The 57,671-nt window shown below is 70.9% G+C and carries 44 protein-coding genes and 1 tRNA gene (2 of these 45 cut by a window edge); 26 read left to right on the plus strand and 19 right to left on the minus strand.

What is annotated here, in order from left to right:
- Window positions 1–1,533: the 3' portion of a transglycosylase domain-containing protein gene (locus WMF29_RS13930; RefSeq protein WP_437329283.1), read on the plus strand. The gene continues 837 nt to the left of window position 1, outside the view; 1,533 of the gene's 2,370 nt are visible here — the last part of the coding sequence; its start codon lies beyond the left edge, outside the window; the stop codon is at window positions 1,531–1,533.
- Between the two features lie 24 nt (window positions 1,534–1,557).
- Here WMF29_RS13930 and tadA read toward each other — a convergent pair whose 3' ends face one another.
- The 3 genes from tadA to WMF29_RS13945 form a co-directional block, all read right to left on the minus strand.
- Window positions 1,558–2,082, minus strand: a complete 525-nt coding sequence (gene tadA / locus WMF29_RS13935) for a tRNA adenosine(34) deaminase TadA (RefSeq protein WP_437329284.1) — start codon at window positions 2,080–2,082, stop codon at window positions 1,558–1,560.
- 43 nt (window positions 2,083–2,125) lie between these two features.
- Window positions 2,126–2,199, minus strand: a tRNA-Arg gene (locus tag WMF29_RS13940).
- 861 nt (window positions 2,200–3,060) lie between these two features.
- Window positions 3,061–3,690: a hypothetical protein gene (locus tag WMF29_RS13945; RefSeq protein ID WP_437329285.1), complete on the minus strand. Its 630-nt coding sequence runs from the start codon at window positions 3,688–3,690 to the stop codon at window positions 3,061–3,063.
- Between the two features lie 24 nt (window positions 3,691–3,714).
- Here WMF29_RS13945 and WMF29_RS13950 point away from each other — a divergent pair, with 24 nt between their 5' ends.
- The 5 genes from WMF29_RS13950 (at window position 3,715) to WMF29_RS13970 (ending at window position 11,468) form a co-directional block, all read left to right on the plus strand.
- A complete protein-coding gene (locus WMF29_RS13950; protein ID WP_437329286.1) occupies window positions 3,715–4,563 on the plus strand; it encodes a redoxin domain-containing protein in 849 nt (282 codons plus the stop codon).
- A 39-nt stretch (window positions 4,564–4,602) separates the two neighbouring features.
- Complete coding sequence (locus WMF29_RS13955; protein WP_437329287.1) at window positions 4,603–6,006, plus strand: VWA domain-containing protein; 1,404 nt, start codon at window positions 4,603–4,605, stop codon at window positions 6,004–6,006.
- 16 nt (window positions 6,007–6,022) lie between these two features.
- Window positions 6,023–7,555, plus strand: coding sequence for an acyl-CoA carboxylase subunit beta (locus tag WMF29_RS13960; RefSeq protein WP_272103516.1), 1,533 nt, complete (start codon window positions 6,023–6,025; stop codon window positions 7,553–7,555).
- 89 nt (window positions 7,556–7,644) lie between these two features.
- Complete coding sequence (locus WMF29_RS13965; RefSeq protein ID WP_437329288.1) at window positions 7,645–10,083, plus strand: S8 family serine peptidase; 2,439 nt, start codon at window positions 7,645–7,647, stop codon at window positions 10,081–10,083.
- 128 nt (window positions 10,084–10,211) lie between these two features.
- Complete coding sequence (locus WMF29_RS13970) at window positions 10,212–11,468, plus strand: pyridoxal phosphate-dependent aminotransferase (protein ID WP_437329289.1); 1,257 nt, start codon at window positions 10,212–10,214, stop codon at window positions 11,466–11,468.
- Here WMF29_RS13970 and WMF29_RS13975 read toward each other — a convergent pair.
- The 6 genes from WMF29_RS13975 to WMF29_RS14000 all read right to left on the minus strand — a co-directional run bounded on the left by WMF29_RS13975 (window position 11,455) and on the right by WMF29_RS14000 (window position 19,434).
- Entirely contained in the window at window positions 11,455–13,170 is a 1,716-nt protein-coding gene (locus WMF29_RS13975) for a L,D-transpeptidase family protein (protein WP_437329290.1), read from the minus strand. The genes WMF29_RS13970 and WMF29_RS13975 overlap by 14 nt on opposite strands.
- 96 nt (window positions 13,171–13,266) lie before the next feature.
- A complete protein-coding gene (locus WMF29_RS13980; protein ID WP_272103522.1) occupies window positions 13,267–13,425 on the minus strand; it encodes a hypothetical protein in 159 nt (52 codons plus the stop codon).
- A 204-nt stretch (window positions 13,426–13,629) separates the two neighbouring features.
- Window positions 13,630–14,364, minus strand: a complete 735-nt coding sequence (locus tag WMF29_RS13985; protein ID WP_437329291.1) for an AgmX/PglI C-terminal domain-containing protein — start codon at window positions 14,362–14,364, stop codon at window positions 13,630–13,632.
- An 86-nt stretch (window positions 14,365–14,450) separates the two neighbouring features.
- Window positions 14,451–15,284 carry a metallophosphoesterase family protein gene (locus WMF29_RS13990; RefSeq protein WP_437329292.1) on the minus strand — a complete coding sequence of 278 codons (834 nt, stop codon included), beginning with the start codon at window positions 15,282–15,284 and terminating at the stop codon, window positions 14,451–14,453.
- A 203-nt stretch (window positions 15,285–15,487) separates the two neighbouring features.
- Complete coding sequence (locus tag WMF29_RS13995; RefSeq protein WP_437329293.1) at window positions 15,488–17,656, minus strand: DUF1565 domain-containing protein; 2,169 nt, start codon at window positions 17,654–17,656, stop codon at window positions 15,488–15,490.
- Window positions 17,657–17,739: 83 nt separating this feature from the next.
- The gene (locus WMF29_RS14000; protein WP_437329294.1) at window positions 17,740–19,434 is read right to left on the minus strand and encodes a tetratricopeptide repeat protein; all 1,695 of its coding nucleotides are present in this window, start codon (window positions 19,432–19,434) and stop codon (window positions 17,740–17,742) included.
- Between the two features lie 251 nt (window positions 19,435–19,685).
- Here WMF29_RS14000 and WMF29_RS14005 point away from each other — a divergent pair, with 251 nt between their 5' ends.
- The gene (locus WMF29_RS14005; RefSeq protein WP_437329295.1) at window positions 19,686–20,057 is read left to right on the plus strand and encodes a hypothetical protein; all 372 of its coding nucleotides are present in this window, start codon (window positions 19,686–19,688) and stop codon (window positions 20,055–20,057) included.
- A gap of 205 nt (window positions 20,058–20,262) precedes the next feature.
- Here WMF29_RS14005 and WMF29_RS14010 read toward each other — a convergent pair whose 3' ends face one another.
- A complete protein-coding gene (locus tag WMF29_RS14010; protein ID WP_272103534.1) occupies window positions 20,263–20,706 on the minus strand; it encodes a hypothetical protein in 444 nt (147 codons plus the stop codon).
- Between the two features lie 229 nt (window positions 20,707–20,935).
- The gene (locus WMF29_RS14015) at window positions 20,936–21,673 is read right to left on the minus strand and encodes a hypothetical protein (RefSeq protein WP_437329296.1); all 738 of its coding nucleotides are present in this window, start codon (window positions 21,671–21,673) and stop codon (window positions 20,936–20,938) included.
- Between the two features lie 112 nt (window positions 21,674–21,785).
- Here WMF29_RS14015 and WMF29_RS14020 point away from each other — a divergent pair, with 112 nt between their 5' ends.
- From WMF29_RS14020 to WMF29_RS14035, 4 genes are all read left to right on the plus strand, one after another.
- Complete coding sequence (locus WMF29_RS14020; protein ID WP_437329297.1) at window positions 21,786–22,787, plus strand: 3-oxoacyl-ACP synthase III family protein; 1,002 nt, start codon at window positions 21,786–21,788, stop codon at window positions 22,785–22,787.
- A 170-nt stretch (window positions 22,788–22,957) separates the two neighbouring features.
- Window positions 22,958–25,144, plus strand: coding sequence for a glycoside hydrolase family 3 N-terminal domain-containing protein (locus WMF29_RS14025; protein WP_437329298.1), 2,187 nt, complete (start codon window positions 22,958–22,960; stop codon window positions 25,142–25,144).
- Window positions 25,145–25,298: 154 nt separating this feature from the next.
- Window positions 25,299–26,150 (plus strand): SDR family NAD(P)-dependent oxidoreductase, encoded by an 852-nt coding sequence (locus tag WMF29_RS14030; RefSeq protein ID WP_437329299.1) that lies wholly within the window; start codon window positions 25,299–25,301, stop codon window positions 26,148–26,150.
- 158 nt (window positions 26,151–26,308) lie between these two features.
- Window positions 26,309–27,094, plus strand: a complete 786-nt coding sequence (locus tag WMF29_RS14035; RefSeq protein WP_437329300.1) for a hypothetical protein — start codon at window positions 26,309–26,311, stop codon at window positions 27,092–27,094.
- A gap of 144 nt (window positions 27,095–27,238) precedes the next feature.
- On the opposite strand, the gene WMF29_RS14040 is transcribed toward WMF29_RS14035, so the two are convergent.
- A complete protein-coding gene (locus tag WMF29_RS14040; protein ID WP_437329301.1) occupies window positions 27,239–29,644 on the minus strand; it encodes a hypothetical protein in 2,406 nt (801 codons plus the stop codon).
- Between the two features lie 350 nt (window positions 29,645–29,994).
- On the opposite strand from WMF29_RS14040, the gene WMF29_RS14045 reads away from it, so the two are divergent.
- From WMF29_RS14045 to WMF29_RS14060, 4 genes are all read left to right on the plus strand, one after another.
- Window positions 29,995–31,236 carry a hypothetical protein gene (locus WMF29_RS14045; protein ID WP_437329302.1) on the plus strand — a complete coding sequence of 414 codons (1,242 nt, stop codon included), beginning with the start codon at window positions 29,995–29,997 and terminating at the stop codon, window positions 31,234–31,236.
- Window positions 31,233–31,508 (plus strand): hypothetical protein, encoded by a 276-nt coding sequence (locus WMF29_RS14050; protein ID WP_437329303.1) that lies wholly within the window; start codon window positions 31,233–31,235, stop codon window positions 31,506–31,508. The genes WMF29_RS14045 and WMF29_RS14050 overlap by 4 nt, the downstream gene beginning before the upstream one ends.
- Before the next feature lie 333 nt (window positions 31,509–31,841).
- Entirely contained in the window at window positions 31,842–32,600 is a 759-nt protein-coding gene (locus tag WMF29_RS14055) for an SDR family NAD(P)-dependent oxidoreductase (RefSeq protein ID WP_437329304.1), read from the plus strand.
- A 97-nt stretch (window positions 32,601–32,697) separates the two neighbouring features.
- Window positions 32,698–33,693 carry an aldo/keto reductase gene (locus WMF29_RS14060; RefSeq protein WP_437329305.1) on the plus strand — a complete coding sequence of 332 codons (996 nt, stop codon included), beginning with the start codon at window positions 32,698–32,700 and terminating at the stop codon, window positions 33,691–33,693.
- Window positions 33,694–33,738: 45 nt separating this feature from the next.
- On the opposite strand, the gene WMF29_RS14065 is transcribed toward WMF29_RS14060, so the two are convergent.
- On the minus strand, window positions 33,739–35,130 hold the full coding sequence (locus WMF29_RS14065) for a sigma-70 family RNA polymerase sigma factor (protein WP_437329306.1): 1,392 nt from the start codon (window positions 35,128–35,130) through the stop codon (window positions 33,739–33,741).
- A 297-nt stretch (window positions 35,131–35,427) separates the two neighbouring features.
- Window positions 35,428–37,071, minus strand: coding sequence for a ribonuclease J (locus WMF29_RS14070; protein WP_437329307.1), 1,644 nt, complete (start codon window positions 37,069–37,071; stop codon window positions 35,428–35,430).
- A 178-nt stretch (window positions 37,072–37,249) separates the two neighbouring features.
- Here WMF29_RS14070 and WMF29_RS14075 point away from each other — a divergent pair, with 178 nt between their 5' ends.
- The 8 genes from WMF29_RS14075 to recA all read left to right on the plus strand — a co-directional run bounded on the left by WMF29_RS14075 (window position 37,250) and on the right by recA (window position 47,196).
- Window positions 37,250–37,792, plus strand: a complete 543-nt coding sequence (locus tag WMF29_RS14075; RefSeq protein WP_437329308.1) for an SPW repeat domain-containing protein — start codon at window positions 37,250–37,252, stop codon at window positions 37,790–37,792.
- A 368-nt stretch (window positions 37,793–38,160) separates the two neighbouring features.
- Window positions 38,161–40,233 (plus strand): hypothetical protein, encoded by a 2,073-nt coding sequence (locus WMF29_RS14080; RefSeq protein WP_437329309.1) that lies wholly within the window; start codon window positions 38,161–38,163, stop codon window positions 40,231–40,233.
- The gene (locus WMF29_RS14085; protein ID WP_437329310.1) at window positions 40,230–40,814 is read left to right on the plus strand and encodes a hypothetical protein; all 585 of its coding nucleotides are present in this window, start codon (window positions 40,230–40,232) and stop codon (window positions 40,812–40,814) included. Before WMF29_RS14080 ends, WMF29_RS14085 begins: the two co-directional genes overlap by 4 nt.
- 409 nt (window positions 40,815–41,223) lie before the next feature.
- Window positions 41,224–41,601, plus strand: coding sequence for a hypothetical protein (locus WMF29_RS14090; protein WP_437329311.1), 378 nt, complete (start codon window positions 41,224–41,226; stop codon window positions 41,599–41,601).
- A gap of 16 nt (window positions 41,602–41,617) precedes the next feature.
- Window positions 41,618–44,077, plus strand: a complete 2,460-nt coding sequence (locus tag WMF29_RS14095) for a SpoIIE family protein phosphatase (protein ID WP_437329312.1) — start codon at window positions 41,618–41,620, stop codon at window positions 44,075–44,077.
- 61 nt (window positions 44,078–44,138) lie between these two features.
- Window positions 44,139–44,507: a hypothetical protein gene (locus WMF29_RS14100; protein WP_437329313.1), complete on the plus strand. Its 369-nt coding sequence runs from the start codon at window positions 44,139–44,141 to the stop codon at window positions 44,505–44,507.
- Between the two features lie 48 nt (window positions 44,508–44,555).
- A complete protein-coding gene (locus tag WMF29_RS14105) occupies window positions 44,556–46,148 on the plus strand; it encodes a YifB family Mg chelatase-like AAA ATPase (protein ID WP_437329314.1) in 1,593 nt (530 codons plus the stop codon).
- 169 nt (window positions 46,149–46,317) lie between these two features.
- Window positions 46,318–47,196, plus strand: coding sequence for a recombinase RecA (gene recA / locus WMF29_RS14110; RefSeq protein WP_437329315.1), 879 nt, complete (start codon window positions 46,318–46,320; stop codon window positions 47,194–47,196).
- Here the strand turns inward: recA and WMF29_RS14115 are convergent.
- The 3 genes from WMF29_RS14115 to WMF29_RS14125 form a co-directional block, all read right to left on the minus strand.
- Window positions 47,091–48,539 carry a recombinase family protein gene (locus WMF29_RS14115; RefSeq protein ID WP_437329316.1) on the minus strand — a complete coding sequence of 483 codons (1,449 nt, stop codon included), beginning with the start codon at window positions 48,537–48,539 and terminating at the stop codon, window positions 47,091–47,093. The two genes, recA and WMF29_RS14115, sit on opposite strands and share 106 nt — an antisense overlap.
- A gap of 52 nt (window positions 48,540–48,591) precedes the next feature.
- Entirely contained in the window at window positions 48,592–50,781 is a 2,190-nt protein-coding gene (locus WMF29_RS14120) for a bifunctional DNA primase/polymerase (RefSeq protein ID WP_437329317.1), read from the minus strand.
- A 385-nt stretch (window positions 50,782–51,166) separates the two neighbouring features.
- Entirely contained in the window at window positions 51,167–51,835 is a 669-nt protein-coding gene (locus WMF29_RS14125) for a hypothetical protein (RefSeq protein WP_437329318.1), read from the minus strand.
- Between the two features lie 2,433 nt (window positions 51,836–54,268).
- Between WMF29_RS14125 and WMF29_RS14130 the strand changes: the two genes are divergently transcribed.
- The 3 genes from WMF29_RS14130 to WMF29_RS14140 all read left to right on the plus strand — a co-directional run bounded on the left by WMF29_RS14130 (window position 54,269) and on the right by WMF29_RS14140 (window position 56,269).
- Entirely contained in the window at window positions 54,269–54,493 is a 225-nt protein-coding gene (locus tag WMF29_RS14130; protein ID WP_437329319.1) for a hypothetical protein, read from the plus strand.
- 136 nt (window positions 54,494–54,629) lie between these two features.
- Complete coding sequence (locus tag WMF29_RS14135) at window positions 54,630–55,796, plus strand: ImmA/IrrE family metallo-endopeptidase (RefSeq protein ID WP_437329320.1); 1,167 nt, start codon at window positions 54,630–54,632, stop codon at window positions 55,794–55,796.
- Window positions 55,793–56,269: a DUF4411 family protein gene (locus tag WMF29_RS14140; RefSeq protein ID WP_437329321.1), complete on the plus strand. Its 477-nt coding sequence runs from the start codon at window positions 55,793–55,795 to the stop codon at window positions 56,267–56,269. Before WMF29_RS14135 ends, WMF29_RS14140 begins: the two co-directional genes overlap by 4 nt.
- Before the next feature lie 737 nt (window positions 56,270–57,006).
- Here the strand turns inward: WMF29_RS14140 and WMF29_RS14145 are convergent.
- Window positions 57,007–57,255, minus strand: coding sequence for a hypothetical protein (locus tag WMF29_RS14145; RefSeq protein ID WP_437329322.1), 249 nt, complete (start codon window positions 57,253–57,255; stop codon window positions 57,007–57,009).
- On the minus strand, window positions 57,252–57,671 hold the 3' portion of the coding sequence (locus WMF29_RS14150; protein WP_437329323.1) for a sigma-70 family RNA polymerase sigma factor. It continues 141 nt past the right edge of the window; the window shows 420 of its 561 coding nt (coding positions 142–561); the start codon falls outside the window, past its right edge; its stop codon occupies window positions 57,252–57,254. The genes WMF29_RS14145 and WMF29_RS14150 overlap by 4 nt, the downstream gene beginning before the upstream one ends.

The raw sequence follows: 57,671 nt of genomic DNA on the forward strand, positions 1-57,671 counted from the left end.
GGCGTCACCGCGCGCCTCCAGCGCGACGCCGATCATCTCAACCTGGGACCGGGCCACCTCGCCGTGCGGCGTGAGGCAGGCTCGCTCGTGGTGGAGCTCTCACCCGGAGAGGCCGCGATCGCGACCGCCGGCGCCGACGCCCAGCAGGCGCTCACCTTTCGCCTTCGCGTGCCGATCAGCGACGCCAAGGAAACCCCGCAGGAGATCGTCGCCGACGTGCAGGGCGGACCCATCTGGCTCTCCACCCTCGGCGTCCATGAAGGGGACATGGGCCTGTTCGATGTGGCGCGGACGTCGATCGTCAGCCGAGCGCGGGTCGTCCTCTCTGCCGACGGCCAGACGCTCGGCATCGACGGCGAAGGAAGGCTGAAAAACCTCTCGCTGCGGAGCGCGGCCCTGGCAGACGAGCCCATCGCTGGCCTCGACCTGGCATGGCGAGCGAAGGCGAACGCAAAGCTCGACGGGTCCAAGCTCGTCGCCGAGGACGCGGAGGTCGACCTCGGTGCACTGAGGCTGATCGCGCGCGGCGAATACGAGCACGCCGGAAACTCACACCGGGTCCGCGGCAACTTCGAGGTGCCTCTCACGGCTTGCCAGTCGATGCTGGATTCGGTGCCCAAAGGCATCGTGGCGAAGCTCCACGGCATGAGGCTCGCCGGCTCGTTCGGGATCGAAGGGAAGCTCCGGTTCGATACAGCGAACCTCGACCGGAATTTTTTGCTTGACTGGGGTATCTCCAACACCTGCCGCGTGACCGAGATGCCACCGGAGCTCAGCGTCGATCGCTTCAAGCGCGCGTTCCGGCGCCTGGTCTACGGGCCCGGCGGCAAGCGCGTCGAAATCGAGTCCGGGCCAGGGGCCCCCGAGTGGGTCTCCTACGAAGACATCTCCCGCTTCATGGAGGTCGCCGTGCTGACCACGGAGGACGGCGGCTTCCACCGGCACCACGGGTTCGACGAGGAAGCCATCAAGAACTCGATCCGCGAGAACCTCCGGAAGAGGCGGTTCGTGCGAGGGGCGAGCACCGTCAGCATGCAGCTCGCCAAGAACCTCTACCTCGAGCGGACCAAGAGCGTGGCGCGCAAGCTCCAGGAAACCTTGCTCACCATGTACCTCGAGCAGGAGCTCACCAAGGAGCAGATCATGGAGCTCTACCTGAACGCGGTGGAGTTCGGGCCGCTGGTCTACGGCATCGGCGCTGCCGCGCGGCACTACTTCAATGCGTCGGCGGCGCAGCTCTCGCTCGGACAGGCGCTGTACATCGCGTCGATCCTGCCAAACCCAAGCGTGCAGCACTTCGACGCGAACGGCGAGGTGACGCCTGCGTGGAGCGGGTACCTGCGCAAGCTCATGCAGATCGCGCACAGGCGCCAGCGGATCTCCGACGAGGAGCTGGAGAAGGGGCTTCAGGAGGTCGTGGTGCGAGGCTCTCCTGCGCCTCATCTGGCGTCCCGTCAGAGCGGTGAGGACGGCGGTGAAGCCGGCGAGGAGAGATCCGGAGAGGACGAGGGCGGCGCCTGGGCGGCGCCTTGACGCCCGCACGCGCGGGCCGGGTTGTCAGCGCTTCGACGCGGCGGTCCGGAGCTTCGCGAAGAACGCGCGGAGCACGCCGGCGCACTCGTCTGCGAGCACGCCCGAGGTGACCGCGAAGCGATGGTTGAGCCGGTTGTCGCGCCCGATCGCGAACAGCGTGTCGACAGCTCCCGCCTTCGGGTCCGGGCAGCCGTAGACGAGCCGCGCAATCCTGGCATTGACGAGCGCGCCCGCGCACATGGGACACGGCTCCAGCGTCGCGTAGACCGTCGCCCCTTCGAGCCGCCAATGACCAAGCCGCCTGGCCGCCGCCCGCAGCGCGTCCACCTCGGCGTGGCCGGTCGGATCCTGATCGACCTCGCGACGGTTTCGACCGCGCGCCAGCACCGTCCCCGCTGCATCGACGATGAGCGCCCCCACGGGGACGTCACCGGCACCTGCCGCAGCCTCGGCCTCAGCGAGCGCCTCGCGCATCCACAGCGCGTCGACGCTCGCTGGTTCCTCCGGCTGTGCCACAGGGGAGAGGAGCAATTCCGCTCCGTCATCCATGACGTCCACGAGGGGCTCAGGACCTTTTACACGACCGATCAGGCGCGCCCAGGAAGATTCGAACTTCCGACCCCCGGCTTCGTAGGCCGATGCTCTATCCAGCTGAGCTATGGGCGCTCTGGTGAAGGCAAGTGCAAGACGTGGCTACGCCACCGCACTCCCGCGTCGCGCTCGGTTGCGCGAAGTGAGTGCCGGCGTTTATACGCCCCTGAGCGAGCTGTCAAAGGAAAAGTGATCGAGGCCTGAGGGCGTCTGCTCGGATGCGCGGCGTTTGCGGCCGAGGTCGCTGCAAACATCGCTGCTTCCTGTGCCCTCGCGCCTCGCCCTCCCGCGACTCCCTCCGAATGGCCGAGCCTTCTCGTCCGCAAAGGCTGATCCCCTCCGCAAGGTTGAGCCGCCGCAGGGCGAAGCGGGCGAGCGGAGCGGGCCATGCCTCCGACGCGCACGATGCCGGCGGCGGGCAACGAGCTCAGGACAAAAACAGGGCGCGCGGCGACTCCGTTACGGAATGGCCGCGCGCTTTCACACGCTCTCGAAGGGCAAGCGAAGCTCAGAAACTCACAACCAGACGAGCAGGCCAAGCTGACGAAACGGGAAGAAGCCGTAAGCCAAGCAGCAGCGACGCCATGGACGAGGCGGATGGCGCCAGCTGAACGACCAAGCACAAGCTAGTGAGGCCCGTTACGAGGGGAGGAGGACCGAGACACGCTGCAGCCCACAGCGCAGAACACGGTCAATTCCGCCTGGAGCAGCCTCTGTGCCATCTCGCGGCCTCCTCCTCGGCGCGTCCTCGCGCGCGCACACGTCCAACGGAATACTCACGTTTCGTCGCGGTTTCTTCGGTGGTCGCGGATCGGTGTCCGACGAGGTGCTCGGGCACCGCTGTCGCGTGCCATGCCGTGCTTCGCAATCTTTGCGGACCGAGATCGCTGGTCAACGCGCGCTGTGACGCGCCGCGCTGTCAGGGCCCGCGAGCGCCTATCGGGGGCCGCCGAAGAGGTGGTCGTGCGGAGCGTCGGCATGGCAGCGCTTGCAGAGCGGTAGAGCGCCGCGGTGGGTGGAGGTGCCCTGGGGCGTGAGGACCAGGTACTCCCAGTTGCCGCCGTCGGGGTCGTAGCCAGCCGGTCGCTTCACCATGGCCAGGAGCGTGGCCGGCTCCGGCGAGCCCGCCCGGTAGTGGAACTCGACCACGGCCGCGCCAGAGGGGAGGACGCGATCCGGACCGAGCTGCGGGTAGGGCGCAGCCGCCGCGTTGATCCTCACCTCCGCCTCCATCTCGCCGGTGAAGTGCTGGGACCGAGCTCGATCCGTGACGGGCTGGAAGGTCGCGAGCTGGCCGGCGAGCTCCCAGGCCGAGGGCGCCGCCGCCGGAGGTGCAGCGGGCGCCTCGGCCGGCGCGCGCGCCTCGGGGGTGGAGCTGGAGCCGGGTCCGATCCACTCCGTGGTCCCCGCGACGTCCGCGCGGGACAGGGACGACGGGGGCGGCGCACAGCCGAGCGGCAGGGGGGCCCACCCGGCGCAGAACCGCGCCTCCGTCGAGAGCGTCATCGAGGCGAGCGACGCCGCAGCGAGCGCGCACCACGCAGAGAGGCGGGTTCGGGACCGCACCGGTCGAGATGCTACACTGCCCGGATGTACCTGGCCTCTTCCAGGCGAGGCCGCGCATGGCGCGCCCTCCTGGCCGCCACGCTGGTGTCGCTGTCGGGCGCTGCGCTGCTGGGAGGCGCCCCACGCGCAGCCGCCGAGGAGGCGTCCCGCCGCGCCTGGCTGGGCGTGGAGCTGGAGCCAGGGCCGGCCGGGGGGGTGGTCGCGAAGCACGTCATCAACAGCTCGCCGGCGGCGAAGGCGGGCATCTTGGACGGGGACCAGGTCCTCGCGGCGGACGGCGTGCAGATCGACGAGCCAAAGCAGCTCGTCGCGCGCGTCGCGCTCGCGGGGCCTGGAAACGTGGTGAACCTCCGGATCCGGCGCGGCGGTCGAGAGCGAGACGTCGCGCCGACGCTGGTGCCGTTCCCGGGGCACGATCAGATCCTCCGCCTCGACAAGATCGGCACGTTCGCGCCAGCCTGGAAGCCGCTCACCACCGTCGGAGGGTCCGTCCCGGCGAACATCGGGGCCCTGCGCGGAAACGTGGTGCTGCTCGATTTCTGGGCGACCTGGTGCGCGCCATGCCGCTTGATGGCCCCGCAGCTCTCGGCGTGGCACGCGGCGTACGCCGCGCAGGGGCTGCGGGTCCTGGGCGTGACGACCGACGAGGTCGGCGTCGCGACGAAGACAGCGCAGGCCCTCTCGATGCGCTACGCGGTCGCGGCAGACGCGTCGGAGTCGACCTCCGCGGCGTACGGCGTCAAGGCGCTCCCCACCATGTTCGTGATCGACAAGAAGGGGGTCATCCGGGACGTGGTGGTCGGGTACGACCCGACCCGGCACGCCGAGGTCGAGAAGCTCCTCAAGGCGCTGCTCGCGGAGCCCGCGCCGTAGCCGCCGCGGGGCCGCGCGGGCTGGACCGGTACGCTCTCCATGCTCCTCGCCATCGACGAGTTCCTCTGGGCGCTGCGCCGCGACGGCTTCGCCGTCTCGACGGCGCAGGCCATCGACGTCACGCGCGCGTGCGCCCTCGTCGGGTTCGGCGACCGTGGGACGCTGCGCGACGCCATCGGCGCGGTGGTCGTCGAGCGCGCCGCCGATCTTCGCCGGTACCGCGCCTGCTTCGACCGCTTCTTCTCCCCCGAGGGCGCGCACGTCGGCGATCTTTGGGGGCGCCTGCGGGAGCGAGGGTTCTCGGATGGGGAGCTCTCCGCCCTGCGCGATCTGCTCAGCGCGGCGGCGGAGCGGAGCGGCGCCTCGGGCGACGCGATCGCGTTCCAGGCGCTCGCAGGGACCGCAGGGGAGCTCGACCGAGCGCTCCAGGCGGCCGGGATCGCGCGCGTGCTCGCGCCGATGACGAGCTCGCTCCAGGTCGGTTTCTTCGCGCAGCGGGTGATGGATCAGCTCGGGGTGCCGGCCGTCGCCAGCGCGCTGCGGCGGATCCGGAGCGCGCTCGAGGAGGCGCTCGGCGAGGAGCGTGGCAGGGCCCTCGCGGAGGCGCTCGCCGCCGAGTTGGAGCGGATGCGGCACCGCGTGCGCGAGCACGTGACGCTGTCGCTCCGGCGCTTCGAGGGCGGAGAGCCAGCTGCCGAGGGCCGCATGGATGTGCCGTTCGCCTCGCTCGGCGAGGGCGAGATGGAGGAGGTGCGCCGCGCCGTGAAAGAGCTGTCCCAGCGACTCCGCGGCGCGGAGCGGCTCCGCAGGCGCCGCGCGCGGCGCGGGAGGATCGATCCCCACCGGACGCTGCGGCGCAGCCTCCAGACCGGCGGCGTACCGTTCCAGCCGGCGCGGCGGGCGCGGCGGCGCGACAAGCCGCGCCTGATGATCCTGTGCGACGTGTCGGACTCGGTCCGCGTCGCCGCTCGGTTCATGCTCGAGTTCGTCTGCGCGGCGCAGGAGCTCTTCGACCGGACGCGATCGTTCGTCTTCGTGAGCGAACTCGCCGAGACGACCGAGCTCTTCGAGGCGTTGCCGGCGGGCTCGGCGCTCGATCGGATCCAGCGCGGCGAGGTGGTGAGCCGGGCGCACAACTCGAATTACGGGCGCGCCCTGACGGCCTTCGAGGAGCGACACGGGCGTGACGTGGACCGGCGGGTGACCCTCGTGATCCTGGGCGACGGGCGCACGAACTACTTCGCGGACGAGGCGGAGGTCGTGAGGAGGCTGCGCGACAGGGCGCGGGCGCTCCTGTGGCTCTGCCCCGAGGGGCCGGGCGCCTGGGGGACGGGAGACAGCGCGATGCCGCGCTACGCCGCCGCGTCGACGAAGGTGCTGGTCGCCCGGACCGCGCGGGAGCTCGAATCGGCGGCGCGGGAGGTGGTCGCCCGGCGCGCTTAGGGCTATGGGTCGCGCCATGTCGCTCGATCAGAAGCTGCGGGATCTCACGGCGCGCATCGAGAAGGGAGGCGCGCAGAAGTACCACGACAAGAACGCGGAACAGGGCAAGCTGTTCGCGCGGCAACGCGTCGCGCTGCTCGTCGATGAAGGCAGCTTCATCGAGGACGCGGCGCTCGCCAACGCGCTGGATCCCGAGCTGCCGGCCGACGGCGTCATCACGGGCACCGGGACGGTGGGCGGGCGCCCCGTGTGCGTGATGGCGAACGACTCGACGGTGAAGGCCGGCTCGTGGGGGCGCCGCACCGTCGAGAAGATCCTGCGCGTGCAGGAGACAGCGCGGCGCCTCCGGTGCCCGCTGCTCTACCTCGTCGACTCCGCGGGGGCGCGCATCACCGATCAGATCGAGATGTTCCCCGGGCGGCGCGGCGCGGGCCGGATCTTCTACAACCAGGTCGAGCTGAGCGGCCTCGTCCCCCAGATCTGCCTGCTGTTCGGCCCGTCGGCGGCGGGGGGCGCCTACATCCCGGCGTTCTGCGACGTCGTGTGCATGGTCGAGAGCAACGCGAGCATGTACCTGGGCTCTCCGCGGATGGCGGAGATGGTGATCGGCGAGAAGGTCACGCTCGAAGAGCTCGGCGGGGCGCGCATGCACTGCTCGGTCTCGGGGTGCGGCGACGTCCTCGTGAAGACCGAGGAGGAGGCGATCGCCTTCGCGAAGCGCTACCTCGCGCTGATGCCGCAGAGCTCCGCCGAGGCCGCGCCCCGCGTCGAGCCGAGGCCGGAGAAGCCAGGGCAGCGGCCGCTCGAGGACGTGATCCCCGCCGACGAGAACAAGCCGTTCGACATCATGGCCGTGATCGACGCGATCATCGACGAGGGCAGCTTCGTCGAGATCAAGAAGCTCTACGCGCGAGAGATCGTCACGGGGCTCGCGCGCGTCGAGGGACGAGCGGTCGGCATCGTCGCGAACCAGCCGAAATACAAGGGCGGCGTGCTGTTCGTGGACTCGGCCGACAAGGCGGCGCGGTTCATCTGGCTGTGCGACGCGTTCAACATCCCGCTCCTGTACCTCGCCGACGTGCCTGGCTTCATGATCGGGACCGTCGTCGAGAGGCAGGGGATCATCCGGGCCGGGGCGAAGATGATCGCCGCCGTGAGCGAGGCGAGCGTGCCGAAGCTGTCCGTCGTCGTGCGCAAGGCGTACGGCGCCGGGCTCTACGCGATGTGCGGGCCGGCGTTCGCGCCCGACGAGTGCGTCGCACTCCCCTCGGCCTCGATCGCGGTGATGGGGCCGAGCGCCGCGGTGAACGCCGTCTACTTCAACAAGATCCAGGCGATCCCGGCGGGGCCCGAGCGCGAGGCGCTCGTCCAGAAGCTGCGCGACGAGTACCGGGCCGACGTCGACCTGGAGAAGCTCGCGAGCGAGCTCGTGATCGACGCGATCATCCCGACGGCGAACCTCCGCCGCGAGGTGGCGCGCCGCTTCGAGCGGTACGCCGGCAAGGTCGAGGAGAGGCCGCGCAAGAAGCACCTCGTGCCGCCGGTGTGAGCGGGCCGCGGCGCGCTTCGGAGAACGCGCGGCGAGGGCGGCGCCCTTCGAGACCTCGGCCGCGCGCGGACGTGGTGTAGACTCGCGGCGTGCTCGCCCGCAGGTCTCCGCTCTCCATCGCGCTGCTCGGCCTCGCCCTCGCGGCCGGTGAAGCGCGCGCCGACGTCCCGGCACCGGCGGTGGCGCGCCTGCTCAGCTCGCGCCTGGGTCGGCACCCGTTCGCCGATCCGCGCGGGCGCATCCCGGTGATGGTGCCGCTGCCCGCCGGCGCCGACGCGCGGGCGCTCGGGCTGCTCCCGGTCGCGCCGGGCCTCGGGACCATCCGGCTCGCGCCCGGCGACGTCGGCGCCTTCTCCGCCGCGCACCCGGAGCTCAGGCTGCTCACAGGACCGCCGCGGCAGCCCCTGCTGGATCGGTCCAAGGGGTGGATCCGCGTCGAGCCGTACAGGAAGGTCACCGGCGCGGACGGCAAGGGGGTGGTCGTCGGCGTCGTCGATACCGGCCTCGACGTGACCCACCCGGATTTTCGAGACAAGGACGGCAAGACACGGATCCGATGGATGCTGCAGGCCGGAAGCCCGAAGGGGCTGCACGCGGCGCTCGAGCACACGTACGGGTGCGATGATCCGGACCAGTCGGCGTGCGCGATCTTCTCCGACGCCGACATCGACGCGATGCTCGCGAAGAGCATGCCCGGCATCCTCCGCGATATCGCGGGGCACGGCACGCACGTGGCATCCATCGCTGCAGGCAACGGCGGGCCGATGGTCTCGGAGCGGCCGCGGTATGTCGGCGTGGCGCCCGCCGCGACGCTGATCATCGCCGCGCCTGCGCGGCCGGGCGAGGGCTTCGACGATCCGGACATCCTCAAGGCGGTGCAGTTCATCTTCGACCGCGCCGAGGAGCTGAACATGCCGGCGGTCGTCAACCTGAGCGTCGGGAGCGATTTCGGGCCCCACGACGGGACGAGCCCGCTCGAGGCGGGGCTCGCCGCGATGGTCGGCAGCGCTCATCCGGGGCGGGCGATCGTCGTCGCCGCCGGCAACAGCGGCGCGCTGTACGAGATCGACGGCGAAGGATCGCTCGGGATCCACACCGAGGCCCACGTGTCGGCGCACGCCGAGACGCGCGTGCCCATCCGCACGCCGAGCGCGGAGCGCGGTGAAGGATACGTCTGGATCACCTTCCGGCCCGGGGACGAGGTGTCGGTCGGCCTCGAGGGGCCAGGCGGCGAGGCGTGGATCGGCCTGGTCGAGCCCGGAGACGACGCCGGTTACACCGGCGACGACGGCGAGACGACCGGCGCCGTCATCAACCGGCTCGCGAACGGGAAGTCGCCCATCACCGCAGCGACGAACAGCGCCGTCGTGGCCTTCAGCGGGGCGTGGAAGGCGGGCGAGTTCGCGATCCGCCTGCGAGGCCAAGGGGACGCGCAGCTCTGGGTGACGGGGCTCGGCGACGTCTCGCCGTCGCACGATCTCGGGCTCCTGTTCCCGCGCGCCATCAAGCAAGGGACGATCAACGTGCCCGCGAGCCACCCTGGGCTGCTCGCCGTGGGATGCACCATCAACCGCGTCCGCTGGCAGCCGCAGGGGAGCTCCACGAGCGTGCGCCTCACGAGCCTCGACGGCGTGGACATCGAAGAGGACAGCGCCTGCTACTTCAGCGCGGCTGGTCCCACGCCGTTCGGCGTCGCCAAGCCGGAGATCAGCGCGCCCGGCGGCCTGGTCGCCGCCGCCATGGCCAGCGGCGTCGACCCGCGCACCCATCCCGGAGGGCTGTTCGATACGCCCGGGTGCCCCGGCGACGAGCCTTGCTTCGTCGTCGACGATTACCACGCGATCGCGTCAGGGTCGTCCATGGCGGCGCCGCAGGTCGCAGGGGCGATCGCGCTCCTCTTCCAGGTCAACCCGAACCTGACCCAGGCGGAGGTCACGGAGGCGCTCCAGGCAGGCGCGCGGTACCCGAGAGGCGCCGTGCCGCTCGACGCGCAGCTCGGCCCCGGCGTGCTCGATCTCGAAGGCGCGCGGCTCGCGCTCGAGGCCGCCGAGACCGGCGGCAACGAACCGGCGCTCGCCAAGAGCTGGTACGTCCTGTCGAGCACCTACGCGAGGCCCGACCCGTCGTGGCCGGTCTGGGGGACGATCGAGCTGCGACGCCCTGACGGAGCCCCGGTGAGGGGCGTCGATGGGAAGCTCACGGTCGCCGTCCGCGGCGGGGCGATGCACACGCCGCTCCGGGAGGTGCGCCGCGGGCTGTGGCAGTTCGCGGTCGCCGCGCCGCGCGGCTCCGGCGGGACGACGCTGGCCATCGACGTCCTTTACGGCGGTGCCTCGCTCGGCGCGCGCGAGCTCCCGGTAGGGAGCGACGTCTGGATGGCGAACGGAGAGCTCGAGGCGACCAGCGGCGCATGCACCTGGGCCGCGGCTGGCCCGGACCGCACGCCGCCGTCGAGCCGCGCCGCCTGGGGCCTCGCGAGCGTCCTCGTGGCGGGGGTGTCGGCAGCGCGGCGGCGGCGCCGCGGCTGAGCACCCCCCGCGGCCCGTGCGCCCTCGCGTCGCGCTGCTGCCGTCCGGCGCCGTCCGTGTCACGGTGGCCGAGCGGCGGGGCGGGGTAGAGCACGACGGCGATGGTGCACGGACCCATGGAGAAACGGGTGAGCCTGGATCGACCTCCCGCGGTAGAGGCGGACGCGGGACACGCGCGCGCCCCCCGGCCGATGCGGTTCGCGGCGCGCACCGGCTGGGATCTCTCGGGCAACAGCCTCGCGTCCCTGCTCGCAGAGGCGCGCGGGGCGGGGCGCGCGCTCGTCGATTTCACCGAGTCGAACCCGACGCGCTGCGGGATCATCGAGGCGGCTCACCTCATCGCGCCGCTCGGCGAGCCGCGCGGCGCGCGGTATTCGCCGCTGCCGCTCGGCGATCCGGCGGCGCGCGCCGCGGTGTCGCGCTACTACCGGGAGCGCGGGCTCGACGTGGATCCGTCGAGCGTCGTGCTGACGGCCAGCACCAGCGAAGCGTACGGCTGGCTGCTCAAGCTGCTCGCCGAGCGCGGCGACGACGTGCTCGTCCCCGTGCCGTCGTACCCGCTGCTCGAGTACCTGGCCTGCCTCGAGGACGTCGCGCTCACGCCCTACCCGCTCCTCAGGGAGGAAGGATGGCGAATCGACCTCGGCGCGCTCGAGCGCGCGGCCGGCGAGCGGACGCGGGCGGTGGTGCTCGTCCATCCGAACAACCCGACCGGCTCCTTCGTGCGCCGCGACGACGCTGCCGCGCTCGAGGCGTGGGCCGGGGAGCGCGGGCTCGCGCTGATCGTCGACGAGGTCTTCGGGGACTACGCTCACGGAGACCTCGCCCCGGACCGCCTTCCGAGCTTCGCCGGCTCGCGGCAGGCGCTGACCTTCGTGCTGAGCGGGCTCTCCAAGGTGATGGCGCTGCCGCAGCTCAAGCTCGGCTGGATCGCGGTCTCGGGGCCGCCGGAGCTCGCCGCCGCGGCGCTGGAGCGGCTGGAGGTCATCGCTGACACCTACCTCTCGGTCGGCACCCCGGTGCAGCTCGCGCTGCCGGAGATCCTCGCCTCGCGGGCGCCCGTCCAGCGCGCGATCCTGTCGCGCGTGCAGGCCAACCTGGCCGCGCTCGACGCGGCGATCGAGGCGCGCGCCGGGGGCGCGGTCCGGCGGCTCCCGATCGACGGCGGCTGGTACGCGACGCTGGAGGTCCCGCGCGTGCACGACGAGGACGGCTGGGTCGAGCTCCTGGTGCGCGACGAGGGGATCATCGTCCACCCCGGCTACTTCTTCGACATGCCGCGCGACGGCTTCCTCGTGGTCGGCCTGCTGCTCGATCCGGACGTGTTCGCGGAAGCCGCGCTGCGGCTCGCGGGCCGGATCGCGCGCGCGATCAGCGGTGAATGAGGACCACCGTGGAGCGGCCGGCGTCGCGGGAGGCCCGCAGGCCGTGCCACCCCTCCGGCACCGGCGGGTCGGTCCAGGCGAACATCTGCTTCGCGTCGATGGGGGAGAGGTTGACGCAGCCGCCGCTCTTCGGCTCGCCCCAGGCGTCGTGCCAGTACGCGCCGTGCAGCGCGTGCGGTCCGCTGAAGTTCTGCACGAACTGCACCTCGGAGTGGACGATCTTGTCGTTCGTGCTCGACACCATCGTCGCCGTCACGAACTTCCCGTCGATGCGGAAGCGCCCGGTCGGCGTCGCCGCGGTCTCGATGGCGGGGATGCCCTGCCTCGGGACGCCGCCGCGCCCCGGTGAGATGAGCGTCGCGAAGACCGGGGTGAGCTCTTCGTAGGCGACGAACCAGCCGCCGAGCACGCTCACCTCGATCCACTTGCGCGGCGGCGATGACGGATCGGCCTCGCCCTCGAGCGGCGAGCTCTTCGCCGCCTCGATCACGACGGCGTCGTCCGCGCGCACGTAGACCCCTGGCTCTTGCGTCTCGAGGAACCGCTCGCCGTCCTCGGCCTCGGCGCGACCGGTGAGCCCGACCGAGGCGAGCCGCGCGAACGACGCGCCGGTCGGCTCGAAGCGGCCGCCGGCGCCCCGCTGGTACTTCGGTCGATCGGTCTTGCGGAAGAACGCGAGCGGGAGCGAACGCCCGTCCTTCAGCCAGACGCCCTGGAAGCTCGATCGCGGGTAGGGCTTCAGGCGATCCTTCGGCATGTACGCCTGGTCCGAGGTCACCACCCAGGTCCGGTCCTGCGCGTCGAACGCGCGGGTGAACGCCACCGTCGAGCCGTTCACGATCCGGTCGCGCCCCTCGCGCACGAGGCCGCCGAAAGGAAACAGCGCCGGGGCGGCGACCCCCGCGGGCTTCAGGTCGACCCCCACGAGGGCCTCGTCGATCTCGCGGATAGCTTCCTCGCCAGCGCCTTCGGCGGCGCGCACCTTCGCGATGTTCGCGAGGTGCTCCTCGAGGTCCCACTCGGCGCGCCGCTGCTCCTTCGCGCTCGGGAGCTGCGGGTAGCGCGGCGCGCCGGTCGACTCCGCGTAGTCATAGGGCCACGGGGAGTCGACCCTGGGCGCGTGCGGCCGCAGCGCGACCACGACCGGGTCGTTCGGGTCGACCGCGGCGCTGGCGCCAGCGCAGACGTAACCCCGCGGCTCGATGGCGTACCACGCGTCGCACCCCTCGCCGGGCGTCCGCGCGGCCTCGACGCTTCCGCCGCGCAGCGCGACGGAGCCGCCGAGCCCGAGGTAACCGCTCCAGCCCCGCGTCGGGTAAGGGCCAGGGCTGATCCACGCAAACCGCGCCTTGGAGTAGATGCGCGCGCCCTCCGCCGCCGCGCTGGCCGGCGGTGTCGCTCCCGCCGCGCTGGCCGGCGGCGTCGTTCCCGCTGCGCTCGACGAGGGCGGCGCTTCGGCCTCCGCCTGGGCCGGGGCCGGGGCCTTCGCGACGTGCGCCGCCTCGACGACCGCGGCGCCCGGCGCGGCCGCTCCCGCGGACACGCGCGGCGCGTCCGCCTCGGGGGGCGTCCGCAGGGCGTCCGCCTCGAGCGAGGCAGGCGCCGCCTCGGCGGGGCTCTCTTCGGAGCAAGCCGCGGCGCCGCCCGACGCGATCGCGCACGTCAGGGCCGCGAGGAGCAAGGAAGGCGGTGAGCTAGCCATGCAAGCGGGAGAGACTAGTTGCCGGAAGCGGCTGCGGACAAGCGAACGACACCTGCGCCGCCCGCGGCCGCCAGCGCAGGCGAGCCACGCTCGCCGCTAGAGCCTGCCGAGCACGGCCACCACGAGCAGGATGACCCCGACGAGCGCCGCCGTGATCATCGCGAACTTCATGAGGCGCGGCTTCAGCCACTTCCACAGGACGAGGCGAGCCACCTTCCACAAGAGCACCAGGATCTGCCGGAGGACCTTGCCCACGACGAGAGCGTAGCGCAGTCCCGCGGCGCGCGCTGCCAGCAAGGGCGGTAGATTTCGCGCCCAATGAACGAACCCTGCGACCGCCTCCGCGTCGGACAGGGCCGGTCGCAGCGCGAAGCGGGCCGCCGCCGGGTACCTCCGCCAACGGCCAGCCCGGCGTGCGGGCGGTCGCTGCGTTAGGTCCGCGGCGTCACGTCAGTCACGTCAATTGATGTCGACGCTCACCTTCGATGCATAGCTGCCAGGGGAGGGGAAGGTGATCTCGCGCAGCGCGCCGGCGACACACTCGGCCGCCTCCTCGCCCCGTTCGTCGTTGCTGGACACGCCCACGCTGAGCGGCTTGCCGTCGGTGTCGATGTAAAGCGTGGCCTTGAGCTGGCTGGCGCCTGCCTGGCTCCGGCACGTCGCGAGCGCCGGCTTCGCCTTCTTGTACGGCGTCCCGAGCTGGTCGGGCGTCCAGGGCACCGGCAGGCGCTCGTCGCTGCTCGGCTCGAAGGTGAAGCTGTTCTCCGCCAGACCCTCTCCGCCGACCGGCTTCGGCCACCTCGTCGCTTTCAGGACGCTCAGCATGCACGCCTCGGTCTCGCGATCGCCCAGGTTCGAGTCCTTCACGAACGCCCAGCGCGCCGTGCCCTCCTCGGTCACCCGGACCTTGAAGCGGATCTCGCCCCCGAGATAGGGGATCCGCTGGACGCCCTTCTGATAGCAGCGCGAGAGCCGAGGCGACACGCGCTCGAACGCCGCTTGCACCTTCTCCTCGTTCATGCCGCCGATCTCGGAACGCGAGCTCATCTTGGGGCTCGACGTCTCGACAGGTTCGGCGTCGACCATCACGGGCGCCACGGACGTGGGCGCGGCGCCGCCGCAGCCCAGCTGGGCCGCGAACGTCGAGAGAGCAACGACGGTGATCGTACACCTGAGCAAGCGCGTGAATTTCATGATCGGACGAGGACTCTATACGAGCCGCGTCTTGGGCGAAAAGAGCGCGATGAGGGGAACGCGCGCTGCAGTGCGTGTGAGAGATTCTACGCCAGCGCGAACGCCGACGCGCCGCTCCGAACGCGCGCGCGCTCGGACAGGAGGCGCCCGCAACGCACACGGTAGAGGCGTAGCGGTGAAGGTCCGTCCACGAGCGCCTGAGCGCAGAAGATGCGAGGCGGCGCGCCTGAGCGCACCGGCGCGTCGTGCTCTCGGTGCGTATGGCCGTGGATCACGTGAAGGTGATCGTGCTCGTGGAGCAATGCCATGAGCTCAGCGCTGTTGATGAGGCCATCCAGCCACTGCATCGCTCCGATCGGATGGCGGAGCGGCGGGTGGTGCTGCGCGAGCACGAGCGCGTCGCCCGAGCGGCGCGTCTCGGCGGCGAGCGAGGCGATCCACGAGAGCTCGCGGGCCGCGATCGCGCCCGCCGAGCGGGTCACCGGTTGCATCATGGCGGTCGAGACCGCGGCCAGGACAGCCCCGGGCAGAGCGACGGCCGTCCCTTGCCCGCTCGTCGCCGCGAAGGGGCGGAGGCAGCCCTCCAGCGCGCGCTCCCACGCACCTTCGGTATACGCGTCGTGGTTGCCAGGCACCAACGTGACGCGGGCCGGGTCCCAACCGCTCGCGGCCAGCACGGCCGCGAGCACCTCGAACTGGGCAGGAGTCCCGTCTTCCGTCAGGTCGCCGGTGAGCACCAGGTGGTCCGCCCCGGTCCGCCACGCCTCGACGAGCGCGGCCAGCGTGCGGCGCCGGCGTTGCGCTGCGTCGATGGGGCGGCCGAAGCTGAGGTAACGAAGCCGCCACCGCTCGGCGCCGCGGCGCCGGTCGTGATCCGCCTCGAGGAGATGGAAGTCCGTGAGGTGCGCGATCGTCGTCATCGACGCGATCGTGAGCCCTGACCGACGTCGTTCTCGCGACATCGACGCAAGCTCTCGGCGACGCAAACCGTCGCTGCGCGAGGCGCCTCGACGCGCGCCTCGCGAGCTCAACACGACATCCGCGCCCGCGTCGCCGCGACGGGCGCGACGTCTGTCCGGGCCGGGCGGCGCCGCTCCCGCGCCGCTCGACGAGCGATCGTCATTCACGGGGCGGGCGTGGCGCTGCTCGGGACGGGGAGCGTGCCTCCGGCGAGCTGATCGCTCTCCTGGTTGCCCTCGAAGCTGTTGTCCTCCGACACCGACGGCGCCTGCGCGCCCTGCACGACGAGGCCAAACCGGTTGCCGGTCGACTCTGAGCTCGCGAGCGCGCCGCGGCTGTCGCTGAAGAGCAAACCGGCGCGCGCGCAGCGATGCACCTCCACGTAGCTCACCTGCGCCGTCGAGCCCAGGACCACGAGTCCATCGCCCAGGTCCTGCACCGATTCCGTCTGCCCACCGGCGCTCAGGGCCGAGAACGTGCCGCCCTCGACCCCGAGGATGACCGTGTCCTCCACCGTGCTCGGCGAGGCCAGCAGCAGGCCCGCCACGCGGCTCTCCAGCACGGCCGACCTCTGGACGAGGACCTGCGCCGCCCCGGCGCTCAGCAGGCCGACGCCGCCCGTGCCGGCGCGCTCCTCCGGCAGCGAGCGCTCGATGAGGCTGTCCGCGATCTCGAGGGTCGCGCCCTGGGACGCGGACACGCCCGCGACGTGGGGCTCCAGGACATACGTGGACGCAAGCGCGGCGCGGCCACCCTGCACGAGCACGCCGGCGGCGCGATCCCGGTGCAGCGGGCTCGCGCGCGTGCCCTCGATGACGACGCCGCTCGCCGAGAGCGTCCCGCCCGAGACGAACAGCCCAGCGTCGCCGGCCTGGCGCACGAGGCTCGACGACAGCGAGAGCGCTCCGCCGCGCTGCTCGACGGCGACTCCGAGGCGATCGCTCTCCGAGGCGGCCACGCCATCGAAGAGATTGCCCGATGCCTCGACCGCCGTATCGGCGTCCGCGACGACGAGCAGCGCATCGCACGCCCCTGACAGTACGCTGGAGGCGAGCGAGGCGCGCGCGCCATGCTCCACGGCCAGGCCGCCGGCTTCGGGCGCCGCGTCTGCCGGAGCGGCGATGAGGTTGCGCGCCGCCGCGAGCTCCGCGCCGGCGCCCGTCACCAGCGCGCCCAGGCGATGGTGGACGAGCGCGTTCGCGTCGAGCCGGAGCGTGCCCTCCTCGAGGTGCACGCCGACGCCGTCGCTCGTCACCGACCGCAGCGCCGCTGCCTCCAGCAGGTTGCCCTCCGCGACCACCTCCGCTGCCTCCGAGTTGATTCGCAGGTTGACCGTGCCCCCGACCAGCGCGTTCTCGGTGAGCCGCGCCTCGGCCCCGGAGACGACGAGCACGCTCGTCCAGACCTCGCCCGCTCCATCGTCCGCCCACGACGACTGGATGAGGCTGCGCGACAGATCGAGGCGCGCGCCAGGGAGCGCGACCACGAGTCCATTGCCGCTCTCGCCCGTCACCCGGATGTCGCGCACCGAGACCGCCGCTGCCTGGATCAGCATCCCGATCGAGGCGCTGAGCACGCTCACGCCGCTCACGCCGGCCCGCTCGACGTCGTGGATCCAGACCGCGCTGACGTTGCCGCTGGGATCGCTCTGCTCGCCCCGGAGCACCACCCGCGAGGCGCACCGCCCGACGATCTCGATGGGCTTCGTGATCTCGATCGGCTCGTCGTACTCGCCCTCGGCCAGGACGACGCGCCCGTCCGCCCGAACGCTCGCCAGCGCCTCCGCCAGCGTCGTGAACGGCCTCTCCCGCGACCCGTCGCCGTCTCCTCCCTCGTAGCCAGGATCGACATGGAGATCGCCGGGGGCCTCGACGATCTCGCCCCACGGCGTCGAGCCGCAGCCGTCCGGGCCGTCGATCGAAACACAGCCCTTCTGCGGGACCGCGAATGTTCCCTCCGGGCATTTGGCCATGGTGGGATGACAGGCGCCGCCCTCCACGAACTCCGCCGCACAGCCGGGGATCCCGACTTCAATGCAGCCCTCGTCGTGCTTCGGGATCGTCCCGGGCGAGCACTTCGCGAGCGTGGGACGACAGAAGCCGTCCTCGTCGACGAACGCGTCGACGCAGCCCGGAATGCCCACCTGCGCACATCCGCTGGCGCCGCTGATCTGCCCTGGCGCACACCCCGAGCCGCCGGCGCCTTCCCCCGGGAGGCTGGTATACGGCGGCAGGTTGGTGCTCTCGCAGCCGAAGAGCGAGACGGCGCACAGGCTGGAAGCGAGAGAGAAAAGACACCAGAGCGCCGAGTGTCCAAGCTTCGCGCGCAACACCCCACCAACCTAGCAGATGCTCCGATGTGCGCGCCGGCAATGCGCGCCTCTCTCGCCGTCTTCAGCCGCTCGAGACCGGACATTCACGGGCATGACCCGGACAGCCGCACGTCGGCCCGCGCCCAGGCGAGCTTGAAGCGCGCGTGTGCGGCGTTTGCGTCCTCTTCCTTGCCCTGTGCGCGCAGGCTGCGCTCGAGCCCGCACAGCGACCAGCCATTCTGCGGGTTCTGGCGCAGGTCCTCCCGGTAAGTCGCCTCCGCGTCGCGCGCGCGACCCGCCTTGAGGAGCACCGCCCCGAGCGTGTGGCGGACCGGCTCGGGCCAGTCCGGCGGCTCGAAATAGCGCAGCTCGTCCTCGATGCGCGCGGCTTCCTCGAGCAGGCGGGCAGCGGCGCCGGTCTCGCCCCGCTCCGACGCGATCTGGCCCTCGACCACGAGCGAGGCGATCTCGAGCAGGTCCTTCGCGCGGTTCTTGCCGATCGTCGCGTCTTCCGAGCTCTCGGACGCTATCGCCCGGAGCGCCGCCGCCTCGCGCGCGGCATCGTCACGGCGCCCGGTCGCGGCGAGCGCGCGGCCGCGCGCATAGCGCCATATCCCCGTCGTGTACCGCAGCTCGGGCGGCGGCGCCGGCTCCGCGAGCACGTCGTCCCACCGTCCGAACCGGACGAGCGCGAACAGCAGCGCAGGGCGGAACATCTCGAGCATCGGCATGTGCCGGACGTTGTGGTCGGGGACCGCATCGGCCAGCTCTCGCGCGGCGTGCACGGCGACGGCGCTGCGCCCCTCCATGCTCGCCGAGACCGAGAGGAATTGGAGGTTGTGAGGGAAGTACATCATCGGATAGATGCCCTCCGGCCGCCGCTCGCGGAGGTATCGGCGATCGGCCAGCACGGCCTGCTCGTTCGCGTCGGAGGCGTCGGCGTAGCGACCGACGCGCACGAAGATGTGCGACGGCATGTGCACGAGGTGCCCAGCGCCAGGGGCCAGACCGCCGAGGCGCTCGGCGCTCGGCAGCGCCCGCTCCGGCGCGCGCGACGCCTCGACCGCGTGGATGTAATAGTGATTCGCGCCGACGTGCTCGGGATCGCGCCGGAGGATGCCCTCCAGCGTGGAGACGATCTCGTCGGTCTCGGGCTGCGGCCGGCCGTCCGGCGTCCAGAGGTCCCACGGGCGCAGATCCATGAGCGCCTCGGCGAAGAGCACACCCGCGTCGAGGTCGTCGGGGAAGCGGCGCGCGAGCTCGCGCATCGCGCTCGCGTAGGCGCGGTCGAGGGCCGCCCGGTCGCGGCCCGGCGTCGAAGCGTGGCGCTCCGCCAGCGCGTCGATGTACGCGCGCTCGCGCTCGCTTGCGGACGCGGCGAGCGCGCGCGCCTCCGCGATGGCATCGAGGGCGGCCCGCTCCCGCGCCGCGTCGGCCGGCTGGTTGATGTTGGGGCCGAGCGTGAGCGCGATGCCCCAGCGGGCCATGGCGAGGCCGGGATCGATCCGGGCGGCCTCCTGAAATGCGCGCCTCGCCTCGTCGTGGTTGAACGCGTAGACGAGCCGCAACCCCTGATCGAAATAGCGTTGCGCGAGCGGCGATGACGTCGTCACGGGGTGATGGAGAGCGCCGATGTCCTCGAACAGAGGGACGCGCTCGGCGTCGGGCGCCTCTGCGGGCGCAGGGCCGGTCGGCGGCCCCGCTCCAGGCGAGGAGGGGCGTGGCTCCGCGCCGTGCGCCGCGAAGGCGGCGCAGGCGCAGAGGAGGGGCAGGCTGAAGAGCGCGCGTCGAGCTGTCATGGGCACCTCCTGGAGCCCGGATCGCCACGGGCTCCGATGGTCCGACATCCCCTCGCGGGGTCGCTTTGCCTCGGGCACCGCCCTCCGGCGCGAGCGCGGAGGTCGAGCCGAGCGACGGCCATGCACGCGCGGTTCCCGCGGCACGGGAAGGCAGCGCACAGAAGAGCGGGGTGTTCCGGGCCATCGACGCGCTCGCTCCGTCAGCGCGGAGCTCGATGGACGGATGGCGAGACTTGCGGCAACCTCGGGACATGACGACGTGCAGGGATGAAGCTCTCCGATGGGTTCACCGCTACGCGATCGGCGGGGCGGCGTTCGCCGCGCTTCCGCTCCCGATCTCGACCTCCGCCGGGCTCGTCGCGATCGAGACGCACATGATGGCGATGGTCGGCGAGATCTACGGCGAGAACGTGGGATCCGTGGTGACGACCGCGGCCGGCGGGAGCTTCGCGATCCTCGGGCAGGGCTTGAAATTCCTCGCCACCCGGGCGGTCGGCTTCGTCCCCCTGATCGGGCCGGCCATCAAGATGGGCATCGCAGGGCTCACCATCGTGGCGATCGGCCGGGGCGTGGTGGGGCACTTCGAGCGGAAGTACCCGGGCAAGATCTTCGAGAAGCCGTGAGCCGACGTGGCGTGCGCGGCGCGCGGACGAGGCGCGCCGCGCGCGATGCGCCGCCTTCCGTGCACATGAGGCGCGGCGCGCGCAATGCGCCGACGCGCGGCGCCGCCGGACGCGCGCGAGTCGCATCCCGCACGTGAGGCGCGGCGCGCGCAATGCGCCGACGCGCGGCGCCGCCTGATGCGCCGCGCGCCGCTATCGAGGTCCGTCAGTTCTCGCAGCCGCTGCAGGCGAGGGGGCAGGTGCCGTTCGCGGTCGCCTGACAGTGAAGGTCGGGCGCGTCGGCGCTGTCGCCGTAGTCGCAGCAGATCTCGCCGGCGCGGCAGCATCTCACGCCGCAGCAGAGGCCTTCTTCGCACCCGAAGCCGGGGGCGCACGCATTCGCGCACTGGCCCTGGATGCAGACCTGAGTCTCGGTGCAGGTCGTGCCGCACGACCCGCAATTGCGCGGATCACCGGCCAGGTTGACGCACTCCGATCCACAGCACGAGAGCCCGGGCTCGCACGTGCACACCGTGCCGCCCTCGCCGCCCATGCCGCCCTCGCCCCCTGTGCTCGTCGTCGCGACGGTGGTGGTCGCTCCGCCTTCCCCGCCCGCGCCCCCGCTGGAGGAGCTCGACGCGGTGACGACATAGGTCGGCAGATTGTTCACGGTGCCCGGGTCAGCTTCACATCCAGCGACGGCGAACAATGCGGACCACAGCAGCAATGCGATCACCCGATGACAGGGCATGAGCACCTCCAAGCCGAAAATCACACTACCACGGAGGGTCGTGGCCACACGAGGGGGGTATGGCACACGGCGCAGCGCCGGCTGCATGCGCTGCGTCGTACGCCGCGGTCGGCGCGTCACGACCAGGAACGCAGCGGCGCCTGCGACATCAGGGGGTGATGAGCTTGCAGTCCGACAGGAGCCCCGTGTACCAGTCATCGGTCCTGTCGAGCCATGCGCCCTCGCTGGACCAACGGATGCCGGGCCGCTTCATCCTGCCTTCGACGGTGTAGGTGCATTTCACCGCGAACCGTGCGGACGGCAGCTTGCCGTCGGTGAGCGCGGGCTCGCTCCAGAGGCCGGAGGCGAGGAACTGGACGCGGTCCGTGGTCGTGTAAGGACGGAGCAGCTTCTTGTCGTCCGCATCGCCCTTGGACCAACCCTTGGTGGGCGACTCGAACGCGCAGTGCCGGCCGTTGATTTCCTCGGCCGACCAGCAGGCGAGATCCTTGATGTCGGTGGACACGAGGGTGACCTCGACCTGGGATTTGTCCCCGGTCTTCCACTTGGGGCCGGCCGTGCCGGCCGCGGGCTCACGCCCGAAATAGGCGAAGGCCGCGGCGAGGCCGCCGATGATGATGAGGAACAGGATCATGCTCTTGCCGAGCGAGCCGCCCTGCGGTTGGGCGGCGGCGCGGGGCCGCGCGCCGGGCTTCTTGCCGGCCGGGCGCCGCGCTGCGCCAGCCTGCTTTGCAGGACGCGAGGCTCTGGCCGGCGACGCTGCGTCGGCGCCGGCAGCGGCGCGGCCCTCGCCGTCGTCCTCGTTGCGGGTGTCCTGCGCGTCGGCCTCGCCGGGAGGCGCTTCGTCCGTGTCGGGGCGGTCTCTGTCTTCGGAGCTCGTAGCCATCGAGGCGCTTTATGTACCGGAGCGCGTCCGCGACTCAAGCATTCCGTGGACCGAGCGGCAGGGCACGATCGCCCGTTCCAACGAGCAGCCCTTGATGTAGGCTGCGCTCCCGATGACGTCCGATGCCAGAAATCCACGCGCGCGCATCCTCGGCACAGGCCGCTCCCTGCCGCTCGCCGCTCCGACGAGCGAGGCGCAGGCGGGCGCGCCGGCGGACGGCGCGGCGGGCGACCCTGGCGCGAGCGACGAGCGGCGCCGCGTCGCGCCCGGCGAGAGGACGAGCGACCTGGCGGCGCGGGCGGCGAAGGCGGCGCTCGAAGCGGCCGGCATCGGGCCGCGCGACCTCGAGATGATCATCCTCGCCACCTCGAGCGGCGACGCGCCGATGCCGGCGACCGCGGTGTACGTGCAGCAGAAGCTCGGCGCCGAGCACATCCCGTCGTTCGACCTCTCCGCGTCGCTGACGGGCTTCCTCTACGGGCTGTCGGTGGCGAACCAGTTCGTGACGGCCGGGACCATGAAGCACGTGCTCGTCATCGGCGCGGACCTGCTCTCCCGCCGCCTGGATCCGCGGGACAGGGCCGCTGCCCAGCTGTTCGGCGACGGCGCCGGCGCGGTGGTGATCGGGCCGGCGAGCGGCGATGGGCGCGGGATCCTCAGCGTCGGCTTGCGCGCCGACGGGAAGAAGGCCGATGTGCTCCAGGTGCCCGGCGGAGGATCCGCGGAGCCGCTCACCGTGGAGCGGCTCGCCGACCGGCGGCAATACCTCCGCGTGAAGCAGCCCGAGCTGCGGCAGGCCGCGGAGGAGCACCTCGGGGCCCACGCCCTCTCGGCGGTCGCCGCCGCCGGGCTTGCGCCCGCGGACGTCGACTGGGTGATCCCGCACCACGCCGACCCGCACCTCGTCGCCCTCCTCGCCGAGCGCCTCGGGTGCCCGCCTGAGCGCGTCCTCGGCGCGGTCGACGGCGCCAGCGCGGCCGGGGCCTGCGCGGGCTCGGTCGCCATGGCGCTCGACGAGGCGCTCCGCGATGGCCGGATCCTGCCCGGAAATCACGTGCTGCTGTGCGCGCTCGGCGGCGGCCTCACGTGGGGCAGCGCCGTGCTCCGCGTCTGAGTCGACGAGGGCCGGGGTCTCTGGCGGCGCGCGGCCCTCGAGGGAACCCGCACGCTGCGCTCCGTGGTGCTGCGCTGGCGCGGTGTGCGTGGCGTGGCGCTCTTGACGAAGGCGACGAGGGCGACAGTGGACTTGTTGCCGTGCGCTCCCCATCGTGGTCAGGAGAACCCATGAACGACGCTCCTCTCTACAAAGATGCCAAGCAACCCGTGGGAACGCGGGTGGAAGACCTCCTGCGTCGGATGACCCTGGACGAGAAGGTAGGGCAGCTCATGCAGCTCGACGCCCAGGGAGATCTGGAGGACGCGATCGGGCGGATGAAGGTCGGCAGCCTCCTGCACTGCAACGGGAAGGACGCTGACACGGCGATCCGGCGCGCGCTGGATACCCGACTTGGCATTCCGGTGTTGATGGCCGACGACGGGATCCATGGCCATTCCTTCTGGGCGGGCGCGACGATCTTCCCCACGCAGCTCGCCATGGCCTGCAGCTGGGATACGGGGCTCCTGGAGCATGTCGCGCGGGTGACCGCCGCCGAGATGCGGGCCACGGGCCTCAAGTGGACGTTCTCTCCCGTCCTGTGCCTCACGCGCGATCTCCGCTGGGGCAGGGTGGGGGAGACCTTCGGCGAGGATCCCCACCTCATCGGAGAGCTCGCCTGCGCGATGATCAAGGGCTATCAGGGCAAGGGCCTGGACGATCCGGACGCGGTGCTGGCCACGGCCAAGCATTATGCGGGGTACTCGGAGACGCTGGGCGGCCGTGACGCCTCGGAGGCGAACATCTCGCGGCGCTACCTGCGCTCGTATTTCCTGCCGCCCTTCGAGCGGGCCGCGAGGAGCGGCTGCATGGCCTTCATGACTGGATATCAGTCCATGGACGGGATCCCGGCCACCGCCAACCGCTGGCTCCTGACGGAGGTCCTCAAGGAGGAGTGGGGGTTCGAGGGGATCCTCGTGACCGACTGGAACAACGTGGGCAATCTCGTGCTCGATCAGAAGGTCTGCAAGGACATGGCCGAGGCGGCCACGGTGGCTGTCCGGAGCGGCAACGACCTGATGATGGCGACACCGCAGTTCTACGAGGGCGCCCAGGAGGCGGTGCGCCGCGGGCTCCTGGCCGAGGCCGAGATCGACGCGGTCGTCCGGCGCGTCCTATCGCTCAAGTTCTCCATGGGGCTCTTCGAGGACCCCGGGTACAGCAGCGAGCAGCGCATCCAGGAGATCATCGGGTGTGCGGCCCACCGGGACCTCAACCTGGAGGTCGCGCGGGCGTCTCTCGTGCTGCTCAAGAACGACGGCCTGCTGCCGCTCGCGCAGGGCGCGGCGTCGAGGCCATTGCGGCGGATCGCGGTGATCGGCCCCAACGCGGACGACCCGATCGCCCAGCTGGGCGACTGGTCGCTCGGCTCGGGCCAGATGAGCGGCGGCAACGGGCCGCAACACCCCCGATCGAGCATCGTCACCATCGTGGATGGGATACGGGAGCTCGCGCCCCCGGGGTGCGAGGTGGTCCATGCCGCGGGCTGCTCAATTCTCAGCGAGGACGAGTCCGGCATTCCTGCGGCGGTCGAGCTGGCCCGTGGCGCCGACGTGGTGGTCCTGGTCCTGGGGGACCGGATCGAGCTCATCGGCGAGACGAAGAGCACGGCGACCCTCGAGCTCATGGGCGGCCAGAGGGCCCTTTCGGACGCGATCGCCAGGACCGGCGTTCCGACGGTCGGGGTCCTCGTCAACAGCAAGCCGCTGGTCCTGCCGCGCTCGGCGCTCGGCGCGTCGGCGATCCTCGAGGCGTTCAATCCGGGGATGATGGGCGGGCGGGCCGTGGCCGAGGCGGTGTTCGGGAAGATCAACCCCTCTGGCAAGCTGACGATCTCGTTCCCCTACCACGTGGGCCAGCAGCCGATATTCTACAACCAGGCCCGCGGTCAGCACGGGAATCGCTATGCGGACCTCACGCAGGAGCCGGCGTTCGCCTTCGGCTTCGGCCTGAGCTACACGCGCTTCACCTACGGTGATCTGAACGTCCTGACGCCGAGCGTGGAGCGAGGCGGCACGGCGTCGTTCGAGGTGACGATCACCAACGCTGGCGGGCGCGAGGGCGTCGAGATCGCCCAGCTGTACATCGAAGATCTGGTGACGTCGTCCACATGGGCGCAGAGGGAGCTGAAGGCGTTCCGCCGCGTGAGCCTGGCCGCGGGGGAGTCGCGCAAGGTGCGCTTCGACGTGCCCGCCTCGGAGCTGTCCCTGGTCGACGCGGAGGGGCGCCGCGTGGTGGAGCCGGGGGATTTCCGCGTCCACATCGGCTCGTCGTCCCGGCCCCAGGACCTGCTCTGCGCCGGGTTCGCCGTGGCGTAGGGAGGGTGCCGGCGGCTCCGGTTCGAGTTTGAATTCTGACTGGATGGTGCCTCACGTCTATGTCGAGAATTCCAATTTTCTCCGGATCGTGTATTACCGTCGGCGGGGCAACGAGCGCCGGGTGAGGCCTCTGTGCCCGAGGAGGGAAGGACCGATGACGGCGAAGCGGGTGGCGCTGGTGACGGGCGCGAGCACGGGGATCGGCCGGAGCGTGGCGGAGACGCTCGCGAGGAACGGGTATGTGGCCTTCGCGGGCATGCGCGATCCCAACGGCAGGAACCGAGCGGCGCGCGACGAGGTGGCCGGCCTGGCGACCGCGGGGATCCCCATCGAGACGGTCGCGCTCGACGTGACGGACGACGCCTCCGTGGCCGCGGCGGTCGCGACGGTGGTGGAGAAGACAGGGAAGATCGATGTGACCCTGAACAACGCGGGCGGCTGCGTGATGGGGCTGGCCGAGTGCAGCAGCGTCGATCAGCTGCGACGGCTCTTCGAGACGCATGTCTTCGGGACGCAGCGCGTCTGTCGCGCCGTTCTGCCGCACATGCGCCGGCGAAAGACCGGGGTGCTCGCCTTCACGTCCAGCGTCGGCGGGCGCGTCGCTCTGCCGACCACGGCGCTCTACTCCTCGGCCAAGGCCGCGATGGAGATGATCGCCGAGGGCTACAAGCGTGAGCTCGCGTCCTTCGGGATCGACGTCGTGATCCTGGAGCCGGGAATGGTCCGGACGAAGATCTTCGACAACATGTGGCTGGACGACGACACGGCGCGCGCCGCCGAGTACGGGCCGCTCGGCGGCGTGGCGCGTGCCGTGCTCGAGATGGTCAAGACCATGGAGGGGCCATCCCCGGAAGAGCTCGCGGGCGTGCTGCTGAGGCTGCTGGAGATGCCGCACGGCCAGCGGCCGCTGCGCACGACGTTCGGTCCGGACGCGGCGCTGATCGACCCGGTGAACATCGCCGCGGACGAGGCCACGCGGGCGCTGCACGCCCTGTACGGGGGGTAGATGATGCCCAGCTGCTCGAGGCGCAAGAGCCCCCCTGCGCCCCTCGGCGGCGGTATTCCAGCGCAGCGCCCAGGCGGCGTTCGATCGAAGGGCGTGCTCACCGAGGGGCGGTCACCCGCTGCGGACACGAGGCCATCCTGGCGCCTCCGGAGCCTTCCATGCTGAACCTCCTTCTCCACCTCTCCCCGCTGCGCCCCGCCGTTCGCCTCGAGACCGTCGAGCGGCGCGACTTCACCGAGCCGCGCCTGCGCGAGCTCCACGCCCTCTCGAACGCGCTCATGGCAGAGGACTTCGGGCACTTCTGCGTCCACGCGAGGACCAACGATGTCGTGCATGTCTTTCGCCGCGCCGACACGGGGGCGATCGTCGGCTTCCAGTTCTGGAAGACCGCGCCGCTCGCCTTGCCCCGCAGCCGGGCCATCGTCGGCGGGAAGCTCAGGATATCGCCCGACTTCCGGACCCGCGGGCTGCACCTCGCCTCGGGCCTCCTGTTCTTGCTCGAGGCGAAGCGCCGCGCGCCGCGGACACGCTTCTACCGGCTCTCGATCGCCAGCCTCTTCGGGTTCGTCTCCATCACCGAGGCGCTCGCGCGCTACGAGCTCTTCGATCCGAAGCGCCGGGGCACCGCGGAGGACGAGGCGGTGCGCGAGGCGTTCCTGAAGCTCGCCAGGGAGAGCAACTACCACGTCGACGACGAGACAGGCCTCTTCCGCGTCAACATCTTCATGACCGAGGAGACGGTGAGCCGGTATCCGCCGCGCTACTTCGAGCGCCCGGCCGCGCGGCGCTACGCCGCGGCCAACCCCGGCTTCCGCACGAACGGCTGCTACGCCGGCTTCTGGTTCCGCTTCACAAGCGAGAACCTCCTCGCCATGACCCGCGCCGTCATGAGGAGGCTCTTCCGGCGGGACACCCCCGTGGATCCGCCGTCCGCGCGTGGATAGCGGTTCAGGATGTCCCTTGCATTGGAGGGCGAGAGGTCTTCGCCTCGGGGAGGCCGATGCCGACTGCGGCGAACGATCTCGTGGGCGCCTTGTCGAGCTCCCGGATGACGTCGATCGGACGGCGTACTCGGTGCTCGAGCGCGATCAGCGGTCGATCGTGGAGCGCATGCCCCCGCCGAAGCTGACCGTCCACGCCTCCTTCGAGCGGTGCGGGTTCCAGAACACCCGCACCGGATGGTGAAATGGATAGCCCTCGTCCAGCGCGAAGGTCGGCGCCTCATCGTCGAGGTTCTCGGTCAGCCAGAGCCCGTCCCGCTCCGTCGTCATGTACATACGGTTCGCGTTTTTCGGGTCGATGGCGCATGACTCGACGCGATATCGATCGCTGATGCGCTGCCATGTCGCGCCGCGATCCCTGGTCCGGTACAGCCCCCCGTAAAAGCGCTCGTCGTGGCTGAAGACCGCGGTGTACCAGGTGCTCTCGGTGCTGTCGTTCGGATCGATGACGATGTCCTTGGTCCAGTAGTACATCTCGGGCGAGGAGCGGTCGTCCCACGCCGAAGCTCCAGGCTGGAGGAGGAACACGCCGGACCTGTCGGTGAACGTCCGGGTGTTGCCGGGCTGATGGCCAGAGTAGGTGGCCACGATGCTTCCATCCTTCAGCACATGGACGTTGTAGGGGTGACCCTGCGTGCGGGGCGGGGCCGGGAGCGCCGCGGGCGCCGCCCCCGGCGCGCTCAGATCGAGGTGATAGATCCCTCCCGTCAGGCTGTTGACCGCGCTCGCGTAGAGCTGATCCGGATCGTTCGGATCGAGCGCCAGCCAGACGACGGGACGGCCGAGATCGGCGAGGAGCGACCATGTGGCGCCCTTGTCCACGGACACCATGATTCCCCCTCTGGCCGGGCGGCTCGGCGTGCCGTCGAGGCGCGCGTCGCGCAGGTAGGGGCTCTGGTAGATGTCATGGACGCTCCCGGTCGCGGCGTAGAGCGCCCCCGTGTACGGATGCCGGACCACGTGATAGGTGGTGTTCAGGGGCAGGCCGTTCGCGCCGTCGCGAGACCAGGACTCGCCGCCATCCTCGCTGAAGGCGCTGCGGATGTCCGTGAGCGACGCGAACATCGTGTCCTCGTCGTAGAACGTCAGCCACCAGCCCGACGTCTGCTCGACGCCGCTCGTGCGATAAACGCCGGACATGGGCGTGTCTGCTCCCCTCGGGTTCTCATCCGCTGGTTTCACGTAGGCCTGCTGAAAGGTCCTGCCCCCATCCTCACTGACGTGGACGAAGCCGAGATCCGTGAGGGCAACGCGGTCGGGATCCGTGGGCGATACCGAGAGGCCGAGCGCGTACTCGCCGAACTCCCAGTCCATGTCTCCTCCGAACCCGCTCCATCCGGTGTCGATGTTGGCGTTGTGGTCGGTGCGGAACACGTGCTGCCAGGTCTCTCCCCCGTTCACCGTGCGAAGGACGATGGGTGAGAGCTTCTCGCGATCGCCGCCGGCGACGTACGCGACCCGGGCGTTGTCGTCGGGCATCGCCACGAAGGCGAGCTTGTCGGTCGGTCCGAGCCCGGACGTCGCGGCTTCCCAGCGCCTCCCATCGCGCTTCAGCCGGTAGAGGCCAGCGTACGCGTCGAGCTCCCCACCGGTCGTGTCCGCGGTGACGAGGGCGTTGCCTTCGCTGTCCATCGCGGAGAACGTGACCGCGAGGAAGGTCGTCCTCTTGCCGTGCCCGGAGCCGGCGAACGAGACGATCTTCTCGCCCGCCGGTATGCCGCCGATCGACGTGTCGACGGCGAAGGTGCCTCCGTTGTCGTGCGAGACGAGCAGTCCGTCGCTCGTGCCAACATAGATGTCGCGCCCATCCCAGTAAACGCCGCCGACCAGGAGGCCGCCCGGCCAGGCCGTCGCGTGCACCGAGCGGAAGGTGCGGCCGCCGTCGCGCGAGAAGTAGAGCTCCGTGGAGTCCGAGAAGAGCAGCCGCCGCGTGCCCTGCCGGTCCACGAACAGGTAGTGGCCGTCTCCTGGCCGCCCTGGCGTCGTGATCTCGGCGTCCCACGTCGCCCCCCCGTCGGTGCTCTTGGCCAGCGTGGCCACGTCCTGGATGCCGTTCGTGGACAGCGTGTAACTCACCCCATAGAGGACGTCGGGATCGGCGGTGAAGCGGAATTGTGAGAGGACGCCGCCCTGGAGCTTGTGGAAGTGCAGGGTCGTCCAGCTCCTGCCGAAATCCCTCGTGCGATAGACACCCTTCATGTCGCTCGCCATGAAGATTTCGCGGCCGTCGTGCGGGTTGATAGACGGCGAATAGAGGGCGCCCCCGCCGCCCACACCCCGTGATTGCCACCGGCGGCGCGTGCTCCAGGACCCGTGCTTCCCCAGATCCGTGTTCGTCCTGCTCGTGCCCGCGGCGAGGCGGTCGCTCGATGCTCTCGTCGCCTCGTGGGTCGCGGCCTCCTCCGCGCATCCTCCCGCGAGCAGCGCGATACCAAGGACCAGCGACCCCGCCGTGGTCCTGAAGTTGATTGTGAATCCAGCGTGGTTCGTCATGTATGCTCCCTCACGCTTGGAATATCAGACGCTCAAGCGCCTGTGTGCGACGCTTTGGGGATCGGCGCCTCGTTTGCGTGATCCGGTCACGCGGCAGGGAAAACGTCTACCGTAGGGGCATGTTTGCGTAGGTGTAAGGCCGGATGGGGTGACGTGGCCTCCTTGTCGTACCGCGAACGGTAGGCGAGGCAGACGTCGGTGTCGTCGTAGGAGTGCTCCGACGCTTCGTGGACCCGATCGTCGCGCTCATGTGCGAGATCGGCTATCCAGCGAGAAAATCCCCGGAGCCTCCTCCGATCCGCCACATCTTGCGCGCAGCCCGGCCATGGCGCGGCGCCACGCTCCGTCTCATGACCGACCTCTCCTCCACCGCCGGCGTCGTGGTTCGCCCTGCGGCGGCTGGCCGCCTGCGCCGGCTCGGCGCCGCCGCGCTGTCGCTGCTGGTCGCCACGGCCGTGTGGCTGCCGTGCCTCCACCTCTTCTTCCGGAGCGAGCCGGGCGAGCACCGCGCCGCCGGCGCGCTCTCGCCGCGCGGGCAGGCGCTGCTCGCGCATCAGCTCTCGCTCTGGGAGGAGGGCGGCGCGGCGCAGGGCGCGACGCTCGCGCGGATGCGGGCCGCGAACGCCGAGTGGGACTTCATGGGACGGACCTTCCTCGTCCTCGGCCTCGCCAACGCCGCGCTGCGGGATCCGGGCGCCGAGGCGCGCCACCTCGCCGTCATCGACCGGATCGTCGACGAGACCCTCGCGATCGAGCGCGAGCGGGGGATGCTGCACTTCATGATGCCGTACGCCACGCGGCGGCCGTTCGTGCAGCAGCCTGCGCGCAGCCTCTTCGTGGACGGCGAGATCGCGCTCATGCTGGGCGCGCGCGCCTTGGTCGCGCGCCGCGCCGATCACGAGGCCGAGCTCGACGCGCGCGTCGCCGAGATGCGGTCCCGCATGGAGCGGAGCCCCGTGCTGTCGGCCGAGAGCTACCCCGACGAGTGCTGGACCTTCTGCAACACGCTCGCCCTCTCCGCGATGCGCATGGCCGACGCGCTGCACGGGGAGCGCCGCGGCCTCGAGCTCGGCCGCCGCTGGCTCGCGGCGGCGCGCGCCCGGCTCCTGGACCCGAAGACGGGGCTGCTCGTATCGAGCTACACCCACGACGGCAGGATCCTGGACGGCCCGGAGGGCTCGTCCCTCTGGCTGGTCGCGCACGCGCTGCTCCTGATCGACCCTGAATTCGCGCGCGATCAGTACACGCGGGCGCGCCGCGAGCTCGGGGCGGAGCTCCTCGGCTTCGGCTGGGCGCGCGAGTGGCCCCGCTCGTGGGCCGGCCCGGAGGACGTGGACTCGGGCCCGATCGTGCCGCTCGTCGGGGCGAGCGCCGGATCGAGCGGATTCGCGCTGCTCGGCGCCGCGGCCTTCGGCGACGCGCCGTACCTCGGGGGGCTGCTCACGTCGCTCGACTTCGCCGCGTTCCCGATCCGCGAGGGCGACCGGCTCCGGTACGCCGCAAGCAACCAGGTCGGCGACGCGGCGCTGCTCTACGCGCTGAGCTTCGGCCCGCTCTGGGAGCGGATCGCTGGGGCGGGAGGTGCCCCGTGAGCCGACAGCTGGCCCTCGGCGCCGCGATGCTCCTCGCGGCCTTCGTTGTCTGCCACATGCTCGGCCTGCGCGAGCAGGTGTCCGTGCTGAGCGGCACGCCCCCGCCCGCCGGTGGGGGCGACCCGTTGCTCGGCGTCGCCTACGCGCTGGCGTGGTTCGGCGGCGTGGTGCTCGCGCCGATCCTCGCGATCGCGGCGGGCGTGCTCGCGGTCGTCGACCTGCTCCGGTCGCGGCGATCTGCGCCCGCTCGGACGGCTCCGCCGCCGCGCTGAGCGGCTGCCTGCGCCACCTCGGCCGGCTCGCGCGGGGCGCCCTCGCCCGCGCCGCGCTGGCTCCGCGCGCGTCGGTGATGGGCGAGCTGCTCCGCCCGCAGCAAGGCGCCAGCAGCCTGCTGCCTGCGGAGCAGACCTGCCGCCCGGCGTGCCGGCGCGCGCGGCGCCGCAAGGAGCGCCCGGCAGGCGCGGGCAGGGCGACGCCGACGCCGGCGCACGCCATCCCCTCTGCGAATAGCGGCAAGCGCAGGGTGGAATGAAACGTGCTTTGGCGCGGCTCCCTCGGCGCGAGAAGACACATGATCTCGTGTCTGCCGATGGAAGGAGCTGATCGTGGATCTCGAACTCACCGGCAAGCGGGCCATCGTCACCGGCGGCAGCCGCGGTATCGGCAAGGCCATCGCGCGGGAGCTGGCGCGCGAGGGCGCAGACGTCGTGATCGCCGCGCGCGGCAGGGACAAGCTGGAGGCGACCGCCGCCGAGCTCTCGGCGGAGACGGGTCGCCGCGTCGTCCCGCTGGTTGTCGACACCGGCAACGAGACCTCGGTCAACGCGCTCGTCGAGCGCGCCGTCGCCGCGCTGGGCGGCGTGGACATCCTCGTCAACAACGCAGCCGTGCCGGGCGGGATCTCGACCGCGACGCGCCTCGACCAGATCGTCGACGCGCAGGTGATTGAGGACATCAACATCAAGGTCGTGGGTTACCTGCGGACCGCGCGCGCCGTCGCGCCGCACCTCATCGCGAACGGCTGGGGCCGCATCATCAACATCGGCGGGCTGGCCGTGCGCAAGGCCGGCCGCCCGGTGGCCACCCTGCGCAACGTCGGCGTAGCGGCGATCACCAAGAACCTCGCGGACGAGCTCGGCCCGAAGGGGATCAACGTCACGGTCGTGCACCCCGGCGCGACGCGCACCGAGCGCGTCCGGCCCGAGCCGGAGAAGGACATCGCCGCCTCGGTGAGCATCGGCCGGATCGTCGACGCCCGCGAGGTCGCGTGGGTCGTCGCGTTCCTCGCCTCGCCGAGGAGCGTCGCGATCAACGGCGACGCCGTCGTTGCCGGCGGCGGGAGCGTCGGGCCGATCTATTATTGAGCCCAGAAACGACGGGCCCGCGCCCCCTGCGGGAGCGGGAGGCGACCGCGCCAGCGCGACGCCACGAGCAACCTAGCCAAAGTACCAACGGAAGATCATGAGCATCCCGACGACCCGACTCGGCCGTACCGGCCTCACCGTTTCGCGCCTGTGCCTGGGCACGATGACGTTCGGTTTCCAGACGGACGAGGAGACCTCCCGCGCCATCCTCGACAAGGCCGCTGGCGCCGGCGTCAACTTCCTCGACACGGCCGACGTGTATCCGCTGGGCGGCGGCTTGCCGACCGCCGGGCGCACCGAGGAGATCGTCGGCCGCTGGCTCAAGGGCAAGCGAGACCGCTTCATCCTCGCCACGAAGTGCGTCGGCCGCGTCGGCCCGAACCCGTGGGATCAGGGCGCCTCCCGCAAGCACATCCTGGACGCGATCGACGCCTCCCTGCGCCGGCTCGGCACCGATTACGTGGATCTCTATCAGCTCCACTCCGACGACCGCGACACCCCGATCGACGAGACGCTGGAGGCGCTCGATATCGTCGTTCGCTCGGGCAAGGCGCGGTACATCGGCGTATCCAACTACCTGGCATACCGCCTGGCGCGCGCGCTCGGCCGCGCCGATGTGCGCGGGCTCGCGCGGTTCGTGTCCGTGCAGCCGCGTTATGCGCTGCTGTTCCGGGAGATCGAGCGCGAGCTGCTCCCGCTCGCGCAGGAGGAGGGCCTCGGCGTCATCCCCTACAACCCGCTCGCCGGCGGGTTCCTCACGGGCAAGCACCGCCGCGGCGAGCCGACGGCGGGCACCCGCTTCACGCTCGGCGCGGCGGCGTCCATCTACCAGCAGCGCTACTGGAACGAGCGCGCGTTCGCGACCGTCGAGAAGCTCTCGGGCATCGTCGCCGAAGCAGGCCAGTCGCTCACGACCGTCGCCGTCGCGTGGGTGCTCGCCAACCCGGCCGTCACGTCGGCCATCATCGGCGCCAGCCGGCCAGACCAGCTGGACGCGACGCTCTCCGCGGCCGAGCTCTCGCTCGATCCGCAGCTCAAGGCCCGGCTCGACGAGGCGACCGCGGAGTTCCGCCACGGCGACTCGCCGCGCTGAGCCGGGGTTGAGGCCGCCGGCGCGCCTTCGCGACGGCAGCGCCGGTCAGCCCCCGAGCGGCGTCTCCAGCGCCTGCCTCCGCGACAGCGTCCGCAGCTTGCTCAGCGCGCTCTCCTCGATCTGCCGGACGCGCTCCCGGCTCACCGAGAACATGCCCCCGATCTCGGCGAGCGTGTGCGGCTGCCCGCCGTCGAGGCCGAACCGGAGCCGCAGCACGTCGCGCTCACGCGGGGTCAGCGCCTCGAGCAGCGCAGAGACCTGCGCGTGCAGGCGGCGGTGGACCAGGAGCTCGTCCGGCGCGGCGCCCTCGCTCGCGAAGAAGTCGCCCTGGCGCGCGCCGTCGTCGTCCCCGACCGGCGCGTCGAGGTACACGGGCGGCAGCGCCACCTCCCGCAGCGTCTGGAGCTTCTCCATCGACAGCCCGCTCCGCTCGGCGACCTCCTCCGGCGCCGCCTCGCGCGCGTGCTCCTGCTCCAGCTCCCGCCGCGCCTGCAGCGCCCTGCGCCGGGTCTCGGCGATGTGGACAGGCACCCGGATGACCTGGCCCTGATAGAGCAGCGCGCGAGAGAGCGCCTGCTTGATCCACCACATCGCATACGTGCTGAACCGATAGCCGCGCCGGTAATCGAACTTCTCCGCCGCGCGGATGAGCCCGAGATTGCCCTCTTGGATGAGGTCGAGCAGCGGCACGCCGCGGTGCCGGAGCTGCCGGGCTGCCGCCGCCACGAGCCGCAGGTTCGCGCGGACCATCTCGGCCCGCGCCTCGGCCGCCGCCCGGCCGGCGACGCGCATCGCCGAGAGCGTCCCCTCGATCGCCTCGCGCCCGCGTCCATCGACCGCGGGGATCGCCGCGCGCAGCGCGCGCTCGATCCGCTCCTCCACCAGGGGGCCCAGGCGCACGTCGGAGAGCCCAGACGAGAGGGCGGCGCGCGCTCGCTGTCCGCTCGCCTCCGTCCGCCCGGCCTCCGCCAGGGACCGCGCGAGCCCGAGCAGCCGCGCCATCGTCACGGACGTCGCGTCGCTCGGCGCGTCGCCTCCGTCCGCGTTCAGCAGCAGATCGCTCATGTCCACCCGCCCCGCCCGCAGATCGTCGGCGAGCGCCGCGAGCGCCCGCAGCGCGACGGGCGACGCGACCCAGGCCTCGATCATCGCGCGCTCCGCCGACTCGATGCGACGGCCGAGCTCCACCTCGAGCTCGCGGCTCAGCGGCGCGCTGCCCGAGATCTCCTGGAGATAGACCGCGGCGACGTCCTCGCTCGGCCGCGCCGGCGGCGCAGCCCGCCGGCCGGCGGGCGCTCCCTGCCGCGACGACGGGGGAGGGCGGGTGTCGGCGCCGCGCTGCTCCTCGGCCCGCGCGTCGGCGACAGCGCCCCTTCCCTCCAGGGTCGTCGTCTCCGCCTCGCCCAGGCGGCGCGAGTTCGTGGGACTGTCGTTCATCTCGCCTGCTCCACCATGGTGCCCGCGTCGCGCGGTGATCCGCTCGGGCGCTCGCCGGGACACGCACCCTCAGGGCAACCCCCCAGCATGGACCATGAAGCGACTCCGGTCATGCCGCGACAGAACAAAGGGGCTCCGCGGGCCGCGCGATCCAGAGTGCGCGACAGCCGCGCTCACTCCAGATCGCCTGTCGGAGCGGTCGGGCGCCGGGCCCGCGCGGTCAGGCGCCGGGCCCGCGCGGTCAGGCGCCGGGCCCGCGCGAGCCGCCCGGGCCGCCTGACCGAGAGGCGCCGGACCTCACAGCAGGACGGCCAGCGGGAGCACGGCGGGGCGCCGCGACGCCTCGCGCCGGAATACCCGCCTCACGCCTCGGCTGAGCGCGTCCTCCAGCGCCGGCGCCAGCGTGCGCGCCGCGGGCGACAGCGCGGCGAGCGCGTCGCGCGCGCTGTCGAGCGCGGCGGCGTACAGCGGGCCGCCCTCCTCGAAGTGGGCCACGCCGCGCCCGAGGAGATCGGGGCCGCGCAAGATCTCGCCCGTCTTGCGGTCGGCCACCACCAGGACCATCACGAGCCCCTGATCCGAGATCTGCTCGCGCTCCCGGAGCACGATCTCGGAGACGTCGAGCCCGCCGCGCGCGTCGAGCCACACCCGGCCGCTCTTCACCGTCTCGCCGAGGCGCATCCGGCCATCCTCGATGATCAGCGAGTCGCCGTCCTCGACGACGAAGACCCCCGACCGCGGCACGCCCATCCGGAGCGCCGTGCGCGCGTGGGCGAGCAGCATCCGGTACTCGCCGTGGATGGGGACGAAGTGCTCCGGCCGGACCGCGTCGAGGAGGACCTTCTGCTCCTCGGCCTGCGCGTGGCCGCTCGCATGGATGGGATCGAGGCCGCGATCGAGCACGACGGCGCCGCGCTTCGCCAGGCGGTTGGCGAGCTGGCTGACGGCGATCTCGTTGCCGGGGATCGCGCGGGACGAGAAGATCACCGTGTCGCCCGGATCGACCCGCAGCCGGTGGTGGTCGCCCATGGCCATGCGCGCGAGGGCGCTGTTCGGCTCGCCCTGCGCGCCCGAAGCGAGCACGACGAGGCGCTCGGGCGGGAGCGAGGCCGCCGTGGCGTCGTCCACGAGCACGCCGGGAGGGACGCTCAGGATGCCGATCTCCTCGGCGATCCGCGTGTTGGTCGCGAGGCTGCGCCCGGCGAGCACCACCTTGCGGCCGAGCTGGGCGGCGAGGTCGAGGACGCTCTGGACCCTGTGGACGTTGGAGGCGAACAGCGCGACGAGGATGCGCCCCTTCGCCTCGCGAAACCGCCGGGTGAACCCTTCGGCCACCGCGGTCTCGCTGACCGACCAGCCGTCGCGCTCCGAGTTGGTGGAGTCCGAGAGGAGGGCCGCCACGCCGGCGCGGCCGTACTCGGCGAAGCGGCCGAGATCGAGCCGCTCGCCGGCCACGGGGGTGAGATCGATCTTGTAGTCGCCCGTGTGGATGAGGATCCCCTCGCCCGTCTCGATGGCGTAGCCGACCGCGTCGGGGATGGAGTGGGTCACGCGGAGGGGCTCGGCGCGGAACGGGCCCGCCACGAAATGCCGTTGCGGCTCGACCTCGCGGAGCGGCACGTCGATGCCGTGCTCGGCGAGCCGCTCGCGCACCAGCCGGAGCGTGAAGCGCGTCCCGTACACGGGGACGGGGAACTCGCGCAGCAGCGACGGCAGCCCGCCGATGTGATCCTCGTGGCCGTGCGTGACCAGCACCGCGTCGACCCCGCCCGCCTCGCGAACGTAGCTGAGGTCGGGGATCGCGACCTCGACGCCGAGCACCTGGTCGTTGGGGAACATGACGCCGCAGTCGACGAGCACGCGGCGGCCTTCCTCCTCGATCAGCATCGCGTTCATCCCGACCTCGCCGAGGCCGCCGAGAGGAATAATCCGGACTCCCATCGGCGCAGCCTAGCATCGCGGATCGCACGAACAGAGGCCTCGCTGGAGGCGCGCGCGGACCGGCCCGCGCGGAGGCGCGGGCGCGGGGGGGCCGAGCTCAAGAGAGCTGGGCCCCGGGCTGCGCAGGAGGCCTGTCCTCCGGTCTGCGGATTGCCTCTGCGCAGAGCGGGAGGACCTCATGGCACAATCCAACGTTTCGCTGGGCGCATACGAGCTGCCGACGACCTACCTGCCGTCGGACGACGTACCGACTGCAGAGCTCGCCTCGCTTGCCCCGAGCGTGCGGGCGGTGCAGCGGACGACGACGATCCCCTCTAGGCCGCTCCTCGGCGCCGTGCCGCTCGCGCGGATCGTCCCCGAGGACGTGCACTCCGTCCTCGACTACTCGAACGGACTCATCGTCGCGCTGGCCGGGCTCTCCGCGCGGACGAAGGCCGCAAAGGTCGCGGGCGTCGCGCTCGGCGCCTCGGTCGTCTTCGTCTCCCTGCTCACCGACTACCGGCTGAGCCTGGCGAAGCGGATACCGATCGAGGCGCACGAGGTCATCGACCATGCCTTCGGCGCGTCGGCGATCGCAGCGCCGTTCGCGCTCGGCTACGCGAAGCGCGACCCGCTCGCCGCGGTCATCCACGTCGCCGCGGGGGCGGTTACGATCCTGGGGTCGCTGCTCACCGATTATCGCGCGGTGAGGGGCGCCGGGCGCCGGCCGCGGCGGGTGTAGCCGCGCGCGCAGCCGGCCAGCGCCGGCACCTCCCCATGTGCCGAGTCGCCCCACCCTCGGTCGCACCGACGCTCCCCAACGCTCTATGCGAGCCGCTGTATCCAGGCACGGGACTCGCGATGACCGTACCACAGCGCATGTCACACACTCCGCCGCAGCGAGGCTGAGAGATTCTCTTGCTTTACTGCGGGAAGTTACCCCGGATCAGCAGAGAAATCGCCATGGCGCCAAGGTCGCCAAGAAAAGGGGGGAGGGCTGTCGCAGGCGCCGCGACGCCTCCCGCGCGGCGGTGGCCGGCGCGCGGAGGATCGGGACCGACGGTGCCGAGGAATACGGACGCCAGGCGTCGTCGTTGGCACGGGCGACCGATGAAGCACCGACCATCAACCCTCCTCCTGGCCGCGCTCTTCGCCGCGGCCTGCTCGCGCCCTTCCAGGGATACGCCGGCCGTAGAGCGCAGCGCTGAAGTCGCCGGGACGGCCGCGCCGGCTCCGCCAGCCTCTCCGCCGCCGCAGAAGCTCCAGGCCGTCACGCGGATCGGCGGCGCGCTCGTGCGCGCGCCGCAGGACGACGCGCTCTACCTGGCCGACGAGGACCACGCGGTCCTCCGGCGCATCCCGCTTCCCGTCGACGTGAGCACGCCGCCTGTCGAGATCGCCATGCCGGGGCGGCCGGCGCAGGTCCTCGCGCTCGCGGACCGCGTGCTCGTCACGATCCGCGATCCCGGGCTCCTCGTCATCTTGCGGCCCGATCCGGCGGCGGGGCTCGTGGAAGCGGCCCGCGTGCCCCTGCCGGCCGACGCCTGGGGGCTCGCGATCACGCCGGACGAGCGCACGGCGCTCGTCACGAGCGCGTGGGCGGGCAAGGTCTCTGCGGTGGACCTCGCGACCGCGACCGCGACGTGGTCCATCGATGTCCCGCGCGAGCCCCGCGGCGTCGTGATCCGCGAGGACGGCGCGGCCGCGTACGTCACGCACCTCACGTCCGCCGCGCTCACCCGGATCGCGCTGCGCGGCGTTCCCGAGGCCAGGCCGTTGGTCCTCCCGCCGTCGCCTTTCCGGGCTCCTCATGGCAAGTCGCTCTCCGCGTCGCTCGGCTACGCGGCCGCGCTCTCGCCGGATGGCCGCCGCCTCTTCGTGGCGCGCCACGCGCTGGGCGCGCTCGGCGAGCAGGCGTGGTTCGGCGCCTCGACGGTCGACGTCCTGATGACGAGCGACGAGGCGCCCCTCGCGCCCCGGCGCCGCCAGGGCGCGCCGCTCTGGCGGGCGAACGCGCTCGACGATGCGGGGTTCGACGACGCGGAGCTGGAGCTCCCCAACACCTCGCTCGCCCCGTTCGTCCAGCCGCGCGCGCTCGTGTACCGGAAGAGCACCCGCACCCTGCTCGTCGCCAGCGAGGGTACCGATGCCCTGGTGGAGCTCGACGCGCTCGCTGTCGATCCGGCGCTCCGGCCGCTCCGCACTTACGATCTCGGCCGCCATGCGGGGCCCGACGTCTACGTGGCGACCCTGTGCGGCGCGCCCAGCGGCGTCGCGCTGTCCGCGGACGAGTCCATGGCGTGGGTGGTTTGCCGCTCGACGGACGCCCTCGCGATCGTCCGCCTCGACGAGCACCGCGACGACGCTCCGTTCGAGCCGAGCCCCGTGCCGTACATCGCGCTGGCCGACGCGCCGGTCCCGCAGCAGGCCGCCCTCGGCCGGAAGCTCTTCTACAACGCGGTCGACTGGGGCACGAGCGGCGGCCTCGGGTGCGCCGGCTGCCACCCGGACGGGCGCGACGACGGCCATGTGTGGCACGAGGCCCGCGTGATGGATGTCGGGGGCGAGAGCGTGAATTTCCTCGGATCCGCCGAGAACCAGCCGGCCGATGTGGAGCCGCGCGGCGGCGTGCCCCGGCAGACTCCAATGCTCGCGGGCCGCGTGTCGGCCGAGGGGCCCTATGGCTGGAACGCCCAGAGCGAGAACCTGGCGGAGCGCCTCCGCGAGGGGTTCGGCCTTCACCGGTGGGGGCCCGGCGGTCTGGGCAACGGCGAGCTCGCCCTGAGGGCGCGCCACCTGGCCGCGTTCCTGCGCGCGGGCCTCGTGCCGCCGCCCAGGGAGGCGCGGAAGCTCACGCCGCAGGAGGAGCACGGCCGCGCCCTCTTCATGAGCGACACGGCGCAATGCGCTCGCTGCCACGTGCCCGAGACCGAGCACACCGACCGCATGGGCTACCCGATGCCCGGGTTCGCGGCGCGGCCCGGGTTCGCGGAGGAGAAGGCGGGCCAGGTGTTCAAGACGCCCTCGCTGCGCTTCGTCGGCGGGACGGCGCCCTATTACCACGATGGATCCGCGAAGACGCTCGAAGAGCTCATCGACGCCAACCAGGACCGGATGGGTCGCACCAGCCACATGTCGAGGAATGACAAGGCGGCGCTCGCCGCCTTCTTGAGGACGTTATGAAGAAGAGAGCGGTGATCGGGATGGTCCTGCTCGGCGCGCTCGCGCCGGCGCAAGCCGCGGAGTCGGTGCTCGCCCAGGCGGGAGGCGCGGCGGCCGGGCCGCAGGCGGGGGCCGCGGGAGACCCGGCGGACGCGGGAGGAGGCGCGGAGGCGCCGCAGAAGCGCGCGCTCGAGGCGACGCCGCCGCCGCCCGAGCGGACGGCGCGGCCGGCAGCGGCCGAGTGGGACGCCGCGGAGCAGGTGTCGCTCGCGCGCGCCGCGAGGGGCGGCGCGTGCAAGGCGCGCCGGCAGCGCGAGTGGCTGCGGATCGATTGCAGCGTTCCGTCGGTGGTCGCCGTGAGATCGCTCGGCGCCGGGGCCGGAGGCGAGTCTGTCTCGGTCGGTGAGCAGAGGCCCGACGAGGACGGCCCCTTTCCGTCGAGCATCTCGGTGATCTTCCCCGTCCGGATCGGCGACAGGAGGGTCATCGAGATCCTCTCGATCGAGGAAGGATACCGCTTCCAGACCGGGCTCTCGACGAGCGTCGTGATCTCCGAACAATGGCTCGAAGGCGACGCCGGGCCGCTCGTCAGCGCGCTCTGAGCCCACGTCGGCGCGACCGTCGACGCGCCCACTTCCCCTGCCCTGGGAGGCGCCACGCGCCTGGACGACATCCACGCAAGTTCGGAGGCGTCCCGCGCTCCAGGCCGGGAAACCGGATTCGAGCTGGCGCGCTCTGCACCGAGAGCCTGTTCGCGAAATGTTGCGGTGCTTACCGCACGGCGCCGTCGCATGTGCGCCTTCCACCTGCTCCCCCCGCGCGCACGCGTGGCGCGTGGCGCGTGGCGCGTGGCGAGATCGATCCACACGGCTCGCGGGAAGGGATTGGATCCGGCGCCACTACGTCGTAGTGTGGAGAGCTCGCATCGACCATCGCACCGGCCGTCGGCTGCAGCATCCAGGGCAACGATCCGGCGGTCGTCGCGCGCGCCGGTCGAGAGATGGAGAAGAGATGAGCTGCTTGAGCGTGGATCCTGTCGTCACCGACAGCTTCGGGATCGAGCCGGCCCTGAGGGACGACACCCTCAGCGTCAAGCTCACCGGCACGGGCGACATGGCGGCATCTTCGCCGCTCAGCAGGTACGTCAAGGCGCTCGAGGGCGAGGTGATGCGCCTCTCGGTGAGCACCGTCGAGTTCGACGTGCGCGGCCTGTGCTTCATGAGCTCGAGCTGCCTCAAGGCGTTCGTCCGCTTCATCTGCGGCCTGATGAGCCATGGTCTCCGATGCAGGATACGGTTCGTCACGGACGCGAAGCGGACATGGCAGCGCCGGAGCCTGAAGCCCCTGGATCGCATGTGCCCGGAGCTGGTCTCGATCGCGGACGCATGATCGAGAGCTCGAGGCCATGACGAGGAAGCGTCGGACGCTCGCATTTCTGATCGACAATGTCGTTGGCGACTACCAGTCCGAGCTGCGCGCCGGGATCGAGCGCGGCGCCGCGGCGCACGACGTCAACCTGCTGACGGCGTTCAGCGACCCGGCCATGGCTCGCCGGCCGGAGGTGGCCGACCGGGGCACCTTCTATCACCTCATCGGCCCTGAGACCGCCGACGGCGTCATCGTCGCCTCGTCGACGCTCTCCCCTTACGGCGGCATGGAGGTCATGCGATCGTTCTGCCGGTCCTTCGCGCCGCTGCCGGTGTGCAGCATCGGGACCGCGATCGACGGTGTGCCGAGCCTGATGGTCGACAACGCCCTCGGGAGCGAGATCTCGGTCGGGCACATGGCGGACGAGCACGGGTGCCGGCGCATCGCGTACATCGGCGGCCCGAGCAGCAGCGAGGAGGCCGCGCTGCGCGCCTGCGGGTACCGGAGGGCGCTCGCGGCGCGGGCGCTCCCTTGCGACGAGCGCCTCCTCGTGTTCGGTGGGTTCACGATCCCGACGGGGCGCGCGGCGATGCGCGAGCTCCTGGCTCGCGGGGTGGCGTTCGACGCCGTGGTGGCGGCCAACGACAGGATGGCGCTCGCGGCGATCGAGGTGCTCAAGGCCGAGGGACGCCGCATCCCGGAAGACGTCCTCGTGTGCGGGTTCGATGACGTCGGCATCGCTCGCTTCACGAAGCCGTCGTTGACGACGGTGCGCCAGCCGATCGAGCGGCTCGGGGGGATGGCCGTGAGCACGGTCCTCCGCATGATCGACGGCGAGGCTGTCGAGGCGCTGCAGCTCGCGCGGGTCGAGCTCACGCAGCGCGAGTCCTGCGGCTGCGGGTACCGCGCGGGCGACACGTTCCTTCAGCCGGTCCCCTCGGTGCGCGGCTTTCCGCGCCCCATCGCGGATCAGCGGGCGTCGCTGGAGCGCGCGCTCGCCAGCAGCGTGGCGATCCCGAGGGGCGCCCTCGACGGCTGGGAGGGCGACCTGCTCGCCGCGATGGAGGCGGAGCTCGCGGGCGACGAGGGGCGCTTCCTGCGCGCGCTCCAGGCGCTCCTCGACGGGGCGAGGCGCGAGGGCGTGCTCCTCGAGGAGTTCCAGGCGGTGATATCGCTCTTGCGCTCGCGGGTACAGGGGTCGCCCGTGGGCGGCGACGCGGCGTTGGAGCAGCTCTGGCACGCTGCGCGCATCCTGATCGGGAGCGAGTGCGTGCACGTCGAGGGGGAGCAGCGGCTGAACGTCGAGCTCGCCGCGATCGATGTCACCTACGGCGCGCGGGGCTTCTCCGCGTGCTTGAGCCTGCCCGTGCTCAAGGGGTTGCTGGCGTCGGAGCTGCCGAGGATGCGGTTCTCGGACGTCGCCGTGTCGCTGTACGACGACGCTCAGCAGGCCACCATGAAGCCCCTGTTCGTGATGGAGGACGGCCACGAGGTGGAGGTGCCGGCCGTGAGCTTCCCGGCGCACCTCCTCGCGCCCCCGGGCTTCCTGGACGCCGACGAGCGCATCAGCAGGATCGTGCTTCCGGTTGCGTTCGGCGACGAGGAGCGGTTCGGCGTCGCGGTGCTCGACCACCGCGCCAGCGGGATGATTTACGAGGTGCTGCGCCTCCAGCTCGGCTCCGCGGTCAAGGCAGCGGCGCTGCACCGGCAGGTCGTCCGCGAGGTGGAGCTGCGCGAGCGGCTGGAGCAGGAGCGGGTCCGTCAGGAGAGCCAGGTCGCGGCGCGCATCCAGACAACGCTGGTGCCGAAGCAGCTCTCGATCGAGGGGCTCGACCTCTGCGCGGTCATGAAGCCGGCGGCCGAGGTCGGCGGCGATTACTACGATGTGATCCCGGCGAACGGGGGCGGGTGGCTGGGGATCGGCGACGTCGCGGGGCACGGGCTCGCGGCGGGCCTCATCATGCTGATGATCCAGAGCATGGTATCGGCGCTGACGTGCAACGACCCGGCCGCGAGCCCGGCGAAGGTCGTCACGGCGCTCAACAAGGCAATTTTCAAGAACGTCCGCGATCGTCTGGAGCGCGACGAGCACGCGACGCTGCTCTTGCTCCGGTACGAGCGCAACGGGCGCGTGACGTTCGCGGGCGCGCACGACGATCTGGTCGTGTGCTCGGCGCGGACGCGGCGCTGCGCGTGCATTCCGAGCTCAGGCGTCTGGATCGGCGCGCTGCCCGAGATCGGCGCGCTGACGCGGGATGCGGAGCTCTACCTTGGGGATGGGGACGTTCTCGTGCTCTACAGCGATGGCGTGACCGAGGCGCGGAACGCCCATCACGAGCAGTTCGGGCTGGAGCGGCTCTGCGCCGTCATCGAGGCTGTCCAGACCGAGCCTGTCGGCGTGATCCGCGACCGGATCCTCGAGGAGGTCGAGGGGTGGTGCCCGAGCCCGGACGACGACATCACGATCGTCGTGGCGAGGTATCGCGCGCCCGAGTAGCTGCGGCGGGGCGGGGCTCGCCCTGGCCGGGCGGGTTCCTCGTTTTGGGCCCGTCGCGCCGATGAAGCTCCTCGCTGCGTGGGGCACCGCGGGTGCTTCTGCTGGCGAGAGGGCGAAGGAGAAGGCCGTGCGCTGTTACGGCGAGCGCCCTGGTTTCTGGGGCCTTGCCGCCTTCTGTGCCCGCGGCCCGCGGTCCGGCGCGCGCGAGCGCGTCTTGGCAGCGGATCGGCGGGTCGTGCTCGCTGGCTTCGGCGCGAACACCTCGCTCATGGACGCCGCCGTCGCCGCGGACAACTGCCTTGGCCTGTCGCTGTGGCGACGCTGGCTCGCCGGGCACCTGCCGGCGATCCTCGCGATTCCGGCGGCTCCCCATGGCGGCCGCCACCTCCTCCGCCGTGTCCGCCACCCCTCCCGCCGCGAAATTCCCTGAGTTCGCCGCCCTCTCCGCCTGGCACGCCTTTCGCGAAAGGGCTCTGGCATGCAGGCCACGGCGCTCACGTTCTCTCTGCTCGGGCTCGACGCGCACCCCATCCGGGTGGAGGTCGACTCGGGCCGCGGTCCGTCGTTCTTCCAGATGGTGGGCCTCGCCGAGGCGAGCGTCCGAGAGAGCCGCGTGCGCGTCCGTGCCGCGCTCCAGCAACTGGGCATCGAGCTCGACGAATACGTGATCACCGTGAACCTCGCCCCGGCAGACCTCAAGAAGAGCGGCGGCGCGTACGACCTCGCCATCGCGATCGCCGCGCTGGCGGCGCTCGGCAAGGTGCCCGCCGAGGGGCTCGACCGGATTGGCCTGCTCGGCGAGCTCTCGTTGAGCGGCGCGGTGCGCCCCGTGCGCGGCGTCCTGCCCGCGCTGCGCGGCGCGGCGGCGCAGGGGGTCGCGCGCGCGATCGTCCCCCAGGGCAACGCGCGCGAAGCGGCGAGCGTGGCTGGCATCGACGTCCTCATCGCGGAGCACCTCGGCCAGGTCGTCGCGCACCTCCGCGGCAACAGGCCACTTCCGGGCGCAGGGACCATGGCCGCGATCGACGCAGAGCCGAGCGCTGCAGCGGCGGATCTCGCCGAGGTCCGCGGCCAGCACGGGGCGCGCCGCGCCCTCGAGATCGCCGCTTCCGGGGGACATAACCTGATCATGATGGGTCCGCCAGGCAGTGGAAAGACCATGCTTGCTCGGCGCCTGCCGACGGTTCTGCCGCCGATGTCCTACGACGAAGCGCTCGATATCACCGCGATCCACTCCGTCGCCGGGCTGCTCTCCCCGGACAGGGGCCTCGTCGCGATTCGGCCGTTCCGCGCCCCGCATCATACCGTGAGCGCCGCGGGCCTCGTCGGCGGCGGGGATCCCATCCGCCCCGGCGAGGTCTCCCTGGCCCACCATGGGTGCCTGTTCCTCGACGAGCTGCTCGAGTTCCGCCGCGGCGTCCTCGAGGCGCTCCGCGAGCCGCTCGAAGAGGGCACGGTCGCCCTCTGCCGCGCCCGCGCCCGCGTCGTATTCCCGGCGCGCCCGATCCTCGTGGCCGCCATCAACCCCTGTCCGTGCGGCTTCCATGGCGACCGCGGCAATCGCTGCGCCTGCTCCCTCGATCGCGTCCGCGCCTACCGCGCGCGGCTGAGCGGGCCGCTGCTCGATCGCATCGATCTTCACATCTCCTTGCCGCCCGTCGATGTCGCTCACCTGTGCGCGCCGCTCGTCGACGGCCGGTCGTCGCTCGAGGCGCCCGAGAGCTCCGCGGCGGTGCGGGCGCGCGTGGTCGAGGCCCGCGCCGCGCAGCGCGCGCGCTTCGAGGCGGGGGAGGTCGCGGCGACGCACAACGCCGAGCTCGGACCGCGCGATCTCGCGCGCGTCGCGATGCCGGACGCCACCGGCGCGCGCGTGCTCGCGTCGGCCGTGGAGCGGCTCGGCCTCTCGGCGCGGGCGTACACCAAGGTGCTGCGGGTCGCCCGGACGCTCGCCGACATGGACAGGAGCTCTGCGGTGCGGGCAGCGCACGTGGCCGAGGCGATCGGCGCGCGGCTGTTCGACCGCGAGGCCGCCTCCGGGCCGGCGCCCGCCACCACCGCCGCGGGCGCCTGAGCTCGCCGCGGCGCCGAGGACCACCGCGCCCGCAGCGATGCCGGCGCGATCGCGGCCGCCCCGACGGCCGCGCTGGATCGTCTGTCCGCGCGCTCGGGGGCGCGCACGCTCGACACGCAACAGCAACACGCAACAAGCAACGAACGCACGTCGAAAAGGAGAGACCGAGATGATGACCGAGATCGCTGAGAAGCTCCGCACCGTGAAGACCGTCGTAGGCACCATCGAGAAGCAGTTCGGGAAGGGGGCGATCATGTCATTGAACGGCGAGAACGAGACCCGGGACATCGGCCTGATCCGGACCGGATCGCTGTCGCTCGACGCGGCGCTGGGGATCGGGGGATACCCGCGCGGCCGCATCGTGGAGATCTATGGCCCGGAGTCGTCGGGGAAGACCACGCTCACGCTGCACGCGATGCGGGAGGCGCAGCGCGCGGGCGGCGTGGCCGCGTTCATCGACGCCGAGCACGCGTTCGACGTCACGTACGCGCGCACGGTCGGCGTCGACATCGACAGGCTGCTCGTCTCGCAGCCGGACAACGGCGAGCAGGCGCTCGAGATCGTCGAGATGCTCGCGCGCTCGAGCGCCGTCGACGTGATCGTCGTCGACTCGGTGGCTGCGCTCACGCCCAAGGCCGAGATCGAGGGGGACATGGGCGATTCCCACATGGGCCTCCAGGCGCGGCTGATGAGCCAGGCGCTGCGGAAGCTCACGGGCATATGCCACCGCACCGACACGACGCTCATCTTCATCAACCAGCTCCGGCAGAAGATCGGCGTCGTGTTCGGCAATCCCGAGGTGACGACCGGCGGCAACGCGCTCAAGTTCTACGCGAGCGTGCGGCTCGACGTGCGCCGGGTGGGGCCGGTGAAGGTGAGCGACGAGGCCATTGGAAGCAGGACGCGCGTCAAGGTGGTCAAGAACAAGTGCGGACCGACGGTTTATTTCGTATACCCTCCCTCGGCATCCTCCGCAAGCTCATCGGCTGTCCGCCACTCGATCTCGGGGAGCGAACCTGAGCGCAGGCGGATGGTCCGAGCGAGGTGATCTACCGCTTCGCGTCGCGCGGTCACGTCGAGAGCCGACCAAGCACGGGAGAGCTCCGCCACGTCCGCGAGCGCCTTCCGGCGCGCCTCGGGATCGGGCGCCTTCGCAGCGCGCGCCGCATCCTCGACCAGCATCGCGAGCCGCGCCAGATCGTGATCGATGCGTGCGAGCTGCGACTGAAGATCGTTCTCTGCGATCATGCCCTTGGTGTAGGCCGTGATCACGCGGTTGCGCTGTGCTGTGAGTCGCTCCCGCTTCGCGTCTGCTCCCTGCGCTCCTCGTGGTGCGGCGGGTTTCGGTGCTGGGCGTGCAAGCTCCTCGCGCAACTCAACCAGGCGATCGAACGCCATGCGCGCAACTTCCACGTCGACTTGTTCAACGCGCATGTAGCCGTTCTCGCAGTTGTGTCGCAACCGCTGCCCGCAGACGTAGTAGTCGCGATCGTTGCGGCTGTAGGCCGCGCCCATGCGCGCGCCGCAGAACGCGCAGCGCGCCAACCCGCGCAGGAGCCAGCTTGCCGTACGCGCTTCCGCTCCCGGGGGACGCCCGCCGTTGCGGCGAGACGCAAGAGCTTCCTTCGCACGTGCGAAGGTTGCGTGATTCACGATCGCGGGATGCACCGCCAGCCAAACGCCGCGTGAGTCCTTCATCTCTCCGAGGTAAAGCCGATTTTTCAGCACGTCATGCATGAGAGATTTCTCCCAGACGCGATCCTCGCTTGGAAAATCGAGCTCGATCGACTCTGCGATCTGGTTGAGAGACTGCCCCGCGATGCAGCGTCGGAATATCTCCCGCACGACATGCGCTTCGTGCTTGTCGACCTCCAAAGCGTTGCCCGGCGCTCGCCGGTAGCCGAGCGGAAGCTGCCCCTCCACGTAGCGCCCTTGGTCGCGCAGTTCCTTCCGGCGTCCGACCGTCCGCTCTCGGATCCGCTTCCTCTCCCCATCTGCAACCCAGGCCATGATCCCGAGCGTGCTGTCTCCGTGCGGCGTCGAGGCGTCGAGGTTCTCGGTCAGCGCGTGGAAGCCGACTCCCCTTGCAACAAGCTCGCGAACCGACTGCACCGCGAAAACGATGTCGCGAGACCATCGATCGACGGCGCTCACGACCACGACATCGCCACGCTCGGCCATGTCGAGCAGACGGCGCAACTCCGCGCGGCGCTCGATCTTCTCAGCGCCCGCGCTCTCTACCTCGACGAAGGAGATCGGCTCCGGGAAGTTCCGCGCGGCGCACTGGCGGCGGATGGCTTCCTGCTGTCCATCGAGGCTTGTTCCGTGGCGTCCCTGTTCTTGGCTGGAGACTCGGACGTAGGCGAGCACGCGGCGCGGAACGGCGGACATGATGCATCCTCTAGCGCGGAAAGGAGGAGGTAAGCCAGGCGATCCAGCCGTCTCAAGGGGCCCCCTCGGTCGGATTTTTCGTGATCAGAACGTCGTGCTGTTCGTAAGACGACGGCTCCGCATCGTTCGCTTTGTGCGCGGCATCCGTGCTCTCGCAAAGGAAGTAGCGGGAGCGCTCCTTGGTCCCTCTGTTCTGAATCAGGCCATCCGCAACCATCGCGTCGACCACGGAGTCTACGTTGCGCTGGCCGCCACCTAGTTTCCGAAGGTCGCGCTTGGATGCTTCCGGGGATGTGCGCAGGTGTTCTAGGATGCGGGTTCTGATGTTCTGCACTGGCGACGGTGCAGCGCTGCGCATCTCGGCAGCCGATCTGTGAAGCACGCGCAGCGCGGAACCTTCGGTCATCGGATCCATCTTCACCTCGTCGATCACGAGGTAGAAGGGTTCTATCAGTCCGCTCTCCGCTTCGGCCGCTGACTTTAGGTGGGTGATGTGCTTCGGGCCGTTTTTGTCATCGGCAGCGACGAGTGCAAACACGCTCCCGCAGCCGTCGTATATCGCGGAGCTGCCGCGCAGTAGCGTGCGGTTGTCGGTGTGTGATTCACGCGGCTTCGCGGCATGGTGGATCAGCACGCACGCCGTGCCGGTGAGTTCTGATACTTGAGAAAGTACGTCGACACAGCGGCGGATCTTCGAGTCGTTCTCATCTTCGCCAGGGATCGCACCGCGAAACGCATCGATGATCAGGAGGTCGACGCCCTCACAGGCGTTCCGGTACGCTTCAAGGACGCCGGGCTGGTTCAGATACACCGGAGGAAGAATCGCGGCCTGTAAGCGGTTATCAAGATCGCGCTCGTCAATTCCCATGCCTCTTGCAAGACGCTGATAGCGGCGGAGTGTCGCCCGCCCCTGGTCATGGTCGACATGACGCACGACCATCTTCCGCGACACAGGGAAGCGTCCCCAGACGGGCAGGCCCGCGGCGGCCGCGAGCGCGAGCGCCTGTGCTGCGAGCGTCTTTCCCGAGTACCCGTATCCCGCTAGCATGCTCGGACGGCCGGCGCAGAGTTGCAGATCACGCACGATCCAGTTCGTCGGAGGCAACGGAGCGAAAATCTCAGTGGTCGACATCCACGAGAACGGATCGTCGCTTTCGGTGCGACTTTGCGCTAGAGCGATCGGCGTTTCAGCTTCCGCGGAGATCGCTCCTCGCGCGATCTTCTCACTGGGTAGAACCGTCGCGCTGTCGGTGTGATGCATCTGCGCTGTGTTGCCCCGCTCTTCAAGCAACACGCCCCATGCTGGCCTCGAACACTTCGTCGCTTCGCTCACTTTTCGACGGATCTCTTCCTCGGTCCACGGTGGTTCACATCTCGGGTTGTAGTCTTCAAGCATCAAGCGCGCGGCGGCTTCTTCGTCGAGATGAAAGCCTCTCAGGATCTTCTCAGCCGTTACGAGCGTCGTCCGGCTCCCGTTCATCCCCTGGATCGCGGATCCACACTTCGCGAGGTAGCTCCGCGCGCGTCGCTCCCGTTCTGCCGCGCTGATCGTGCCCTGGTACGGCGGAGCGTTGGACGCTTTGACCGTGCGCCGATCGGCGTGCGTCTGCTCGCGAGTGACAGAGCGCGGCGCGGTCAAGGTGCTCCGCGCAGCATCGGCGAGCAGAGCAAAAAGCCAGTCAGGCAGAACGGCGATCGCCTCTATGCTCGGCTGCTCTGACCACGCGTAGACAGCACCCGAGCCGTGAAGCGACGGCGGCGCAACGACCAGGCCGCCCTCTGCGCGGACGTCCAACCCCGGCGCGAAGCTCACCTTGTTCTTGATGGCGCTCGCGTCGTGCTCGGCTCGAAGCCGGTAGTAGCGATGCTCTCCGCCTCCGGGACGACCGGTCGATGCGCGCAGGGTCGGCGCCGGTCCATGCTCCGCCTCGAGCTCGCTCCAGGCTGCCCGCCCGGCGTCGCCGTCCACGTCCACCACAACGAGGCCGAGCGCGCCACCCGTGGCCAGGCCGATGTTCGCATCGGACCATCGCTCCCACCAGCCGCGGAGCGTGTTCGCGTCCGTCGTTGCCTGATGCTGCCAGCCTCCGATCCTCGGGTGCTTGCCGGGCGAGTTGCACTTGTCGCGCTTGCGGCATGAGCACACGCCCGCGGTCGCGCTGCTCAGGGGGAACACGCGGAAGCCGAGCGCGGCGAGCTCAGCGGCGGCTGTGCCGAGCGCTGATAGGGGCGACGACGTCACGCGCTCTCACCGTCGGTCATGCTCGGCGGAAGCTCGGCGCTGCCCTCCGCCTGGGGAGAGCTCGCCAGGGGGGCGGCGCGAGCCCGACTCGCACCGTCCGCGGCCAGTAGGCCGAGCTCGGCTAGGGTCGCCCGGACGCGCGCGGCAACGGTGCTCCGCTGCCTCTTGCCGGCGAGGAACGCGCGCACGGTCCGCGGGTCGACACCGGCGCCGACGGCGGCGCGCCGTTCGTCATGGGGGGAGAGCTTTCGTGCCTCAACCATGCCGCAAGCGTGCGGCTTGCTGCGCGCTGGGGTCAGAGCGAAAGTGACTTTAGGGGGATCTCGCCCGGACGAGGGGTCTTAGGGGGAAAGTGACTTTGGGGGGAAGGGCTTCGCGCCAGCCGCTACGGGTCGCGGTCGTCGGAGCCGGGAGCGGGCGGCTCCTGCCGTACGCTAGAGCGCATCGTCTCTCTGAAGTGACTCCAGCGCTCTTCCTGCTCGCGCTTCCCCTTGCTGTACGCCGCCTCGAATGTCGCTTGCACTTTGTCGACAGGCGCATGATCGCCGAACGCGGAAACACGGATCGAGAGCTCTGCTGCTGCTCGGCATTCCGCGAACCGTTTTGGATACCCAGGTGACATGGCTCGGATGATCTCCTCCACGAAATCCGGGTGTTTACTGAGTCGTCCGAATGCTTCATCGCACGCCTGTAGGCTCTCGATGAAGCGAGCGAGCTGGCTTTCTCGGTCCGCTACGGGATCGAGCTCCGAAGGAGCCTCGCTGTGAGAGCGCTCCGCGAAGCTCTGGACGGTTTTCGCAACCAGGGCGCGGCGCTTCATCACGCCGAGCTTCGCCCGGGCGAGCTCGTTTGCGAGCTCTACTACGTGTACCCAGTCCGCCTCGTACCCGCGGTAGACGGCCGTGCGAAGCGTGCGAGCGACGAACGCTGCAGCACGCACGCGCTCGATGATCTCGGGATCCCATGGCGCCCCTGGGCCGACCATGAACATCCCGACGAAGGTTGCTAGGGACGCAGGTTCGTCGAAGTTAAGCGAGAGCAGCGCATCGAACATGGTCCCGGGCTGTCGGTCCTTGGGCAGCGGTGGATTGCTCGTGTGATCGGTGTGTCGTACATCTTCCGTCACGGGATCCCCTTTCGATCCTGTTGCGGCCGGGAGGTGCCACCCTCGCCGGCCGCTTCTCTTCGGGACGGTACCGAAGGACCGCACCACGACCAAGCGCGCCCGGCGCAGCGTGCCCCTGTGCCCCCCCTTAAGGGGTGGGGCACGGGGCACGCTTCGGCCGTCAGGGTCCGAGGCACGGGGCACGGGCGAGGCACGGTCGGGGCACGCTGTGCGGCACGGTTCGGGGGCACGGTTCGCGGCGAGCCATCGTGCGGCCTACGCGGCACGGTCCGCTCGGTCGGTCGTCGCTGTCGTCGGACGAACGGACCCGACCGACGCGCGCGCGCGCGGGGGCGGCTGTTCCAGGCCGGTCCAAGTCCGTCCGGGCTGGTGGTCCAAGCCGGTCCAACCCGGCCAGCTCGCGCGCGTGACGCGCGCGCCCGCGCGCGCGAAGGGGCTCCGATGCTGGTCCAGGCCCGTCACGCCGCGCCAGCGTGGACCGATCCGAAACACGGTCGCACGGATGCCACGAGTGCCGGATCCCGCGCGCGAAGGACGCGCCCGCTTCGTTCAGGCCGGTCCGACCGGATGCTCGCGCGCGTACGCGCGCCCGCGCGCGCGTAGTCCAGCCTGGTCCAGTGCCGGATCCCGCGCGCGCGTCATGCGCGCGCACGCGCGAGGACCGTCGTCCGTGGTCCAGGGGATTCTTTCCTGCCAGGGGCGGGAAAGCCTTGACCCCGCGGCGAGCTCGGCGCCCGTGGAGGCGGCGGCGCGCTGGGAACGGGTGCGGGTTCGGGGCGGCGCGCTCGCCGGCGTCGAGGTGCTCGGCGCGCGGCACGGGGTCGAGGGCGGCGGCGGGCGAGGGTCGAGCGGGTGCGGGGTGGCGCGGTGCGGGCTCTTGATGGCGCGGCGGACGCGGAGCGCGCTCGCGGTGCTCGGCCGGACCGCGAGCACAAGAGCCCTGCGGCGCGCGCTCGCGGGCGCGTGGTGGGCCTGGCGTGCTCTGCCTCGACCAGGTGCGCCTCGTCGTCGCGCTCGCGGTGCGCGGCGGCGGCTCGACGGGCTCGCCAGCCCCCGACGACCCCGCGGCGAGCTCGGCGCCCGTGGAGGCGGCGGCGCGCTGGGAACGGGTGCGGGTTCGGGGCGGCGCGCTCGCCGGCGTCGAGGTGCTCGGCGCGCGGCACGGGGTCGAGGGCGGCGGCGGGCGAGGGTCGAGCGGGTGCGGGGTGGCGCGGTGCGGGCTCTTGATGGCGCGGCGGACGCGGAGCGCGCTCGCGGTGCTCGGCCGGACCGCGAGCACAAGAGCCCTGCGGCGCGCGCTCGCGGGCGCGTGGTGGGCCTGGCGTGCTCTGCCTCGACCAGGTGCGCCTCGTCGTCGCGCTCGCGGTGCGCGGCGGCGGCTCGACGGGCTCGCCAGCCCCCGACGACCCCGCGGCGAGCTCGGCGCCCGTGGAGGCGGCGGCGCGCTGGGAACGGGTGCGGGTTCGGGGCGGCGCGCTCGCCGGCGTCGAGGTGCTCGGCGCGCGGCACGGGGTCGAGGGCGGCGGCGGGCGAGGGTCGAGCGGGTGCGGGGTGGCGCGGTGCGGGCTCTTGATGGCGCGGCGGACGCGGAGCGCGCTCGCGGTGCTCGGCCGGACCGCGAGCACAAGAGCCCTGCGGCGCGCGCTCGCGGGCGCGTGGTGGGCCTGGCGTGCTCTGCCTCGACCAGGTGCGCCTCGTCGTCGCGCTCGCGGTGCGCGGCGGCGGCTCGACGGGCTCGCCAGCCCCCGACGACCCCGCGGCGAGCTCGGCGCCCGTGGAGGCGGCGGCGCGCTGGGAACGGGTGCGGGTTCGGGGCGGCGCGCTCGCCGGCGTCGAGGTGCTCGGCGCGCGGCACGGGGTCGAGGGCGGCGGCGGGCGAGGGTCGAGCGGGTGCGGGGTGGCGCGGTGCGGGCTCTTGATGGCGCGGCGGACGCGGAGCGCGCTCGCGGTGCTCGGCCGGACCGCGAGCACAAGAGCCCTGCGGCGCGCGCTCGCGGGCGCGTGGTGGGCCTGGCGTGCTCTGCCTCGACCAGGTGCGCCTCGTCGTCGCGCTCGCGGTGCGCGGCGGCGGCTCGACGGGCTCGCCAGCCCCCGACGACCCCGCGGCGAGCTCGGCGCCCGTGGAGGCGGCGGCGCGCTGGGAACGGGTGCGGGTTCGGGGCGGCGCGCTCGCCGGCGTCGAGGTGCTCGGCGCGCGGCACGGGGTCGAGGGCGGCGGCGGGCGAGGGTCGAGCGGGTGCGGGGTGGCGCGGTGCGGGCTCTTGATGGCGCGGCGGACGCGGAGCGCGCTCGCGGTGCTCGGCCGGACCGCGAGCACAAGAGCCCTGCGGCGCGCGCTCGCGGGCGCGTGGTGGGCCTGGCGTGCTCTGCCTCGACCAGGTGCGCCTCGTCGTCGCGCTCGCGGTGCGCGGCGGCGGCTCGACGGGCTCGCCAGCCCCCGACGACCCCGCGGCGAGCTCGGCGCCCGTGGAGGCGGCGGCGCGCTGGGAACGGGTGCGGGTTCGGGGCGGCGCGCTCGCCGGCGTCGAGGTGCTCGGCGCGCGGCACGGGGTCGAGGGCCTTATCTTGTACGTCCTAGATGTTTAGAAAGACCGATGATGTGTCATAAAATGTCCGAGCATCCAAAGATAGCGGAATCAAGAGGGTTGCGTCTGTCAGGGGTGTGCTTTCGCACAGCGGGCGCTTGCCCCACCCGCTGCGGCCGTGAGATACTTCGATCATCATGGCGCCGCGGGAATACGCCCCTATTACGCCGGCCGTGCTCAAGTGGGCGCGCGAGGCGGCGGGCTACACGGTCGACGACGTTGCGGCGAAACTGAAGACAGCGCGTGGTCGTGTACTCGCATGGGAATCCGGCACCGAGCCCTTGCCTGTTGGACGGCTCGATAGACTCGCGAAAATCTATAAGCGTCCGACAGCACTCTTCTATATGCCGGCACCGCCGCCGGAAGAAGAAGTCGGTCCGCGTGATTTTCGCGACGCGCCTTTGAAGGTTTCTCCGGAGCTGACCTATCAAATCAGGCTAGCTCACGAGAGGTGTGCCGCGGCACTGGATCTCCTCGAGGAACTCGATGGACGTGCGCCCAGGTTCGAGTTTACATGTAAAGAAAGTGAGCGCCCCAATGAGGCGGGGGCTCGACTCCGAAATTTGTTGGCGGTTAGCGTAGCGGAGCAGGAATCCTGGTGGGGCAAGGACCGGAGCGGATATACCGCCTGCAATGCGTGGAAGGCTGCGGCTGAGAAGAACGGTGTCCTTGTGTTCCAAGCCTCGAAGCGGAACATGGATGGTGCACGCGGCTTTTCGCTACACGCGGGACTAATGCCAGCTGTTGTCTTGAGCTCCGATGACGCTCCCACGGGTAGGGCGTTCACGCTCATTCATGAACTCGCACATCTTGGGCTGCGCGAGGGTGGGCTCTGCGATCTTCATGAACGCGGAGTCGAAGCGTTCTGCAATAAGGTCGCTGCTGCTGTATTGATGCCCGAACGAGAGTTGCGAGTGAGTGTCGCCCGGTGGAAGAAACTGAGCAAAGATGGCGTGTGGCCTGATGAGCCACTTACGAAAATGGCCAACACGTTTTCTGTGAGCTTGCAGGCCCTCGTCTTGCGTCTTGTTGAGATCGGTGAGGCTACGGCGGCATTTTACAAGAGCAAATTGCCAGAGTTTCGCGCGCGAGCCGCACAGGCTAAGTCGGAGTCTGGCTTTGTACCTCCTCACGTTCTTGCGATTGCACACAACGGACGCGAGTTTACTCGGCTTGTTGTTGATGCGTATCATCGTGGCGCCATTACTGAGCACCGGGCCTCGACATATCTGCGCATATCCCACGAGCAACTTCCAAAGGTGGTTGACGACATGATGAGGTACGCTCTGAAGAGGGCGTCGTGAAGAGTGGCGACGCAAGTGTCTTCGTCGTGGATGCAAGCGTCTGGATCTCCGCTCATCAGGTGCGGTATCCGAGTGATGTGTTCCCGACACTCTGGAGCCATCTGAAATCTTCCGCTGAAGCCGGACGCATTCGGTGCCCTCGCCAGGTAGTGCATGAACTCGGCAGCAACAAATCGGGAGTTGCTGCCTGGGTGCGCAACTTGAAACAACTCGTGATCAAAGAGACTGCACCGGTGCAGAGGCGCGCTGGTGAAATACTTTCTGAATACAATAACTTGCTGCATGGCGCCACGCACGATGCGGCCGATCCGTGGCTTATCGCATATGCAGAGGCGGCTGGCTGGGTCGTCGTTACTGAAGAGAAGATGTCGCAGAACGTTGCCAAGCCGAAGATCCCCAACATATGCTCGGACCTAGGGATTGAGTGCATCGACACCGTTGCGATGCTTAGGCGTCTTGGGTTGAGGCTTTGACGAGATCGTCTCTGGGCGAGGGCTCTGCCGTCGTCGGTTCTAGCTAGCGATCGTTGTGCTGTGCACGGCCACACTCTTGACGAGTGCTTTGCGCCTGCGATGCTCAGGTTGCCGGTGCAGGCGTCGAAGCTGCTAGATGTGCTGCGACTAACTCACGATTCGATCCTGGTCAGATAGCGTGACTACGAGTCGGTAATCTGAGCGGCCCTTTGTGTTTTCGTCCAGTTCGATGTATGCATGCCAGCCGGCTTCTTTGTATGCGCGAGCGGCCGCAGCCCAAACTCTCCAGGGCAACGTGCCTTCTTTATGAGCGGAGAGATTTGCGCTCACTAGGGGAAGCATTATTTGCGCATACGGAGCAGACTTAAGTCTGGAGTCAATGTGCTCGATGAGCTTCTCAAGATTGCTTCGATCCTCATCGGAAAGTTCTTTTCCTTGTTTCGCTGTGAACATGTACGTTCTTTCCGGGGTTGCGGGGGGTGAGAGCGTCGCTCTCGACAATGTGAGCACAGGTTGGCACCATAATGGTGCGCAAGCGCAATCCACGATAGATGTCCAGTAGTTGGAAGTCTAGGAACGATCCCAACCTCCTGCTTTAGACAGCGTCTTTCGGGCGAGTCGTCAAGGAAGAATCTGCTCGGTCGTTCAGATTGACAGAAGCGGCGCCTCCGCCTCGCGGCCGCCTACCTGCGCCTCCGGAGCTTCCGAGCGAGGCGGGCCCGTGCGAGCCGCAGGCTCTACCTGTCGTGCCGCACGAAGAGCTGGTCGATGGCTTCGAGCGCCTGAATGGCGCCGACCGCCTGCTGAGCCGCTGCGCGCTCGGCCTTGGTTCTGGCCTCAATGAGGGCGTCGAGCACGGCAGCCCAGAGCTTGTCGCGGTTCCACGGGCGCACGCCGGGGAAGTCGCAGAGTGCGGGGACCTCGCTCGCGATGAGGGAGAGATCCTCGTCGGTTAGAACGCGCTTCCTGTTGTCAGGACTGCTCATCGGCGCCACCTCCGGAGCCGCAGCGCGAGCGCCTCCCTGGCGATCCTGAGTCTGGACGCCGCGGTGCTCGGGTTCATCCGGCGCCGCTTGGCGTACGCGGCGAGCGACTCCGGGGCGTCCACCGAGAGCAACGCCTCGACTTGCCAGTCCGGGAGCTCGGTCATGGCCTCCAGCACCTCGCGCGCCTCGATCTGGGCGTGCATGTCGATGCCGACGGGCTCGCGCAACAACCCGAGCGGCGACGGATGAAGCACGGCGCGGCGCACGTACGCGCTGTGAACGTAGTGCGAGGCGAGGCGCCAGGCGATGCCGTGCAGCCACTTCCGCAGCGCGTCGCGCGGCTTGTCCCGCGGGTCAGGCCGGTACATCCCGCGGCGGACGGCGTTCCAGGCGTTGAGCAACACCTCGGCCTCGAC

This window comes from Sorangium sp. So ce381 (assembly GCF_051473845.1).
Lineage (GTDB): Bacteria > Myxococcota_A > Polyangia > Polyangiales > Polyangiaceae > Sorangium > Sorangium atrum.

Coding starts and splice junctions, on each gene's coding strand:
- tadA (WP_437329284.1), bottom strand. CDS start 2,082: ATGGATGACGGAGCGGAATTGCTCCTCTCCCCTGTGGCACAGCCGGAG.
- WMF29_RS13950 (WP_437329286.1), top strand. CDS start 3,715: ATGTACCTGGCCTCTTCCAGGCGAGGCCGCGCATGGCGCGCCCTCCTG.
- WMF29_RS13955 (WP_437329287.1), top strand. CDS start 4,603: ATGCTCCTCGCCATCGACGAGTTCCTCTGGGCGCTGCGCCGCGACGGC.
- WMF29_RS13960 (WP_272103516.1), top strand. CDS start 6,023: ATGTCGCTCGATCAGAAGCTGCGGGATCTCACGGCGCGCATCGAGAAG.
- WMF29_RS13975 (WP_437329290.1), bottom strand. CDS start 13,170: ATGGCTAGCTCACCGCCTTCCTTGCTCCTCGCGGCCCTGACGTGCGCG.
- WMF29_RS13985 (WP_437329291.1), bottom strand. CDS start 14,364: ATGAAATTCACGCGCTTGCTCAGGTGTACGATCACCGTCGTTGCTCTC.
- WMF29_RS13990 (WP_437329292.1), bottom strand. CDS start 15,284: ATGACGACGATCGCGCACCTCACGGACTTCCATCTCCTCGAGGCGGAT.
- WMF29_RS14000 (WP_437329294.1), bottom strand. CDS start 19,434: ATGACAGCTCGACGCGCGCTCTTCAGCCTGCCCCTCCTCTGCGCCTGC.
- WMF29_RS14005 (WP_437329295.1), top strand. CDS start 19,686: ATGACGACGTGCAGGGATGAAGCTCTCCGATGGGTTCACCGCTACGCG.
- WMF29_RS14015 (WP_437329296.1), bottom strand. CDS start 21,673: ATGGCTACGAGCTCCGAAGACAGAGACCGCCCCGACACGGACGAAGCG.
- WMF29_RS14020 (WP_437329297.1), top strand. CDS start 21,786: ATGACGTCCGATGCCAGAAATCCACGCGCGCGCATCCTCGGCACAGGC.
- WMF29_RS14025 (WP_437329298.1), top strand. CDS start 22,958: ATGAACGACGCTCCTCTCTACAAAGATGCCAAGCAACCCGTGGGAACG.
- WMF29_RS14030 (WP_437329299.1), top strand. CDS start 25,299: ATGACGGCGAAGCGGGTGGCGCTGGTGACGGGCGCGAGCACGGGGATC.
- WMF29_RS14035 (WP_437329300.1), top strand. CDS start 26,309: ATGCTGAACCTCCTTCTCCACCTCTCCCCGCTGCGCCCCGCCGTTCGC.
- WMF29_RS14040 (WP_437329301.1), bottom strand. CDS start 29,644: ATGACGAACCACGCTGGATTCACAATCAACTTCAGGACCACGGCGGGG.
- WMF29_RS14045 (WP_437329302.1), top strand. CDS start 29,995: ATGACCGACCTCTCCTCCACCGCCGGCGTCGTGGTTCGCCCTGCGGCG.
- WMF29_RS14060 (WP_437329305.1), top strand. CDS start 32,698: ATGAGCATCCCGACGACCCGACTCGGCCGTACCGGCCTCACCGTTTCG.
- WMF29_RS14065 (WP_437329306.1), bottom strand. CDS start 35,130: ATGAACGACAGTCCCACGAACTCGCGCCGCCTGGGCGAGGCGGAGACG.
- WMF29_RS14070 (WP_437329307.1), bottom strand. CDS start 37,071: ATGGGAGTCCGGATTATTCCTCTCGGCGGCCTCGGCGAGGTCGGGATG.
- WMF29_RS14075 (WP_437329308.1), top strand. CDS start 37,250: ATGGCACAATCCAACGTTTCGCTGGGCGCATACGAGCTGCCGACGACC.
- WMF29_RS14080 (WP_437329309.1), top strand. CDS start 38,161: ATGAAGCACCGACCATCAACCCTCCTCCTGGCCGCGCTCTTCGCCGCG.
- WMF29_RS14085 (WP_437329310.1), top strand. CDS start 40,230: ATGAAGAAGAGAGCGGTGATCGGGATGGTCCTGCTCGGCGCGCTCGCG.
- WMF29_RS14090 (WP_437329311.1), top strand. CDS start 41,224: ATGAGCTGCTTGAGCGTGGATCCTGTCGTCACCGACAGCTTCGGGATC.
- WMF29_RS14095 (WP_437329312.1), top strand. CDS start 41,618: ATGACGAGGAAGCGTCGGACGCTCGCATTTCTGATCGACAATGTCGTT.
- WMF29_RS14100 (WP_437329313.1), top strand. CDS start 44,139: ATGAAGCTCCTCGCTGCGTGGGGCACCGCGGGTGCTTCTGCTGGCGAG.
- WMF29_RS14105 (WP_437329314.1), top strand. CDS start 44,556: ATGCAGGCCACGGCGCTCACGTTCTCTCTGCTCGGGCTCGACGCGCAC.
- recA (WP_437329315.1), top strand. CDS start 46,318: ATGATGACCGAGATCGCTGAGAAGCTCCGCACCGTGAAGACCGTCGTA.
- WMF29_RS14115 (WP_437329316.1), bottom strand. CDS start 48,539: ATGTCCGCCGTTCCGCGCCGCGTGCTCGCCTACGTCCGAGTCTCCAGC.
- WMF29_RS14125 (WP_437329318.1), bottom strand. CDS start 51,835: ATGTTCGATGCGCTGCTCTCGCTTAACTTCGACGAACCTGCGTCCCTA.
- WMF29_RS14135 (WP_437329320.1), top strand. CDS start 54,630: ATGGCGCCGCGGGAATACGCCCCTATTACGCCGGCCGTGCTCAAGTGG.
- WMF29_RS14145 (WP_437329322.1), bottom strand. CDS start 57,255: ATGAGCAGTCCTGACAACAGGAAGCGCGTTCTAACCGACGAGGATCTC.